General features: G+C 64.3%; 51 protein-coding genes, 1 tRNA gene, 1 pseudogene and 2 riboswitches (1 of these 55 cut by a window edge). Of the genes and pseudogenes, 25 read left to right on the top strand and 28 right to left on the bottom strand.

The genetic code is table 11. From position 1 onward, the window contains the following. Positions 1–716, bottom strand: the 5' portion of a protein-coding gene (locus ACIPY3_RS20895) for a Gfo/Idh/MocA family protein (RefSeq protein WP_397325734.1). 454 nt of this gene lie to the left of the window's left edge; the window shows 716 of its 1,170 coding nt (coding positions 1–716); it begins with the start codon at positions 714–716; the stop codon falls past the left edge of the window. Between the two features lie 197 nt (positions 717–913). On the opposite strand from ACIPY3_RS20895, the gene ACIPY3_RS20890 reads away from it, so the two are divergent. From ACIPY3_RS20890 to ACIPY3_RS20880, 3 genes are all read left to right on the top strand, one after another. After that, complete coding sequence (locus tag ACIPY3_RS20890; protein WP_400337073.1) at positions 914–1,948, top strand: LacI family DNA-binding transcriptional regulator; 1,035 nt, start codon at positions 914–916, stop codon at positions 1,946–1,948. A 573-nt stretch (positions 1,949–2,521) separates the two neighbouring features. Next, positions 2,522–3,628, top strand: coding sequence for an exodeoxyribonuclease VII large subunit (locus tag ACIPY3_RS20885; protein WP_400337071.1), 1,107 nt, complete (start codon positions 2,522–2,524; stop codon positions 3,626–3,628). A gap of 313 nt (positions 3,629–3,941) precedes the next feature. Continuing rightward, a complete protein-coding gene (locus tag ACIPY3_RS20880) occupies positions 3,942–5,039 on the top strand; it encodes a hypothetical protein (RefSeq protein WP_400337070.1) in 1,098 nt (365 codons plus the stop codon). A gap of 59 nt (positions 5,040–5,098) precedes the next feature. Here ACIPY3_RS20880 and ACIPY3_RS20875 read toward each other — a convergent pair whose 3' ends face one another. Then, complete coding sequence (locus tag ACIPY3_RS20875; RefSeq protein ID WP_400337068.1) at positions 5,099–5,872, bottom strand: sugar phosphate isomerase/epimerase family protein; 774 nt, start codon at positions 5,870–5,872, stop codon at positions 5,099–5,101. A 66-nt stretch (positions 5,873–5,938) separates the two neighbouring features. Then, positions 5,939–6,793 (bottom strand): LysR substrate-binding domain-containing protein, encoded by an 855-nt coding sequence (locus tag ACIPY3_RS20870; RefSeq protein WP_387438184.1) that lies wholly within the window; start codon positions 6,791–6,793, stop codon positions 5,939–5,941. Between the two features lie 157 nt (positions 6,794–6,950). Here ACIPY3_RS20870 and ACIPY3_RS20865 point away from each other — a divergent pair, with 157 nt between their 5' ends. Continuing rightward, the gene (locus tag ACIPY3_RS20865) at positions 6,951–8,351 is read left to right on the top strand and encodes an MFS transporter (RefSeq protein WP_400337066.1); all 1,401 of its coding nucleotides are present in this window, start codon (positions 6,951–6,953) and stop codon (positions 8,349–8,351) included. Between the two features lie 31 nt (positions 8,352–8,382). Here the strand turns inward: ACIPY3_RS20865 and ACIPY3_RS20860 are convergent, their stop codons facing one another. From ACIPY3_RS20860 to ACIPY3_RS20850, 3 genes are all read right to left on the bottom strand, one after another. Continuing rightward, a complete protein-coding gene (locus ACIPY3_RS20860; RefSeq protein ID WP_400337064.1) occupies positions 8,383–8,856 on the bottom strand; it encodes a nuclear transport factor 2 family protein in 474 nt (157 codons plus the stop codon). 104 nt (positions 8,857–8,960) lie between these two features. Continuing rightward, positions 8,961–9,034: transfer RNA gene (locus ACIPY3_RS20855), tRNA-Gly, on the bottom strand. A gap of 72 nt (positions 9,035–9,106) precedes the next feature. Further along, positions 9,107–10,729, bottom strand: coding sequence for a D-alanyl-D-alanine carboxypeptidase family protein (locus ACIPY3_RS20850; RefSeq protein WP_400337062.1), 1,623 nt, complete (start codon positions 10,727–10,729; stop codon positions 9,107–9,109). Positions 10,730–10,923: 194 nt separating this feature from the next. On the opposite strand from ACIPY3_RS20850, the gene ACIPY3_RS20845 reads away from it, so the two are divergent. Next, the gene (locus ACIPY3_RS20845; RefSeq protein WP_400337060.1) at positions 10,924–11,367 is read left to right on the top strand and encodes an SRPBCC family protein; all 444 of its coding nucleotides are present in this window, start codon (positions 10,924–10,926) and stop codon (positions 11,365–11,367) included. A 77-nt stretch (positions 11,368–11,444) separates the two neighbouring features. On the opposite strand, the gene ACIPY3_RS20840 is transcribed toward ACIPY3_RS20845, so the two are convergent. Then, entirely contained in the window at positions 11,445–13,418 is a 1,974-nt protein-coding gene (locus ACIPY3_RS20840) for a CAP domain-containing protein (protein ID WP_400337058.1), read from the bottom strand. 119 nt (positions 13,419–13,537) lie between these two features. On the opposite strand from ACIPY3_RS20840, the gene dcd reads away from it, so the two are divergent. Continuing rightward, positions 13,538–14,113, top strand: a complete 576-nt coding sequence (gene dcd / locus ACIPY3_RS20835; protein WP_397325725.1) for a dCTP deaminase — start codon at positions 13,538–13,540, stop codon at positions 14,111–14,113. Between the two features lie 59 nt (positions 14,114–14,172). On the opposite strand, the gene ACIPY3_RS20830 is transcribed toward dcd, so the two are convergent. The 3 genes from ACIPY3_RS20830 to ACIPY3_RS20820 all read right to left on the bottom strand — a co-directional run bounded on the left by ACIPY3_RS20830 (position 14,173) and on the right by ACIPY3_RS20820 (position 17,327). Further along, entirely contained in the window at positions 14,173–15,372 is a 1,200-nt protein-coding gene (locus ACIPY3_RS20830; protein ID WP_400337057.1) for a cation:proton antiporter, read from the bottom strand. A 3-nt stretch (positions 15,373–15,375) separates the two neighbouring features. Further along, entirely contained in the window at positions 15,376–15,858 is a 483-nt protein-coding gene (locus ACIPY3_RS20825; protein ID WP_397325723.1) for a cation:proton antiporter regulatory subunit, read from the bottom strand. A 65-nt stretch (positions 15,859–15,923) separates the two neighbouring features. After that, on the bottom strand, positions 15,924–17,327 hold the full coding sequence (locus ACIPY3_RS20820) for an MFS transporter (protein ID WP_400337055.1): 1,404 nt from the start codon (positions 17,325–17,327) through the stop codon (positions 15,924–15,926). Between the two features lie 197 nt (positions 17,328–17,524). Between ACIPY3_RS20820 and ACIPY3_RS20815 the strand changes: the two genes are divergently transcribed. The 6 genes from ACIPY3_RS20815 to mnhG are packed head-to-tail and all read left to right on the top strand — an operon-like array spanning position 17,525 to position 23,782. Beyond that, positions 17,525–20,512, top strand: a complete 2,988-nt coding sequence (locus tag ACIPY3_RS20815) for a Na+/H+ antiporter subunit A (RefSeq protein ID WP_400337053.1) — start codon at positions 17,525–17,527, stop codon at positions 20,510–20,512. Further along, positions 20,509–21,009, top strand: coding sequence for a Na(+)/H(+) antiporter subunit C (locus ACIPY3_RS20810; RefSeq protein WP_397325720.1), 501 nt, complete (start codon positions 20,509–20,511; stop codon positions 21,007–21,009). Before ACIPY3_RS20815 ends, ACIPY3_RS20810 begins: the two co-directional genes overlap by 4 nt. Next, the gene (locus tag ACIPY3_RS20805; RefSeq protein WP_400337051.1) at positions 21,006–22,574 is read left to right on the top strand and encodes a Na+/H+ antiporter subunit D; all 1,569 of its coding nucleotides are present in this window, start codon (positions 21,006–21,008) and stop codon (positions 22,572–22,574) included. Before ACIPY3_RS20810 ends, ACIPY3_RS20805 begins: the two co-directional genes overlap by 4 nt. Then, positions 22,571–23,134 (top strand): Na+/H+ antiporter subunit E, encoded by a 564-nt coding sequence (locus tag ACIPY3_RS20800; RefSeq protein ID WP_400337049.1) that lies wholly within the window; start codon positions 22,571–22,573, stop codon positions 23,132–23,134. The genes ACIPY3_RS20805 and ACIPY3_RS20800 overlap by 4 nt, the downstream gene beginning before the upstream one ends. Beyond that, positions 23,131–23,409 carry a monovalent cation/H+ antiporter complex subunit F gene (locus tag ACIPY3_RS20795; protein ID WP_400337047.1) on the top strand — a complete coding sequence of 93 codons (279 nt, stop codon included), beginning with the start codon at positions 23,131–23,133 and terminating at the stop codon, positions 23,407–23,409. The genes ACIPY3_RS20800 and ACIPY3_RS20795 overlap by 4 nt, the downstream gene beginning before the upstream one ends. Next, the gene (gene mnhG, locus ACIPY3_RS20790) at positions 23,399–23,782 is read left to right on the top strand and encodes a monovalent cation/H(+) antiporter subunit G (protein ID WP_400337046.1); all 384 of its coding nucleotides are present in this window, start codon (positions 23,399–23,401) and stop codon (positions 23,780–23,782) included. Before ACIPY3_RS20795 ends, mnhG begins: the two co-directional genes overlap by 11 nt. A gap of 68 nt (positions 23,783–23,850) precedes the next feature. Here the strand turns inward: mnhG and ACIPY3_RS20785 are convergent, their stop codons facing one another. Both ACIPY3_RS20785 and ACIPY3_RS20780 read right to left on the bottom strand, forming a co-directional pair. Further along, positions 23,851–24,111: a DUF4235 domain-containing protein gene (locus ACIPY3_RS20785; protein WP_387438201.1), complete on the bottom strand. Its 261-nt coding sequence runs from the start codon at positions 24,109–24,111 to the stop codon at positions 23,851–23,853. 37 nt (positions 24,112–24,148) lie between these two features. Next, complete coding sequence (locus ACIPY3_RS20780) at positions 24,149–24,862, bottom strand: NUDIX hydrolase (protein WP_400337044.1); 714 nt, start codon at positions 24,860–24,862, stop codon at positions 24,149–24,151. Positions 24,863–25,090: 228 nt separating this feature from the next. Continuing rightward, positions 25,091–25,226: riboswitch (TPP riboswitch) on the top strand. A gap of 77 nt (positions 25,227–25,303) precedes the next feature. Between ACIPY3_RS20780 and ACIPY3_RS20775 the strand changes: the two genes are divergently transcribed. Genes ACIPY3_RS20775 through ACIPY3_RS20765 form a run of 3 tightly spaced genes read left to right on the top strand, consistent with a single transcriptional unit; the run spans position 25,304 to position 28,250 of the window. After that, positions 25,304–25,924 carry an ECF transporter S component gene (locus tag ACIPY3_RS20775; protein ID WP_400337042.1) on the top strand — a complete coding sequence of 207 codons (621 nt, stop codon included), beginning with the start codon at positions 25,304–25,306 and terminating at the stop codon, positions 25,922–25,924. Beyond that, a complete protein-coding gene (locus ACIPY3_RS20770) occupies positions 25,924–27,459 on the top strand; it encodes an ABC transporter ATP-binding protein (protein ID WP_400337040.1) in 1,536 nt (511 codons plus the stop codon). The genes ACIPY3_RS20775 and ACIPY3_RS20770 overlap by 1 nt, the downstream gene beginning before the upstream one ends. Next, positions 27,456–28,250: an energy-coupling factor transporter transmembrane component T family protein gene (locus ACIPY3_RS20765; RefSeq protein ID WP_400337039.1), complete on the top strand. Its 795-nt coding sequence runs from the start codon at positions 27,456–27,458 to the stop codon at positions 28,248–28,250. The genes ACIPY3_RS20770 and ACIPY3_RS20765 overlap by 4 nt, the downstream gene beginning before the upstream one ends. Positions 28,251–28,329: 79 nt before the next feature. On the opposite strand, the gene ACIPY3_RS20760 is transcribed toward ACIPY3_RS20765, so the two are convergent. Then, on the bottom strand, positions 28,330–28,932 hold the full coding sequence (locus ACIPY3_RS20760) for a GNAT family N-acetyltransferase (protein WP_400337037.1): 603 nt from the start codon (positions 28,930–28,932) through the stop codon (positions 28,330–28,332). 103 nt (positions 28,933–29,035) lie between these two features. Next, entirely contained in the window at positions 29,036–31,159 is a 2,124-nt protein-coding gene (locus ACIPY3_RS20755; RefSeq protein WP_400337036.1) for a penicillin acylase family protein, read from the bottom strand. Between the two features lie 101 nt (positions 31,160–31,260). Between ACIPY3_RS20755 and ACIPY3_RS20750 the strand changes: the two genes are divergently transcribed. From ACIPY3_RS20750 to ACIPY3_RS20740, 3 genes are all read left to right on the top strand, one after another. Continuing rightward, positions 31,261–31,989 (top strand): siderophore-interacting protein, encoded by a 729-nt coding sequence (locus ACIPY3_RS20750; protein ID WP_400337034.1) that lies wholly within the window; start codon positions 31,261–31,263, stop codon positions 31,987–31,989. A gap of 119 nt (positions 31,990–32,108) precedes the next feature. Further along, on the top strand, positions 32,109–33,632 hold the full coding sequence (locus tag ACIPY3_RS20745) for a UDP-N-acetylglucosamine 1-carboxyvinyltransferase (protein ID WP_397325706.1): 1,524 nt from the start codon (positions 32,109–32,111) through the stop codon (positions 33,630–33,632). 139 nt (positions 33,633–33,771) lie between these two features. Continuing rightward, complete coding sequence (locus tag ACIPY3_RS20740) at positions 33,772–34,959, top strand: glutamate--cysteine ligase (RefSeq protein WP_400337032.1); 1,188 nt, start codon at positions 33,772–33,774, stop codon at positions 34,957–34,959. On the opposite strand, the gene ACIPY3_RS20735 is transcribed toward ACIPY3_RS20740, so the two are convergent. Genes ACIPY3_RS20735 through ACIPY3_RS20720 form a run of 4 tightly spaced genes read right to left on the bottom strand, consistent with a single transcriptional unit; the run spans position 34,903 to position 37,427 of the window. Further along, complete coding sequence (locus ACIPY3_RS20735; protein WP_400337030.1) at positions 34,903–35,538, bottom strand: hypothetical protein; 636 nt, start codon at positions 35,536–35,538, stop codon at positions 34,903–34,905. The genes ACIPY3_RS20740 and ACIPY3_RS20735 overlap by 57 nt on opposite strands. Before the next feature lie 10 nt (positions 35,539–35,548). After that, entirely contained in the window at positions 35,549–36,757 is a 1,209-nt protein-coding gene (locus tag ACIPY3_RS20730; RefSeq protein ID WP_400337029.1) for an O-succinylhomoserine sulfhydrylase, read from the bottom strand. 2 nt (positions 36,758–36,759) lie between these two features. Next, positions 36,760–37,170, bottom strand: a complete 411-nt coding sequence (locus ACIPY3_RS20725; RefSeq protein WP_397325702.1) for a rhodanese-like domain-containing protein — start codon at positions 37,168–37,170, stop codon at positions 36,760–36,762. Further along, the gene (locus tag ACIPY3_RS20720; RefSeq protein WP_400337027.1) at positions 37,167–37,427 is read right to left on the bottom strand and encodes a DUF1737 domain-containing protein; all 261 of its coding nucleotides are present in this window, start codon (positions 37,425–37,427) and stop codon (positions 37,167–37,169) included. The genes ACIPY3_RS20725 and ACIPY3_RS20720 overlap by 4 nt, the downstream gene beginning before the upstream one ends. 13 nt (positions 37,428–37,440) lie before the next feature. Further along, positions 37,441–37,553, bottom strand: a riboswitch (SAM riboswitch). A 175-nt stretch (positions 37,554–37,728) separates the two neighbouring features. Between ACIPY3_RS20720 and ACIPY3_RS20715 the strand changes: the two genes are divergently transcribed. The 4 genes from ACIPY3_RS20715 to ACIPY3_RS20700 all read left to right on the top strand — a co-directional run bounded on the left by ACIPY3_RS20715 (position 37,729) and on the right by ACIPY3_RS20700 (position 42,347). After that, complete coding sequence (locus ACIPY3_RS20715; protein WP_400337025.1) at positions 37,729–39,057, top strand: NtaA/DmoA family FMN-dependent monooxygenase; 1,329 nt, start codon at positions 37,729–37,731, stop codon at positions 39,055–39,057. 2 nt (positions 39,058–39,059) lie between these two features. Then, positions 39,060–40,673 (top strand): aromatic amino acid ammonia-lyase, encoded by a 1,614-nt coding sequence (locus ACIPY3_RS20710; protein ID WP_400337023.1) that lies wholly within the window; start codon positions 39,060–39,062, stop codon positions 40,671–40,673. Further along, positions 40,667–41,731: a PLP-dependent cysteine synthase family protein gene (locus ACIPY3_RS20705; RefSeq protein WP_400337021.1), complete on the top strand. Its 1,065-nt coding sequence runs from the start codon at positions 40,667–40,669 to the stop codon at positions 41,729–41,731. The genes ACIPY3_RS20710 and ACIPY3_RS20705 overlap by 7 nt, the downstream gene beginning before the upstream one ends. Positions 41,732–41,864: 133 nt before the next feature. Continuing rightward, positions 41,865–42,347, top strand: coding sequence for a carboxymuconolactone decarboxylase family protein (locus tag ACIPY3_RS20700; protein ID WP_400337019.1), 483 nt, complete (start codon positions 41,865–41,867; stop codon positions 42,345–42,347). A gap of 289 nt (positions 42,348–42,636) precedes the next feature. On the opposite strand, the gene ACIPY3_RS20695 is transcribed toward ACIPY3_RS20700, so the two are convergent. Next, the gene (locus ACIPY3_RS20695) at positions 42,637–44,118 is read right to left on the bottom strand and encodes an amino acid permease (protein WP_400337017.1); all 1,482 of its coding nucleotides are present in this window, start codon (positions 44,116–44,118) and stop codon (positions 42,637–42,639) included. A gap of 238 nt (positions 44,119–44,356) precedes the next feature. After that, a complete protein-coding gene (locus ACIPY3_RS20690) occupies positions 44,357–45,298 on the bottom strand; it encodes an aminodeoxychorismate lyase (protein ID WP_400337015.1) in 942 nt (313 codons plus the stop codon). A gap of 84 nt (positions 45,299–45,382) precedes the next feature. Between ACIPY3_RS20690 and cls the strand changes: the two genes are divergently transcribed. Further along, positions 45,383–46,855: a cardiolipin synthase gene (cls, locus tag ACIPY3_RS20685; RefSeq protein WP_400337013.1), complete on the top strand. Its 1,473-nt coding sequence runs from the start codon at positions 45,383–45,385 to the stop codon at positions 46,853–46,855. 12 nt (positions 46,856–46,867) lie between these two features. Here cls and pabB read toward each other — a convergent pair whose 3' ends face one another. The 3 genes from pabB to ACIPY3_RS20670 form a co-directional block, all read right to left on the bottom strand. Next, complete coding sequence (pabB, locus tag ACIPY3_RS20680; RefSeq protein WP_400337011.1) at positions 46,868–48,967, bottom strand: aminodeoxychorismate synthase component I; 2,100 nt, start codon at positions 48,965–48,967, stop codon at positions 46,868–46,870. Continuing rightward, positions 48,964–49,512 carry a low molecular weight protein-tyrosine-phosphatase gene (locus ACIPY3_RS20675; protein ID WP_397325691.1) on the bottom strand — a complete coding sequence of 183 codons (549 nt, stop codon included), beginning with the start codon at positions 49,510–49,512 and terminating at the stop codon, positions 48,964–48,966. Before ACIPY3_RS20675 ends, pabB begins: the two co-directional genes overlap by 4 nt. Before the next feature lie 107 nt (positions 49,513–49,619). Then, positions 49,620–50,228: a TetR/AcrR family transcriptional regulator gene (locus ACIPY3_RS20670; RefSeq protein WP_400337009.1), complete on the bottom strand. Its 609-nt coding sequence runs from the start codon at positions 50,226–50,228 to the stop codon at positions 49,620–49,622. 100 nt (positions 50,229–50,328) lie between these two features. On the opposite strand from ACIPY3_RS20670, the gene ACIPY3_RS20665 reads away from it, so the two are divergent. Then, a complete protein-coding gene (locus tag ACIPY3_RS20665) occupies positions 50,329–50,640 on the top strand; it encodes a hypothetical protein (RefSeq protein ID WP_400337007.1) in 312 nt (103 codons plus the stop codon). An 80-nt stretch (positions 50,641–50,720) separates the two neighbouring features. Here ACIPY3_RS20665 and ACIPY3_RS20660 read toward each other — a convergent pair whose 3' ends face one another. The 3 genes from ACIPY3_RS20660 to ACIPY3_RS20650 are packed head-to-tail and all read right to left on the bottom strand — an operon-like array spanning position 50,721 to position 54,120. Beyond that, positions 50,721–51,668, bottom strand: coding sequence for a ribokinase (locus ACIPY3_RS20660; RefSeq protein WP_400337005.1), 948 nt, complete (start codon positions 51,666–51,668; stop codon positions 50,721–50,723). Beyond that, positions 51,665–53,098, bottom strand: coding sequence for an MFS transporter (locus ACIPY3_RS20655; RefSeq protein WP_400337003.1), 1,434 nt, complete (start codon positions 53,096–53,098; stop codon positions 51,665–51,667). The genes ACIPY3_RS20660 and ACIPY3_RS20655 overlap by 4 nt, the downstream gene beginning before the upstream one ends. Continuing rightward, on the bottom strand, positions 53,098–54,120 hold the full coding sequence (locus ACIPY3_RS20650) for a nucleoside hydrolase (protein ID WP_400337002.1): 1,023 nt from the start codon (positions 54,118–54,120) through the stop codon (positions 53,098–53,100). Before ACIPY3_RS20650 ends, ACIPY3_RS20655 begins: the two co-directional genes overlap by 1 nt. Before the next feature lie 238 nt (positions 54,121–54,358). Here ACIPY3_RS20650 and ACIPY3_RS20645 point away from each other — a divergent pair, with 238 nt between their 5' ends. Then, entirely contained in the window at positions 54,359–55,342 is a 984-nt protein-coding gene (locus ACIPY3_RS20645; protein WP_400337089.1) for a LacI family DNA-binding transcriptional regulator, read from the top strand. Positions 55,343–55,346: 4 nt separating this feature from the next. Here the strand turns inward: ACIPY3_RS20645 and ACIPY3_RS20640 are convergent, their stop codons facing one another. Then, entirely contained in the window at positions 55,347–55,973 is a 627-nt protein-coding gene (locus ACIPY3_RS20640) for a LysE family transporter (RefSeq protein ID WP_400337000.1), read from the bottom strand. A 215-nt stretch (positions 55,974–56,188) separates the two neighbouring features. Beyond that, positions 56,189–56,665, bottom strand: a pseudogene (locus ACIPY3_RS20635) (hypothetical protein); the annotation flags it as partial.

The raw sequence follows: 56,665 nt of genomic DNA, 5'->3' as shown, positions 1-56,665 counted from the left end.
TCCTTGCCGGCCTCGTCCCAGCGTGCGGGGATGTGCGTGGCGGTCTTGGCGTTGACGCTCTTGACCTTGCCGATGATGCCCTCGAGCACGTAGTTCCAGTGGCAGAACATGTCCGTGGTCATTCCGCCGCCGTCTTCCTTGCGGTAGTTCCAGGACGGACGCTGGGCAGCCTGGACGTCGCCTTCGAAGACCCAGTAGCCAAATTCGCCGCGGATGGACAGGATGCGGCCGAAGAAGCCTTCGTCCACGAGGCGGCGGAGCTTGACCAGGCCGGGGAGGTACAGCTTGTCATGCACGACGCCTGCCGTGACGCCGGCTTCCTTGCCGATCTGGGCCAGTTCGATGGCTTCTTCGAGGGTTTCAGCCGTGGGCTTCTCGGTGAAGATGTGCTTGCCGGCGCGCATGGCCTTCTTGAGGGTGGCTGCGCGGAGGCTGGTCATGGAGGCGTCGAAGACGATATCGACAGTGGGGTCGTTGATCACGGCGTCCAGGTCAGTGGTCCATTCGGAGACCTTGTGGAGCTCAGCGAGTTCACGGATCTTGGCTTCGTTGCGGCCCACCAGGATCGGTTCAACCTGGACCTTGGTGCCGTCTTCAAGGGTGAAGCCGCCGGCGTCGCGGATGGGCAGGATGGACCGCAGCAGGTGCTGGCGGTAGCCCATGCGGCCGGTGATGCCGTTCATGGCGATGCGGATCGTCTTTGTTTCGAAGCCCATGTTCTCTCCAGTGCTTTGGTGTGTTGCCCGCGGCGGAGCGGGAAACCAGTGCGAATACTGTGCGGGAAAGCGCATTCCCATTGCTTCGATGATGCACTATGTCCCCTCGGATTGGCAAGCGCTTTCCCAAAACTGGATGAATCCTGACATAATTTCGTTAGCGCCAGCCCCGACGCTTGCAGACAAGGAGGGTCCCCGTGGCCGCCAGCACACTCAGTGAAGTTGCCCGTTTGGCAGGGGTCTCCCTTGCCACCGCCTCGCGGGTCCTCAACGGCTCATCCCGGAAGCCGGCCGAAGGCATCGCCGAGCGCGTCCGTGAAGCCGCGGACAAGCTCGGCTACGTTCCCAACGCCCAGGCGCAGGCTCTCGCTAAATCCAGCTCCGGCCTGATTGGCTTGATTGTGCACGACATCGCCGATCCCTACTTTTCGGCCATTGCCCGCGGAGTCCAGGAAGCCGCGCGTGAGCAGCACCGCATGGTGCTGCTGGCCAGCACATCAGGATCGCCGTCTGACGAGAGGGAGGCCGTTGCCGCCTTCGCTGCCCGCCGTGCCGACTCCATCGTCATCGCCGGTTCGCGCTCGGCCCGCCCGGAAGACCAACAGGGCAACGTCGAACTGGCAGCGGAACTCGACCGCTATTGCCGCAACGGCGGGCACGTGGGAGTAGTGGGTCATTCGATCGTCGGTGCCACCACTGCGGAGGGTTACCACGTGGTTGCGGTCCCCAACGAGGAACTGGCCTCCGGCCTTGCGCGCGAATTGGCGGCTTCCCATGAGGGGGAGTTCCTGATCGTGGCGGGCCCCGACGGTCTGTTTACTTCCGACGATCGCGTTCGCGGCTTCCAGCGCGGCCTCGCTGATTCCGGTCGGACCGCTGCCGAAGTCATCCGCACCGGCTTCAACCGTTCCGGAGGCTATGACGCCGGGTTGGCCCTCGCCGAGCGCATCCAAGGGTCCAAGGACCGACTCTGCATCTTCGCAGTGAACGACGTCATGGCCATCGGCGTCACGGCGGCGCTGCGTTCGGAGGGCGTCTGGATCCCGCGCGATGCGACGATAGCCGGCTTCGATGACATTGAAACCCTGCGCGATTTCCGGCCCGCGCTGTCCACGGTCTACTTGCCGCTGGAGGATATTGGGCGGCTCGCTGCGGGCGGGGGAGAAGGCGGCTCGGTCACTGGTTCCGTCAAGCTTCGCCGGAGCACCGAAACTCCGGTGGAAACCGCGTGATCATGGCTTGAACGTCCATCAAGGGTGATCTGGATCACGGGCCCCTGACGGCGGGCGAATCGCCCTGTCTCGTGTCCATCGTGCTCGCGCGGACATAAGTGGGCTTTTCGATCCTTTCGTGACGTTGGTGCGCAATATTTCTACGCTGGATAGCTTGACTTGCACTCCACATGTACCCCTGCAAGTCTTCTGGTTCACACAGAATCCCTCTCGCCGCACTCCTGGGAATGGGATCTGGACCGGTTTTGTGGAGGCAGATTGGTAAATTTCGAGCGGGCGGGAACCCATCGATTTCGCGGTTTAGTTGAAGATGTTGGAACAGTAATTTCGAGGGCCAAACGTCAATTTGACGGGGCTCCGATGCTGGTCGTTCAAGGCGAGTGCAGACATAGACGGCAGCTCGGGAGGGGTTGGACCTTCGATCTGGCAACGTTGAATGGACGCTCCCTCAGTGTGATGCGGTGCAGCATATCCCCGGAGTCCTCGAAAGCCGTCCAAAGCTGGCTGTCAAAACATCAATGCTCGCTCGTGGGAGCCCTAACCGTAGGAAATGTACTAACCGTTCAGGGGCGAATGGCCATTGACGGAAACGGCCTGCTGGTACTGCAAGTGCAAAAAATTGCAGAGAATTTCAGCTCGTCGGGCCCGTTGCATGCCCAAGATGCGCGAACCAGACAGAGTCTGCTGGCCGCTGGTGCACCAGGATCTCGAGTCAACGGAAGTTCTATTCACTGCGGCGGGAAGATCAAGCCGGCTTTCCCAAAGACACTGAAGAAGATCCTCGTTATATCACCGGAGGACAGCGAAGGCTTGGCTGATTTTTCGGGTGAGATCGCCACATCAAGACGACTCCTGACTGTGACTTATAGGAATTTTCGGGGTTCAAGCGATGCTGCGCCCGAGCTACTGGAGGCCTTGATCAGAGAAGCCAACGAGGCCAGGTATGACCTGATCCTGATTATTCGTGGCGGGGGCGACTGGGCTTCGCTCCGCCCGTACAACCACCCCACAATGGCCCTGGCCGTCGCTTGCAGTAAGGTCCCTGTGGCTAGCGCCATTGGGCACAAGTCCAACACATCGATGGTCGACAGGGCTGCTGCCTTTTCGTTCACCACTCCGACGGCCGCCGGAAAAGCCCTGAGCGCTGCAGTCTGGAGCAGCGCGAAGACAAACGGTGCCGACACTAAGAACAGGAAGGGGGCGAAGCAGACCTCGTTGGTACGGTCCGTGCCCGGCATCTCCGATGAGGCAACTACGCAGCTTCGATCCGCGCGCGAGGAAGCCGCTTCGCTCAGGGAAACTGTCGACCTCGTTTCCCGGACCCATATTTCCGACCTGATTGGAATCGCAGTTCGACGCGTTAGTCTTCTCTCCAAAGGAGTGTCGGTACTCACGGTAACTGGGTGCGCAAGTGTGGTCATGTTTCAGAACGCCATCCTGCTAACGCTGGGCGTCACAGGAAGCCCGCTCTCCAATATCTTGTTTTCGGTCATGATCCTGGTCATCAGCTTTGTTGCACTGAAGGCTCAGCGTTCACGCCGCCTGGGCGCCACCCAGCCGGCACGTCGGGACATGAAACGTCCGCCGGAGAACTTTTACGCATGGCGGGACCGGATTAAGCGAACAGTGACTGTTAGAGAGCTGCGTCAGTTGATACGCCATAACCCGCGATCGAGATAGCCCATACGCAGCTGCATCCGCATGTGACCTGAGTCCGCGTCGACCAAGCAGTACCTACGCTGGGCGGCAAGTGCAGGCTGCCGCCGTCAACTCGTGAAACAGCTAAGGAAATCAGAAAATGACTAGCAGAAGGATGACCGGGGTTCGTCTCGGCAGTTCACTTCGCACCCATCGACGTAAGCAACGACGCGCTCTGGAGTTCACAGGAGATGTAGAAGGCTACATTGACAGGATCAGCGCACGGTGCCTGAGGTCGGTCTTGATCGTTTGTTTCTCTGTAGCTTGTCTCTATTTAGTCGTATGGCTGATTCCCATGACACAGCCCATGCCACAGCTCTCGATCGGGTCTATTTCCGGAGCTTCGCTACTCGCCACATATGGGGTGTTGGGTGCTCTTGTTTTTGCCGTATATGTTGCGGCCCGCTCGCTGCCCAAAACAGGGAAAGATGCGCGTCCTGCATCAACTTTTCTTCTGAGCAGGATCGCTGCGCTTTGCCTGCACGCGTCGACGGGACTGTTTATCCTTACTGCGGTGGATATGTTCTACGTCAGCCATCGCGTTGACGTCCTCAGGCTTGCAGGCTCCGCGTTCTTTGGGTTACTGCTGGCGTTCCCATCAGCCGAGGCGCAAATACTTACAGATCAGATATCCCACGGACGAATAAAGGAGGTCCGCAGAGAGGTCGATATCAACAAGACGCGGGCTGTCCTGCAACGTCTTCCAGGAAACCGACCCACGAGAGGCAATACCATCAGGCAAGCCTTGGCGGCAATTTTGGCGTTTCCCTCCTCGATATCGGCAGTCGTTTGGCTCTCCACCGGGAAACCGAACCTGGCGACGCTCACCCTCGTTTCGGCCCTGATTATGACGGTCATTGCGTTTCTCAGCCTTCAACACCATTTACATTCTGTGTATCGATCCTTGAACGCAGACATCGGCATGTTCTCAGTCTTAAAAACTCTCGTATTGATCAGCTTGGCGTTGTCTGCAATTTCGGCCGCTCCGACGGATGCGGACCGTTGGCCATTTTTTGTCATTGTCGGCTTGGCAGTAGTCTTGGTTCCTTTCTGGATTCTCGTTATATTTTGCGTCCCGCTGCCGCTAACAGGCGTCCGCGGGATTGTCCTGCACTCGGTAGCGCGGACGGAGGAGCGAAAGCTTCGGCGACTGGAGAGGGAAAGAACTTCGACTAAGAAACCAAAGGTCAATAAGCTTGCGCTACTGAGTCTCACCTCGTTCGCACCGGCCCCCTTCGGCTTTGTAACTGCCTTGGCGGCATCCAGAGAAGTCGATGCCTCCGGAGAACGAGGAAAGCTAATCGTATATACGGTCTACGTCACCACTGCGCTTATTCTTGGATCACTCGTCAGCTTGCTGATCGCGCTTCCGTCAGTGGTGGCCAACCTCTAGATCCAGGAGAGCGGGCACCAGGGGGTTGGCAGCTTCGTTGGCTGGACCGGGCTCTCATTTCAGTCCTCGCCCAGCGTGAAGCCGTGCAGGAACTCGGCGTCGCTCAGGACGTTCGCGGGGAGGTCGTCCGCGACGAATTCCATCATGATGTCCAGGTCCTTGCCGTTGCCGCGGAGCACATCCGACACCGTCTGCCACAGCAGTTTCCGTGCGCGCAACGGATGGCGTTCGGCTTGCGGCCCCCACGAGAAGCAGTGGACTCCAACCACATGCGACAGGACCTGGTGCAGTGACTCCAGCGCCTGCTGGTCGGAAAGCCCCACGGCGGGCTGCCAGTAGGTGCCGACGTTGCCATGGCCGACGCGCTCCAGGAGGCGCAGCGTTGTGGCGGGGGAGTCGGTGAGGGTGTTGCCGTGGTACTCGAAGGCAATGGCAATACCTCGCTCCTCGGCGAGGTCCGCGATGCGGCGCGTGTCGCGGACCACCGCGTCCCAGTGCTCTTCATTGGCTTCCGCTGAGCCGAGTTCGCCGGCCCAGATCCGGATGCGCGGGGCGCCCAACGCGGCAGCGAGGTCCAGATCCCGTGCAAAGTCTCCCAAGGATCCCGCCCGGTAGTACGAACCCAAGGACAAGACCACGAGGCCCGCTTCTTCGGTGACCGCCTTGGCATGGGCGGCAGAGGCAGCATCGCTGACATGCACATCCGTGCCCCATTCGATCCCGGCGAGTCCGGCCTCCGAGGCGATACTGACCACCTCATCGATGCCCTTGGCCCGGAGGGTGACAGAACAAATACCGGGCGTGAGGTCCGCCAGCAAGGTGAGGTCGATCATTGCTTCAGGATACCGGGAATGCGCTTACCCGAACAGTCTTGGGGTCCATCCGCACACATTCGAACGCTACGTGGACTTGTTCAGCGTCCTGCCCATGATCGCCTGCGTAAGGGCATCGATGACTTCGGCGTTCGCCAGCGGGTTTCGGATCAGCGTAAAGTCAACGTCTCCAACTGGCGGCAGGTCGAAACGCTGCGTGATCACCTTGAGGTCCTCCGGCACCAAGGACGCGGGCATCACGGCCACGCCGATGCCCGCACGAACCGCTGCCAGGACTCCGCTGATCTGCTTGGTGCTGCACGTGATCCGCCAGGTCCGGCCCGCGGCTTCCAGCGCATCGATGGCCAGTTTCCGGCTCAGGCTCGGCGCGGGGTACGCGATGAGCGGCACGGGTGCGCCCGGCTCCAGAACAGTCTGTTCCAAGCCAACCCAAGCGAAGTTGTCGTGGCGGACCACAGTGCCGTCCTTGGCTCCGGCCACCCACTTCACGAAGACCAAGTCCAGTTGCCCGGCGTTGAGCCGCTTGTACAGTTGGTCGCTTTGGCTGACGGTCAGTTCGAGGTTGATCTGCGGGTAGAGCTGCCGGAATTCGCGCAGGATCCGGGGCAGGCCTGTGATGGCGAGATCGTCCGCTGTGCCGAAGCGAAGGCGGCCGCGCATCGCCGATCCGGAGAAGTAGCGTGCCGCGGAATCATGGGCCGCGAGGATGCTCCGGGCAAAGCCGGCCATGGCATCTCCGTTGTCAGTGAGCCGGACTTCGCGGGTATCGCGGGCCACCAGGATGCGCTTCGCAGCGGTCTCAAGCTTGCGGACGTGCTGGCTCACGGTGGGTTGGGCAAGGCCCAGGCGCTCGGCGGCCTTGGTGAAGCTCAGCGTCTCTGCCACGGCCAAAAAGGAGCGGAGCTGGACTGGTTCAAACAACGGAACTCCTCAGGCATTGGGCGGAATTTCGGCGTCGCGTAGAAGGCATCATTGCATTTCGCAATCCTAGTTATCATCCCGATACGCTTCCACAATTGCTGCTGGCAACCATAGCGTTAAGTCCATCCCACCGAAACTCTCGATCCGAGGACTACTTTTGGCACCCCCACCGCCTTCAGCGGCAAACGTCAGCCAGCCCGTCATCGATTCCCTGTCCGCAGGTCCTTCACCGGAGATCAACCAGCCGGACACCGTCACCCAGCCACTCGCCGTCGTCAGCGAAAAGCTGCCCTGGCGGCACACCTTCATCTCGTTGAAGGTCCCGAATTTCAGGATCTTCGCCATCGGCCACTTCATTGCCGTGATCGCCATCTGGATGCAGCGCATCGCGCAGGACTGGATGGTGCTCCAACTGTCCGGTTCGGTCACCGCCGTCGGAATCACGGTGGCCCTGCAGTTCATGCCTTCGCTGTTCCTTGGCCCCTGGGGCGGCATGATGGCCGACCGCTTCGCCAAGCGGAAAATCCTCATCATCTGCCAGTCGGCCGCAGCGGTCCTGGCCGCAGCCCTGGCGGCGCTTTCCCTCACCCACACGGTCCAGGTGTGGCATGTGTACGTGATCGCACTTGTCCTGGGCTTCGTCACGGTGCTTGACCAGCCCGCACGCCAGGTCTTCGTCAACGAACTCGTCGGCCCCACGTACCTGCGCAACGCCATCAGCGTGAACTCCACTACCTTCCAGTTGGGCGGCCTGATCGGTCCGGCGTTGGCCGGCTGGCTGCTCACTGCCGTGGGTGCGGGCTGGGCCTTCGCCGCGAACGCGGTGGCCTGCTGCTCAACGGTGACCATGCTGATGATCCTCCGCAAGGACCAACTCCACCTCAGCCAGCCGACGCCCCGCAAAAAGGGAATGCTGCGTGAGGGCCTGCAGTACGCCCTCAGCAAGCGCACTATTTACTGGCCATGGCTGATGGCAGGCTTCGTGGCGGTTTTCGCCATGAGCCTGCCGGTGCTTTTGGCGGCTTTCGCGGACCACGTGTACGACGCCGGCGCCGGAGGCTACGGCCTGCTGAACGCCATGGTTGCGCTCGGTGCGCTGACGGGCGCCGTGGCGTCCACCCGGCGCAGGCAGTTGCAGTTGCGGTCGGTGGTCCTTTCGGCAGGACTGTACGGACTGATGCTGGTGCTCTCTTCGATGATGCCCTCCATGGTCTGGTTCAGCGTGGCAATGGTCCTGGCAGGGTTCTGGTGCCTCATGTTCCTGACAGCGGCGAACCAGATGGTCCAGACGAGTTCCAACATGAGTATCCGGGGCCGTGTCATGAGTCTGTACCTGGTGGTCCTCATCGGTGGGCAGGCGATCGGCGGCCCGGTGATGGGCTGGCTTGCCGAACACCTCGGACCCCAGATCGGCATCCTGATCGCCGGCGGTGTTCCGGCGACGGCGGCTGCCGTTGTCGCCGTCGTACTGGCCCGCAAATCATCGCTGCAACTCAAGGTGGACCTGCGCGATCGACGCCGGGTGGTGCGCATCGTGGCGAGGACCCAGCCGGCCTGACGCCCCGCCGTGGCGCCCCGTCCAAGCGGTGTTACTGCGAAGCCGCCTGGACGGGAGCCTCCTGGGGACGTCCGTGGGTGACCCGGTGGCTGACGCGGTCTGCTGTGTCATCGATGCGGACCAAATGTTCCACGGGCTCCATGTAGAAGCGGGCGTTGTTGATGGCGCCCTCTTCCACGCCGAAGATGACCACTCCGGTCAGCTCATGCGGTGTGCCGTCCCGCCACGACCCCTGCATGTGCAGTTCGGTCCACACCTGGCCTGTGGTCACGCTGTGGGACACCATCCGTACCTTGATGTCCGGGACACCGGTGAAGAGCTGTTCCCAATTGGTGCGGATGGTCTCCCGGCCCGTGAACCCCCGGGTGGGGTGGGCTGGAGTTTCATTGACGTAACCCGGCGAGAAGCACTCCGCCAGGGTTTCAAGATCGTGCTTGTTCGTGGCTTCCAGCAGGCGGTGGATGACGGCGAGCGGACCCGCCCCAGCATCGTCGGTGAGAGTCATAGGAGGACCTCCCGGATAGGTGATGTACCTACGATTTTAGGCTCGGGGCTCCACAAGAAAAGACCCTTGGCCGTGCGAAGTGTTCGCATGGCCAAGGGTCTTGCTGGAGCGGGCGACGGGAATCGAACCCGCGTATCGAGCTTGGGAAGCTAGCGCTCTGCCATTGAGCTACGCCCGCGTTGCTTCCGCATGAGCCGAAGCGAATCCCAGCTTAGCGCAGTTCCAGGGTTGTCCAGGACAAGGCACGCTGCTACTTGAAGAGCTTCAGGCTGTTCCACCCCGAGCCCACCTGGGAGTACGTGGTCCACTGGCCGCGGCCCAGCCCGTAGTTATAGAGGTTGCCCTCCATGGTCTGGGCGGTAACTCCCCGAGTGCCCGCGCCGGTCAGGCCGAAGCTGGGGAGCAGGTTGCGCATGTACTGCCAGCCCGTTCCCACCGTCATGGCCGGCCCGTAGAAGCCCGCCCAGCCATCGCCGCGGTAGTTGATGAGCTTGCCGGAACCGGTGCGGGCCAGGATGTCGTTGGCGCCGTCGCCTTCCCAATCCGCCATGGTTAGCTCCATGCCATTCCAGCCCTTGCCGATGATCTGCGGACCGCTGAGGGCCCCGCCGAAGGTATTGGGGTAGTAGCGCAGCACGCCGTCCGGGAAGTACCCCACCACGCTGGGCCGCGGGTGCGCGTGGGACCATTTGCCCACCGTGATGGTCACCTGGTCCCAACCACCGTTGCCCACCACGACCTGCCCGGCGAAGCCTCCACCAGGAAGTCCGCGGTAAACGCCGAGGACGCCGTTGTTCCACTGGGCAAGGATGTCGTAGACGCCATCGATGTCCCAGTCCACTACGAAGCCCTGTTTCAGGCCGGTCCAGCCCGAACCGATCTGTACGGGCGCCGCGTAGTTGCCCACCGCCGTCGCCGGGTAGCGCAGGAGCCTTCCGGCGGAGTCGGCGGCAACCAGGTCCGCACCGGACTTGATGCTCGCGCCGGCCGCCGTGTTGCCGGCGAAGTACTGCTCCATAGTGGGGTAGCCGCGCCGGTTCATATCCGTGGCCAACGCGACGCCGACATACCGGAGGTGCCACGGCTCGTAGCTGTAGCCCGTAGTGCCCGTGTAGCCGTTGGGGTACCTGACAATGAAGCCGTATTTGTGGGCGTTCGCGGCCACCCACTTGCCGGCCGCCGTGTCACCGAAGCAGGTGCTCAGCCCGCAGGAACCGTTCTGGTTGCCCACGTCCACGGCCAGGCCGGTCTGGTGCTCGCTGTAGCCGGGCCGGGCGGAGATGGTATCTGCGTATGCTTGCCCGTAAATGCTGACGTAGTAGGCGTACACCTGCTGCTGCTGGGCGTAGGATCGGTAGCCGCTCACGATCGAGAGGCCGCCCGTACCGGCATCCGCGGCGCCCTGGAACAGGCCGTTGAGCCACGCAGCGGCCTCAGCGCGCAGGAACTGTCCCGAGCCGCGGGCGTTGATGAGGTCTCCGGGCGCATAACTGGCAGGATTCAGGGGCCTGGATTTGTTGACCAGCACCGAGAAGCTGGCGGGATCGCCCACCGGGTCCACGCTGGGGAGCGGGTTGACCGTGGCGGGGACGGCGGTTGGGGCGGATAACGACGCCGGAGCGGACTGCGGGGCGACGGCCGCCTTAAAGGCGCCTGCTTGAACTGCGCCTGTTTGAACTGCGCCTGTTTGAACTGTGCCCGCTTGAACCGTGCCCGCCTGAACCGTGCGCTGCGGTGTCGCGCCGGGAAGCGCTGCACCCGCCGGCGCGGCGACGGCGACACTGCCGGCCACGGCGATGGCGAGGAAAGCCGCTCCGGCTGCCAGCCGGCGTCGTACTTTTCCTGCGAAAGTCTGTTGGTCAAAAGCCTGCATTACGCCCCCAAAGTGATTAATAGCAGCCGCAGGAACTCTACCGGGCTTTGCGTGCGGCTGTCAGGTAACCATTCGGTGAAGGCTCGTGTGGCCGTGTGTCGCGGGCCAGCGCGGCTGACTATTCTGAAGGTGTTAGCTGCAGTGTATGGGGAACCGGGCTACGACCATTCGACCGTACGCCGAAAGAGGTTTCCGTGGCATTTGCAGCGCATGAAGTGGTGATCAGCAGGGACGCCATGACCGTGTTCGAGTTCCTCATGGACGGCATGAACAACTCGCTGTGGCGCACCGGAATCCGCAGCATCGAACTCCGTTCCGGCGTGCGCGGTGAGAAGGGCGCTGTGTACCAGCAGACCCTCACCGGTCCCGGTGGACGTCCCATCGCCGCCGATTTCGAGATCACCGAAGCCCGCCCGGGCGCGGAAGTGCGCTTCGAAGTGGTGGCGGGACCAGCCAGGCCCAGCGGCGGCTACTACCTCAGCACCGAGGGAAAGACCACGCGGCTCAGGTTCGCACTGGAGTACCACCCCAAGGGCTTGCAGAAGCTGATGAACGGAATGATCCAGAAGACCATGGAAGCTGAGGTTGCCCAGCTGGAGCAGCTCAAGACGGTGATCGAGTCCGAATCCGCCGCCTGATGGATCCCGCCGCCTGGTGGGTGGCCAGGCCGGCTGGCGACCGGTCCGGGCTGACAGCAACCAGGCCGGCTTGAGCCCTACTGGGCCAGCTTGAAACCACTCCAGCCGCCGCCCACGGTGACCGGTGTGGTGAGCCGTCCTGAGGTGAGGTCCCAGTACTCAAGCACGCCGTTGGTGCCCAAACCGGCAACACCCGTGGTCCCCGGTCCACCGACGCCCTGCAGCGCGCGAATGCCGCTGTAGTCCGTCCACGCCGCGCCGACGATCGGACGCGCTTCCTGCCGCGGAGTGGCGAGCCCGCTGCCACGGTAGAGGCGGAGATTGCCGTTCGCCTCCACCGTGAGCAGGTCCTGGAAGCCGTCCGCGTTGTAATCCACCATGCTCAGGCGCACAGCCGGGTTGCCCGTGCCAATGGCTGACTGGCTCCTGATGTAGGAGAGCCCCGAGTTCTTATAGAGCCACAAACCGCCCGAACCATCCATGGCAACAATCTGGGGGAGCCGGTTGTTGGCGCACCACTGGCCCACGGAAATGGTGAGCGACTGCCACCCCTGGCCCAGGACACCCGGCGACCCAAAGCCACCAGAGGCCTTGCCCGGGTACACCAGCAACTGCCCGTCGTTTCGCTGTGCGATCAAGTCGAAGACGCCGTCACGGTCCCAATCGGAGACGAACAACTCCTTGAGCCCCGTGAACCCTGCCGCGATTTTCCGCGCTGCGCCATACTTCGCGTTGCCCAGGGACTGGTACGAGTACACCGAACCGTCCCCGCCCACCGAGACCAGGTCGGCAGCGCTGCGGATGGAAGCGGATTTCAGGTCCACCGTGGGCGGTTGGTGCTTGTCGCCCGGCTCGCAGGCACCCACCGGGTCCGTGGGCGGGGTAACCGTTCCACCAGGGCGGGTGGTGGTTCCGGCCGGCAGCGTGGTGTAGCCGAAGAAGTTGACCACGCCCCACAAGGTGTAGCGGTTGGGGGTGGTCTGCCAATTACCGTCCGTGTACGTGATACCGATGCCCATCACGTTGAACCGCGGATCCCTGAGCAGCGCATCGTGGCCCGGCGAACCCTTCCACCACTCCACGAGTTGCGCGGCATCCCTGTCCCAGCGGACCGCGATGACCTCGCCCGCCCCGTTGTTGGGGTTCATGGCGCGAGGGTCCGTCCAGAAGTTGGCCCTGTGCTGGATCACTTCACGGCTGGCGATGTTGTTGGACCACTCCTGCGCCAGGTTGGCCACGGTTGCGTGGTACTTCACGGGGGCCAGGCCAAGGGAGGCCCGGTAGCTGTTGATGGCGTTGAAGACGGTAAGGATGGCGGCTGAGTTGTTGTCCGGCAGCAAAGCCAGGGCACCATCCTCCGTGGCGGGGTCGCTGCTGGGGGCCTTGCCGGGGAAGGGGGTTTCGCTTGGGGCCTGGCTGGTGCTTGGGTTCGGCGCCGGAACCGGGCCGGTGGGCGTCGGGGTGGCCGTGGGCGCTGTTGCCGGCGCTGTTGGCGTCGGGGTGGGGGTTGCCGTTGGAGCAGGCGAAGCGATGGTGCCAGGGCCGGGCGTCGCCGTTGGAGCGGTTGCAGTGGCCGACGGCGTCACCTCCGGCGAGGGCCCAGCGGCCGGGGCGGAGGGCGTCGGGACAGGTGACGGCTCGGGATCGGTGGGTACCGGGCCTGCATCTTCGGCGCCGGGTACCTCGGGGTCGGCGGTCTCCGAAGACGGGCCGTCTGGACCCCAGGACGGGCCGATGTTCGGAACGGGCGGAGGAGACTCGATGGTCGGTTCGACGGCGACCGGCCGAGTGGGCACGGAGCCGGGCACCGTAGCGGGACCCGGGTCCGTCACAGTGGGGCCGTTTGGCTCTCCGCCGGGGGCGGCGGGTTCAGCCGAAGGGGAGCCGACCGCCGTCGTGCTCGGTTCAGGAGCTTTCAGGCCGGAAGGTACGCTGCTGGACGGTGTGGTGCCGCCGCCAGGAACCGCCTCTGTTGCCGGCAGGAGTTGGCTGGAACCGGCTACTGCCAGTGCCAGTACTCCGGCCACCACAATTGCCGCAGGCGCTGCCAATTTCCCCACAATTACCCCGCGAATGCTCGATGCCCCCAAAGTCCGGGCGCGGCTTAACCTGTCCGGGAACTATAGTCGCACGGGACGGCGAGGACAATGCATGCGGTATTTTTGATGCTGTGCTGATCTCTGACCGCGATATTCGTGCCGAAATTGACTCCCAACGGATTGTCCTTGAACCGTACGACCCCGCGATGGTTCAGCCGTCTTCCGTGGACGTGCGGATCGACCGGTTCTTCCGGCTCTTCGACAACCACAAGTACGCCCACATCGACCCCTCCGAGGAGCAGCCTGAGCTGACGCGCCTGGTGGAGGTGGAGGGTGACGAGCCGTTCATCCTGCACCCGGGCGAATTCGTGCTCGGCTCTACGTACGAGACCGTGAGCCTGCCCGACGACATCGCTGCACGCCTCGAGGGCAAGTCGTCGCTGGGCCGCCTCGGTCTGCTGACGCACTCCACCGCGGGTTTCATCGACCCCGGTTTCTCCGGTCACGTGACCCTGGAGTTGTCCAACGTGGCCACGTTGCCCATCAAGCTGTGGCCGGGCATGAAGATCGGCCAGTTGTGCTTCTTCCGGCTGACCTCCTCCGCGGAACACCCGTACGGCTCCGGAGAGTACGGCAACCGCTACCAGGGCCAGCGTGGTCCGACAGCCAGCCGGAGCCACCAGAACTTCCACCGGACGGCCATCTAGGCCTGCGCTGAGGGGTTGGCTTCCGGCGCTTTGGGGCCGGCCAACGGGCGGGGCATGGGTCAGGCCGGGGTGCGCTCGGGGGTGCGGGGCGGGGCTTTGGGAGTCTTGCGGAAGGCCTTGACCACGGGCTCCACGAACCGGGCGGCCAGCGGACCCATGACGGCCATGATGAGGACGTAGGCCGTGGCGAGGGCCGCGAGTTCGTGCGGTACAGCCCCGGAAGCGACGGCCAGGCCGGCGATGACGATCGAGAACTCGCCGCGTGCGATCAAGGCTGCGCCGGCGCGGAAACGTCCCGGTACGGCGATGCCTGCCCGCTTGGCTGCCCAGAAACCCGTCAGGATCTTGGTGGCTGCGGTGAGGACGGCCAGCAGCAGTGCCACGCCGAGGACCGGAGGAATGGACCGTGGATCCGTATTGAGGCCGAAGACCACGAAAAAAATCGCCGCGAACAAGTCTCGCAGCGGTTCGAGGATCCTGGTGGCATTGTGGGCCGTGGCACCGGAAATGGCGATGCCCAACATGAAGGCACCGACGGCGGCGGAAACCTGCAGTGCCGAGGCAATACCGGCCACCAACAGCGCCAGGCCCAGGACGTTGAGCAGGAACACTTCGGAATTCTCGCTGTGGATGGCTTGGGATACACGGTGGCCGTGCTTCAAGGCGATCACCAGGATGACCGTCACGACGGCGAGTGCGATCCCCACGGTTTGCAGTCCGCCGAGGAAACCAACGCCGGCCAGGATCGCGGTGAGGATCGGCAGGTAGATGGCCATGGCGAGGTCCTCGAAGACCAGGATGGAGAGGACGACTGGAGTTTCGCGGTTACCGATCCGGCCGAGGTCCGTGATCACCTTGGCCGCGATGCCGGACGAAGAAATGTACGTCACGCCGCCCATGACGATCGCTCCCACCAAGCCCCAACCGAGGAGCACGGCGATGCCCGCACCCGGGATGAAGTTCATGATGAAGTCCAGGACGCCGGCTTGCCAGGAACGCCTCAGCCCGGTGACAAGTTCGGATGCCGTGTACTCCAAGCCAAGCATCAACAGCAGCAGGATCACGCCGATTTCGCCGGAAAGGTGCGCGAATTCGTGCATGCCGTCCAGTTTCACCAGCCCGCCGGCGCCGAACGCCAGGCCGCCCAGCAGGTAAAGCGGAATGGGTGACATGCCGATCCGGCCAGCCAAACGGGCCAGCAGGCCCAGGCAGAAGACGACGGCGCCCAGTTCCACCAGGGCTAGCGCGAGCGGATCCACGGGTCAGCCGTTGCGGAGGATGCCGGCGGCCGAGTCAAGACCTTCCTGCGTGCCGACTGCTACCAGCAGATCGCCAAGGTGAAGGACGACGTCGGGTGCCGGCGACGGGACTACCTCGCCTTCGCGCATGATCGCCACGATGGAAACCCCACTGCGGGTGCGGATCTGCGCTTTGCCCATGGGTTGGTTGACGAACGGGGAGTCGGCTGTGATGGAGAACTGCCGGGTGACGATGCCGGGGATTTCCCGATGTGCCTCGGCCAAGCGCATGGCGACGTGCTGCCCGCTCAGGAGGTTGCCCAGGCAGGACGCTTCATCCGCGGTCAGCGGAATGGAGGCCTGGCACGTATCGGGATCGTCCCACGTCGAGACGAAAAGCTCGGTTTCGCCCTCGCGGTGCTCAACCACGCCAATACGACGGCCAGAAGCCGTGACGAAATCCTTGCGGACACCAAGGCCCGGGAGTTCGGTCTCTTCCACGTTCATATGTACACCTTAACTCTCTTGCAACCGCCGTGAAGCGGCGTTCGCGCTCAGCTGTAGCCGGGCGTTCAGTTGTCCGGGACCACGGCGATCCTGGCCTTGCCGGGCGGCTTGACCGGCAGGATCACCAGGAGCCCCGCCAACAAGACCACCATGATCCCGAGGATGCCCCATCGTTGGGCTCCACCTTCTTCAACAATCGGAGCAGCAATTGTGATGCACAGCGTGAAGAGACTGGGCGCCAGGAAGCTTACGGCGCGTCCGGTGGTGGCGTAAAGGCCAAACAGTTCCCCGGATTCACCGCTGGGAGCGAGCCTGGCCAGGTAGGCGCGCGAGGAGGACTGGGCCGGGCCCACGAACAGGCAGAGCAGGAGCCCGAACACCCAGAAAGTGTTGGTTCCGGGCCACTCGTTGCCGAAGAAGACGTAGGTGCCGTTGCCCAGCACCAGGATGACGGTTCCTGCAACGAGCAGGCCCACCAGCGATATGACGATCACTGCCTTGGGACCGATCCTGTCATCGAGGAAGCCGCCGATGATGGCACCTACGGCTGCGACCACGTTTCCGAAGATCGCAAAAAAGATGACGTCCTTGAGCTCGAAGCCGAACGTGCCTGCCGCGATCACCCCGCCAAAGGTGAACACCGCGGCCAAACCATCGCGGAAGATGGCGCTGGAAAGAAGGAAGAAGATGGTGTGCGGGCTTGTCCGGTAGATCGCCCCGATGCGCTTGAACAGCAGGCGGTAGGAGGCGAAGAAGCCCAGCGACGCGGCGTCCTTCCTGCCCGGGAGCTCGGGCACGGCGAACAGCACAGGCAACGCGAAGACGAAGAACCACAACGCGGAGAAGACGGCCACGAGCCTGATGTTCAGGGAGTCCTGCGTGGATGAGCCAAACCATTCAAAGGATGGTTGGACAAACAACTGAAGGACCAGGAGCAGCGCCACGATGCCGCCGAGATACCCCATGCCCCACCCGAAGCCGCTGACCTTGCCGATGTTCCGGGGCGTGGAGATCTGGGCCAGCATGGCGTTGTAGTTCACGCCCGCGAACTCGAAGAACACGTTGCCCAAAGCGATCAGGCAGACCCCCAGCAGCAGGAACCCCGGCTGGGGGAAAACGAAGAAGCACAAGGCCGTGAGCACGGCCGTGGCAGCGGTGTTCACCCCGAGCCACAGTTTCCGGCGTCCGCCGGCGTCCGAACGCTGGCCGGTCACGGGTGCCAACAAGGCGATGGCGAGCCCGGCCACCGCCAGGGCTGCGCCGAGGGCTGCCGACGCCGTGTCCTCTCCGCCGAACGCGTTGGAGGTCAAGTAGACGGTGAACACGAATGTGGTCATGACGGCGTTGAAGGCTGCCGAGCCCCAGTCCCAGGCCGCCCAGGCGAGGATCTGCCCCTTTTTGGAGGCGGCCGGGCCGGAGGCAAGCTCGGACGGGGGAGGGGAAGCTTCGGGAACTGCAGCCGCGTTCATGCCTGAATGCTATCGGGACACCACGGCGGGCCGTGGTGCGACAGACCGCGGGCTTCATAAGGCCGGAGGTTGTCCACATAGCGCACTTTCCGGCGAAAACGCCCTTAACCCCTTGATAAACTGGAACAACCGAACCCAACGTATGCACCGCTTGCTCCAACTTTTGACAATTCCTTCCTGACTTTGCGGAGACAACATTGATCACAGTTCTCGCCATCACCTTTGTCGCGGCAACTGTGGCGCCTTTGATCTTCAGCAAACTCGGCAGGAACGCGTTCTACGCACTCGCGGCGGTACCGGCAGGCGCTTTCATCTGGTTGGTCCTCCAATACGCACCTGTCTATTCAGGCAGCGGCCTCGAGGAAGTCCTGCCCTGGATCCCCGACCTGAAGCTTGAGTTCGCTTTCAGGATGGACGCCCTGGCTTGGGTGATGTCCCTGCTGATCCTGGGCGTAGGCACCCTGGTGCTGGTGTACTGTGCGCGCTACTTCAAGGACAAGGACCCTGGCCTTGGCGGCTTCGGTGCCCAGTTGCTTGCGTTCGCCGGGGCAATGTTCGGTTTGGTGACCTCCGATGACCTCCTGATGTTGTTCATCTTCTGGGAACTCACCACCATCCTGTCCTACCTGCTGATCGGCTACGCCCGCACCCGCCTGGCCGCCCGCCGGTCTGCCTTGCAGGCGCTCATGGTCACCACGGCCGGCGGCCTTGCGATGCTCGTGGGCCTCATCATCCTCGGCCAAGCTGCGGGGACGTATCGTATCTCGGCCATCCTCGACCAAGCCGGGACGCTCATGGCCGGGCCCATGCAGGACGCGGTGACTGCCGCCGTCGTGCTTGTCCTGGTGGGTGCCATCACCAAATCCGCGCTTGTTCCATTCCACTTCTGGCTCCCCGGAGCCATGGCCGCGCCCACTCCTGTCAGTGCCTACCTGCACGCAGCGGCGATGGTGAAGGCGGGTATCTACATTGTTGCCCGCCTGGCGCCGGGCTTCTCCGAATCGGACTTCTGGCTTCCGCTGGTCCTGGGGCTGGGCCTGGCCACCATGCTGATCGGCGGCTACCGGGCACTGCGGCAGACGGACATCAAGCTCATCCTGGCCTACGGCACGGTCAGCCAGCTCGGCTTCCTCACCATGGTGGTGGGGCTCGGCCAACCGGATGCCGCCCTTGCGGGGCTCGCGCTGCTCCTGGCACACGGGCTGTTCAAGGCCACGTTGTTCCTGGTGGTGGGCATCATCGACCACCAATCCGGCACCCGCGACATCCGCAAGCTCTCCGGCGTTTTCCGTTCCTCGCGCGCACTGGGCGTGGTCGCTGCCATTGCGGCGGCGTCCATGGCCGGTGTTCCTCCCTTGGCCGGGTTCGTGGCGAAGGAATCCGTCTTCGAGACGTTCGTCCACTACGCCACGGGGCATGATGCGCCGGCGTGGGGCATCTGGATCCTGGTGGGCCTGGTGATCGGATCGATCCTCACCTTCGCCTACAGCGCGCGATTCATGTGGGGTGCCTTTGCCACCAAAGCAGGCGTGGAGCCCACTCCTTTCAAGCCGATCAAGCCGGCCTTCCTTGCCGCTCCCGCGATCCTGAGCTTCCTGACCATCGCCTACGGCTTCTGGCCGGTTCCCGTGGACACGTGGATCCAGCCGTACGCGGCGCTGTTTGCGGACCGCGAAGGAGCGCCCGACGCCGGTCACCTCGCTTTGTGGCATGGCCTCACTCCCGCTTTGGGCCTGACAGCGCTGACATTCGTCGTGGGCGCGGCCATGTTCTACGGCCGCAACGCAGTGTCCCGTGTCCAGGGCCTGGTTCCCGACTGGATCGATGGCGACCGGTCGTACCAGCACACCATCGGCGCACTCGATGACATCGCCGTATGGGTCACCGGCCGCACCCAGCGTGGTTCGCTGTACTTCTACCTGACCGTCATCCTTACGGTTGCGTTCGCTGTTCCGCTCGCAGCCTTGATCGCGGCCAACAAGCCCCTCCCTGAAGGCGTGTATTTGGTCGATCCCAACTCTCCGCTGCAGATCATTGTGGGGATCGGGATCATTGTTGGCGCACTCGCCGCAGTGCGGGCCAACAAGCGCTTCCTCGCCGTCCTCATGGTGTCCGTGACGGGCTACGGCATCGCCCTGGTGTTCGCGCTGCAGGGCGCACCGGACCTCGCACTGACCCAGATGCTGGTGGAAACCATCGTGCTGGTGGCCTTCGTGCTCGCGATGCGCAGCCTGCCCGCCGAGCTCCGGGACCGCACCGGCGGACGGCTGCGGGTGATTCGCGTGATCATTGGTGCAGCATTCGGCATCACCATGATCTTCGTGGCGATCTACGCCATGGGTGCCCGCGTGGCTACGCCGATCTCCCTGGACTTTCCACGGCTGGCGTACGAAGGCGGCGGCGGTTTGAACGTGGTCAATGTGACCCTGGTGGATATCCGCGCGTGGGACACCTTCGGCGAGATCTCGGTGCTGGCCGTCGCCGCGACCGGCGTGGCCAGCCTGATCTTCGTGCGCAGCCGCGGTGACCGCATCAGGACCTCAGCGGCGGTGCCGGAAGGCAGCGTGGGGCGCCGCACCGACGTCGAACGTGACTCCCGCGACAGCGCCACGCTGGCTGTGGCGCGGAAGTTCAGCGACGTTACCCGCGACGCCTGGCTTGTAGCCGGCCGGACCCTGGCTCCCGAGCGGCGCTCGATCATTTTCGAGGTGGTCACCAGGCTCATCTTCCACTCGATGATCGTGTTCTCCATCTATCTCCTCCTGGCCGGCCACAACCTGCCCGGCGGTGGTTTTGCAGGCGGCCTCACGGCCGGCCTGGCACTGACCATCCGGTACCTCGCGGGCGGCCGCTTCGAGCTGAGCGAAGCCGCGACAGTGAGTGCCGGAACCCTGCTGGGAACGGGACTCGCGACGGCGGCTGCCTCCGGGTTGGTGCCGCTCTTCCTGGGCGGACAGGTGTTCCAGAGCGCCATCATCGAGTTCTGGCTGCCCGTGTTCGGAGACATTAAGTTCGTGACCTCAACCATCTTCGACATCGGTGTGTACATCGTGGTGGTGGGGCTGGCGCTGGACGTCCTCCGCAGCCTTGGCGCGGAAATCGACGAGCACTTCGAAGGCAAGGGCGCGCCCATCGCAGAGGATGACGCCGCAGAGACCGCCGCGGCCGGGAAGGGTAAAGCATGAGTATCAACCTGACCTTGCTGATCGTCATGGGCGTCCTGTACGCCTGCGGCATCTACCTCATCCTGGAACGCAGCCTGACCCGCGTGCTCTTGGGGCTGATGCTCCTGGCCAACGCCACCAACATCCTGATCCTCACCACCGGTGGTTACGCAGGGCTGGCGCCGTTGTTCACCAAAGAGACGGACCCCGGAACGTACAACGATCCGTTGCCGCAGGCCCTGATCCTGACCTCGATCGTGATTTCCTTCGCGGTGACCGCGTTCATGCTCGGCATCATCTACCGCACGTGGGCCCTGGCCCGGCAGGATGAAATCCAGGACGACATCGAAGACCGTCGCGTCGCCCAGACGCCGAGCTTCGACGCCGAAGACGACGCCATTGTGCCGCTGGAAACCTCGGAGTTCGCCATCACCCCGTCCACTCCGGAAGAACGGCTGCACCCGGAAGAAACGGAAACCCCCAAAACGGCCCAGAGCCGGGAAGGAGGCAGCGCGTGAATCTCGCTAACCTGTCACCGCTCGCTGTCCTTCTCCCCATCCTCGGTGCCGCACTGGCCTTCGTGTTGATCCGGCACACTGCCGCCCAACGCGCCGTCAGCATCGGCATCCTGAGCCTGACGTTGCTCCTGGAATCCTTCCTGCTGATTTCTGTGTGGGACGGTGGCACCACCTCAGTGACCCTCGGTGGCTGGTTGCCGCCGTGGGGCGTGGTGTTGGTGGTGGACCAGTTCTCCTCGCTCATGCTCGTGGTGTCCACGGTGGTGAGCCTCGCGGTCCTGATCTACGCCACCGGCCAGGGCATGGCCGATGGCGACCAGGAAGCGCCGGTCTCCATCTTCCACCCCACCTACCTGATCCTGGTGGCGGGTGTTTCCAACGCCTTCCTCACCGGCGACCTCTTCAACCTCTACGTGGGTTTCGAGATCCTGTTGACCGCGAGTTACGTCCTCATGACGCTCGGCGGAACGGGGCCCCGCATCCGGGCCGGCGTGACGTACGTGGTGGTTTCCGTGGTGTCCTCGGTGCTGTTCCTGATCGCGATCGCCATGATCTACGGCGCCACCGGAACCATCACCATGGCGGACCTGGCCATCAAGCTTGCTGAGCTGGACCAGGGCACGCAGAACCTCCTGCATGTGATGTTGCTGGTGGCCTTCGGCATCAAGGCCGCCGTGTTCCCGTTGTCCTTCTGGTTGCCCGACTCCTATCCCACCGCACCCGCGCCGGTCACCGCGGTGTTCGCCGGCTTGCTCACCAAGGTGGGCGTGTACGCGATGGTCCGCACTGAAACGCTCCTGTTCCCAGGGGATACGCTGAACACGCCCTTGATGATCGTGGCGCTGCTGACCATGGTGGTGGGCATCCTCGGTGCCTTGGCCCAGAGCGACATCAAGCGTCTGCTTTCCTTCACCTTGGTCAGCCACATTGGCTACATGGTGTTCGGCCTCGCGATGTCCTCCATCACGGGGCTTGGGGCCGCGGTGTTCTACGTGGCGCACCACATCACCGTCCAGACCAGTTTGTTCCTGGTCACGGGGTTGATTGAGCGGCGCGGAGGTTCGTCCTCGATCGACCGTCTGGGCGGGTTGGCCAAGCTCTCGCCGCTGCTTGCCGTGTTGTTCTTTGTCCCGGCCATGAACCTGGCAGGCATCCCGCCGTTCTCCGGGTTCCTCGGGAAGCTTGGCCTCCTGCAAGCAGGTGTCGAGCTAGGCACGCCCCTGGCCATCATCCTGGTGGTGGGCGGAGTGGTCACGAGCCTCCTGACCTTGCTCGCCATCGCCCGCGTGTGGAACAGGGCCTTCTGGCGCAAGCCCGAGGACGCTGAATACCCGGATCCGGTGCTCCTGACGCCCGGCCGTGCCGGTGTCCTTCCCCGGACCATGGTGGGTTCGACGGCCGGACTGGTGGTCTTCGGTGTAGCGCTGACTGTCTTCGCCGGACCGCTTTTCCAACTGTCCGGCGGCTCAGCCGAGATCATGCTCGACCGTTCGGCCTATATCCACTCCGTCCTGGGTGATAACGCTCCGGTGCCCGCCGCGGTGCAGACAGGCGGTGCCAAATGAGCCGCAAACCGATCTCCTTCCGCACCGAACTCCCACTGCTGATCTGGCTGGTGATTGTGTGGGGTGCCCTGTGGCGGGATTTCAGCCCCGGCAACCTGTTGTTCGGCGCGCTCATCGCCATTGTGGTGGCCAAGCTGTTCTACTTGCCCCCCGTTGAACTGAGTGGCCGCTTCAACATCCTCCGCGCCATTCCTTTCGCCTTCATGTTCCTTGGCAAAGTGGTGGCAGCGAGCTTCCTGGTCCTCTACCTGGCCGTGGTCAAGGGACCTAAGGTGCGCAGCGCCGTCGTCGCTGTTCCGCTGCGGAGCCATGCCGACCTCATGGTGACGGCCACCGGCCACGTCATCTCCCTGATCCCGGGCTCGCTGGTGGTGGAAGTGGACCGCTCCACCTCCACGCTCTACCTGCACGCGCTCAACATCTACGGAGAGGAAGATGTGCGGAAAATCCGGCACGAAGTACAGGACATCGAAGCCGGACTGATCAGGATCATGGGCACCCGCGAGGAAGTGGCAGCCCTTCGGGCTGAAGCCCCGGGCATGGAAGGAGCCTCACTGTGAAAGAACTGGTTCTCATTGTCACGGCTGTGATCCTCAGCCTCGCCGCGGCCGGGGCGATCATCCGGATCGCCGTTGGGCCGTCGTTGCTGGACCGCGTGCTCGCTTCCGACGTACTCCTGGCCATCCTTGGCGCTGCGCTGGCGGTGGATATGGCGGTCAACCGGCACCTGAACAACCTCATGCTCCTGGTTGCGTTGGCCGTGATCGGATTTATCGGATCGGTGACCGTTGCCCGGTTCGTGGCTGAGCGAAGGGGACAGGCCAATGACTCCTGATGCAACCGGCGTGGACCTCGTGATCGACGCCGTTACGGCAGTGTTCCTGGTGGTGGGCGCCCTGATGTCACTGGGTGCGGCCATCGGGTTGTTGCGTTTCCCGGACCTCATGAGCCGCATGCACGCGGCCACCAAACCGCAGGTGTTGGGCTTGTTCCTCATGCTTGCCGCGATCGGGCTGCAGATGCGCACCTGGTGGGTGTGGCCCGTGCTGCTGGTGGCTTGGATCTTCCAGTTGCTGACGGCACCCGTTGCGGCCCACATGGTGGGGCGTTCGGCCTACCGCACCAAGCATGGACACCGTGAATTGCTCACCAAGGACGAGTTGGAAGCCGTGGTACAGCGTGCGGCCGAGGGGCGCTCGGAGGACTAGGGCAACGCGGGGTCACTTCCGGCCCATCCGGACGTCCGCCATGGGCCGTAAGGATCCCCGCGTTGGTTTTAGACGATGTCCTGGGACTTGGCGAAGCGGGCGATGGCGCGCTGCGTACCCCGGCTGGCCAGGACCTGGATGAGGGTGCTGACAAACGCCGAGATGAGGGCAAACGTCAGCGCTGAGCGGAGGCTCGTCTCCATGTCATCGTTGCCTTTGGGCGGCTTGTTGCCCGTGGCTTTTTCCCATCCCTTGTTGACCAGCTTGGTGCCAAGGAAACCCGCGCCGAGGCTCACGCCTGCGCCCAGAAGCTTGAGGAAGAAGTTCATGCCTTCAGCCTAACCTCAACAACCCGGCGGATCCTGCTTAGCCCCGGCTCGCCCTCTCCTTGAGGAAGGCGGCAAGGGAGCCCGGTGGTGCCAGCACAGGAACCACCTCATGATCCGCGGTCCACATGGCATCAACGGAGTCGAAACCGGAGATTTCCCGGAGCAGGTAGTACGTGGGCGGCATGAGTTGCAGCTTGCCCTCAGCCTCCGCGGACAGGATTCCGTCAACGGGCATCCACAGTGACTGCCACGCCTCAGTGGTCTGGTGTTGCGGTGCGGCGTCCGGGGCAGGCTTGGCAACGTAAAAGTAGGTGTCGAAGCGCTTGGGCATGTCCACGGGCGTGATCCAGTTGGCCCACGGCCGAAGGGCGGACGGATCCAACGTGAGGCCGGCCTCCTCCTGGACCTCGCGGATGGCGGCGGTGAGAACAGTGCCGGAGCTCTTGCCTGCCTGGCCACCAATCGCGGGGAAATCCGGCTCTGCTGCGGCGATAGAGCTCAGTCGCCACTCCTTGGTGTGCCGTTCCATAAGTTCGGGTGAGTAGTCCCAGCCCTCGGAATCCGCGGCGTCCACGCGGCCTCCGGGGAACACCACCATGCCCGCCGCGAAGTCCATGGTGGACACGCGATGCTGGACAAAGGCCTCCAGCCCTGCAGACGTATCGCGGAGCAGGATCACGCTGGCTGCAAGGCGGGCTTCGGCTACTGGCTTGGCTGCGTCAGGATGGCTTGGACCAGGAGTTTCCGTCATGCTGCCATTGTCTCAGCTACGTTGTGCGGCCCGGTCTGCGACCCCAAGGGCGGGGAATGGGGCGCAAAGCGGACCCAACAATGGGGGTGGGGTGACGTTGTGGGGCCCGGTCTGCGCCCTAAGGGCGGGGAATGGGGCGGAGAGCGGCCCCGCAACGGATTTATGACCCGCTCCATGACCCCGTAAACCCCTTCAGGTGTAAACTGAACCTCGCCCATAAGGGCAGATTGATAACGACAGGGGAGCGCCGCCGTCGAACCTGCAGCGATGCAGGAGACGCGAGGGCGCTGAGAGTGCGGACAGCCGCAGACCCTCGAACCTGATCCGGTTAGTACCGGCGCAAGGGAGTCGAGCTTCTCAGAGTGTCCGGACCAGGGCGGCGTGAGCTGGCCGGGGTACCGGGGAGCACTTTCCCCTCCTGTAACCTCAGGAGGCAAAGAAATGACCACGGCAAGCGTGAAGAAGACCAGTAACAACTGGCGCGTTGTAGACATTGTGGTGGCAGCGTTGATCGCCATCGCCGGCGGCGTGATTTTCTGGGCATGGTCCCAGGGCGCCGCAATCGTATCCATCCCCATGAACGCGGCCTACCCGCCGCTCACCGGCCTGATCGCCGGCGGCTGGATGATCCCGGCGGTGCTGGGCATGCTCATCATCCGCAAGCCCGGTGCGGCGCTGTTCTGCGAGGCCGTGGCCGCTACCGGCGAGCTCATCATGGGCTCCCAGTACGGCACCACGGTGCTCATCTCCGGCATCCTGCAGGGCCTCGGCGCCGAGCTGGTGTTCGCAGCGTTCCGTTACAAGAAGTTCAACCTGCCCACCTCGCTTCTCGCGGGTGCGGGCGCTGGCCTCTTCTGCGGCCTGAATGATTCCTTCCTCCCGTGGGGCTGGAACATCGCCTACGAAGCCGTCGACAAACTGGCCTACATCGCATTCTGCACAATCTCCGGTGCGATCATCGCCGGTGCCCTCTCCTGGGTTGCCACGCGCGGCCTGGCGAAGACCGGCGTGCTGAGCGCTTTCGCATCCCGCAAGGCTGCGTCGGAGCCTGTCTTCAACTGATGGCCGCCACAAACAGCGGCCGGCCCGCCGCCATCTCGGCCGAGGGCTGGGGATGGCGGCACGCCGGACGGTCCACCCCCGCCATCCACGGACTGGACCTGCGGATCGAGCCCGGGGAGCGCGTGCTCCTGCTGGGTCCCTCCGGAGCCGGCAAGTCGACGCTCCTGCACGCCTTGGCCGGGGTGTTGGGCGACGAGGAAGACGACTCGGACGAGACCGGCTCCCTGCTGATCGACGGCGGACTGCCGCGCGAACAGCGGGGCCGCGCCGGTTTGATGCAGCAGGACCCGGAAACGCAGGTGGTGCTGTCCCGCGTGGGCGACGACGCAGCGTTTGGTGCCGAGAACCTCGCCGTTCCGAGGGCAGAGATTTGGGCGCGCGTCCATGAGGCGCTCGACGACGTCGGGTTGCGTACCGCTGCAGATGGCGGCCTGGCGCTGGACCACCCGACGGCGGCACTCTCCGGCGGGCAGAAGCAGCGCCTTGCGCTTGCCGGCATTCTGGCGATGCGGCCAGGGCTGCTCCTCCTGGACGAGCCGACGGCCAACCTGGACCCGGCCGGCGTGCTGGAAGTCCGCGACGCCGTTGGCCGCTGCCTGGACAAGACCGGTGCAACCCTGGTGGTGGTGGAGCACCGGGTATCGGTTTGGAAGGACCTCGTGGACCGGATCGTGGTCCTGCAACCCGGCGGAGGGGTTCTCCTGGACGGGCAGCCGGACCACGTGCTTTCCGAGGCCCGCACCATGCTCATTGATGCGGGCGTGTGGGTTCCCGGCTACGTTCCACGGACCCGTGCACGGACCTTCGTCCCCGAGATGGCACCGTTGCTCCTGGCAGCACAAGACCTGGCTGTGTCCCGGGAGAAGCCCCGGCGCCGCGGCTTCAAGAGCATCCCGCCCGTGCCGGTCCAAGCCGGCGTGACCGCGCAGGTCAGGGCCGGACAAGCGTTAACCATCACGGGTCCGAACGGTGCGGGCAAGTCCACGTTCGCGCTCACGGTGGCGGGCCTTCTGGCGCCGGTGCACGGCAAGGTGTCTGCCGCCGTCGAACTTTCCCAGGGCGCCGGGATCGATCCGTTCGCGTGGAAAGCGGACCAGTTGATCTCCCGAATCGGCACCGTTTTCCAGGAACCGGAGCACCAGTTCGTCACGGGCAAGGTCCTGGACGAGCTCATGTTCGGCCCCAGGCATCTGGGCCACGGCGAGGAACGCGTGGACGAACTGCTTGAGCGGCTGCGGCTGACGCACTTGGTGGACGCGAATCCCTACACCCTTTCAGGCGGTGAAAAGCGCAGGCTGTCCGTGGCGACGGTCCTCGCCGCACATCCCCAAGTGCTGGTGCTCGATGAACCAACCTTCGGCCAGGACGCCAATACCTGGGCCGAACTGGCCTCGTTCCTGTCGGAGCTGTTGGACCAAGGAACGGCCGTAGTCTCGGTGACCCACGACGAGGAATTCAGTGCTGTCCTTGGCGGCGCGGAACTGCACCTCACGCCGGCGAACCAGGCTGAGAAGCAGGAAGCTGGTGCGTCATGAGGGAGGCCTTGAGCCTGAGCGGCAACCATGCCCTGTTGACCCGGGCCAACCCTTTGGCAAAGTTCGTGGCCGTTTTCCTGATTTCCATGGTGCTGGCCCTGTCCATCGACTGGGTCTCGGCGTCGATCGCGCTGGTGGCAGAGCTCGCGCTGTTCCCGCTGGCCGGGCTGACGGTGCGGCTTCTGTGGGTCCGGGCCTGGCCGCTCATCGTCGCGGCAGCGATCGGCGGCTGGAGCACTGCGATCGTGGCGCCGGACAGCGGCGCTGTACTGCTCGACGTCGGACTCTGGTCCATCAGCGAAGGTTCCCTCCAGCTGGGGCTCGGTTTCATGCTGCGCGGTTTGGCGATCGCCTTGCCGGCAATCCTGCTGATGACGTGCACCGACCCGACGGACTTGGCCGACGCGCTGGCGCAGAAGGCCAGGCTGCCGCACCGCTTTGTGCTGGGCTCCCTCGCGGCGATGCGGCTTGTGGGCCTCATGGCGGAGGAGTGGCAGACCATCGGCATGGCCCGGCGTGCCCGTGGTGTCGGTTCCCAGGGCAGCCCGGTGCAACGCTTGAAGGCCACGCTCGGGCAGAGCTTTGGGCTCCTTGTCCAGGCTGTCCGGAGGGCCTCCAGGTTGGCCGTGACCATGGAAGCCCGTGGCTTCGGCGGTGGCAAGCGGACCTGGGCGCGCGAATCCACCTACTCGCTGCTGGATGTGTGGGTGTTGCTCGGCGGGGTGGTGATCGCCGCGGCCGCCGTCTCGACGGCCGTGGGGGCAGGAACGTGGAGTTTCGTCTGGCGGTAGGCCACGCCAGGCGCGCAGCGTGAGGCAACGGAGGGAGCCGCAAGCCCCAAGCCCGCGGCTCCCTTGTTTAGCCGGGCTCCTAACTGTCCGCCTTGTCCGCCTGGATCTCATCGAAACCGGCGCGGGTCAGGAACCCAAGCTGGGCTTCTTTTTCTTCCAGTTGGACGATCGGTCCCAATTCGAAGCACGTCGCTTCCAACCTGCGAAGGGCCTTTGCGTTCCGGGCATCCGGTTCCACGATGATCCGGTCCTTGCCTGGCACGGAGAACATGTACTTGATGAGCGAGGTCGCCAGTCGCGGCGTGAAGTGCGGGATGGGACGCGTGGCCGGCGCCAACAGGAGGTGCATCCCGATGTCCCCTTCACGCGCAGGGTAGACCTCGCCCACGGGATCGTGCAGGGGTTCGTAGGTCTGGAACAGGGCCAACGGCTCGCCGTCGAGGACCACCAGGAACGCATGGTGGGTGTCCAGGGAGTCCAGGAACTCGTAGATGCCCAGGACCTCCTCGCGCGGCTTTTCCATCATGCCCCAGAACTTGGCGCGGGGCTGCGAAACCCACTCGTGGATGAAGTCGATGTCCTCGGCAGGAACCACGGGAACAATCCGGAGCGAACCCCAGCCCTCAAGCTCTTCTGCGTAGATGGTGGTGCGGACGGCGAAGTCCTGGGTGGTGGTATTCATGTGCTTCCTTTTGTGCGATGCGATGCGATGCGATGCGATGCGGTGTGTGCAGGTGCGAACTGAGGTGATGCGGTAGTGCAAAAAACCGTGGCGAAGCCAAGCGTCAGGCGTCTTTGGCGAGCCGCTCCCAATCCGTGACCACGGGTACCAGTTCCCCGGTGGACCACAGAGGCAACTGGTCGGAGAAGTGTGGATGGTCCGGCTTGCCCGCGGCTCCGAACGGGACAATCCACCGGCTGTTGCTGCGCTGGGACAAGTCCCAGACATAACGGGCAACGGGCCCACGGAAGCTTCGATCCTCCACGCCGGGGAGGCTTTCCGTGCAGAGGACGCACCCTGTGTCTCCACTGAGCCGGGCTTCGGGGGCAGAGCCGGTCCAACGTCCGGGAAGCACGTGGACGGGGAGGAGCTGATGCCTGTCGCCCCACAGGGCGCCGTCCATGAACGACTCTTCCAGGGCTACGTCCTCAAGGGCAGCGGCTGCTTCAACCGGGATGGCAATTCCCAGCTCCGAGCCACGGGCAACAAGCGTTTCAAGCGCGAAACCCACCCGGGAAGCTGCCGACAACCACGGTCCAAACAGGGAGGAGTGCCCGGTTGGTTCAGCCAGCTTGGCCAACGCCTGATGCCTGGCAATGCGCTGCACCAAGGCACCCCGCCAAGCGGCGAACACCGCGGCCGGATGGCTTTCGGCCTCCATGTGCCCGTCCCAAACAAGCAACAGGGCGCGCAGCGTGTGGGCCACAGGGGACAGGTCATCAGGGTCCAGGCCGTCCAGGAGATCCCGGAAAAGTGGCCACGGGCCCAGGAGCGTGTCCGAATGGATCGCCTGCATCCGGTCGACGGAGAGCGGGCCCCTGGAAGATTCCAGAAGCTCCTGGATCCGCCGGGCCCTGTGTTTCGGGGCGAACTCGAGGGCCACAGCGTCCCCACCCCCGGACGCACGATCGTTGGCACTGACCGCGAACCTGGTGACCTCCGTGCGGGGGAGGGCAACGTACTGGCCATCCCACGCGTGCCGGGCGGACAGCCCTGGCACGGGAAGCCGACGGTTTGCAGGGTTGCGCTGTGGCACCAGACCGGCGACGAAATGCCGCACGGACCCGGCGGAGTCTGCCGTGATCACGCTGTTCACGGGCTCCACCCACGAGTCGAACGCGGCTTCCACCTCGGCCACCTGACGGCTCCGCAGCAGCGGAAGGAGGGCCTCGAAACCCAAGCGCCCCTCAACGTAGGCGGGGAAGCGCAGACTCAGCGCGCCGCCGTCGGGCATTTCCGAGATGACCGGACCGCGGGCGGTCTCCAGGATCTCGACGTGGACCGGACCGGAACCACGGACCGTGATGGTCTCGGAACTGACGCTTACCGGCTCCCAGCCCTCGGCGCCGCGGGCCAGGACCCGTTCACCGTCCGTCCCGCGGAGCGGCACCCGGCGGAGGTGTTCCTCGAAAAGGTCCTGGTAGTCGGCCATGGCGTTGGTGATGGCCCACGCGGTGTGGCCGGTGTGTCCGAAGTGCGGAAGCCCGGGAACACCGGGGAAGGCGAAGCCCACAGCATCGAAGTCCGGGCACGCAAGCCTGATCTGCTGGTACACGCCCGGCAGTTCCATGAGCCGGTGCGGGTCGCCCGCAATAAGCGGCAGCCCGCCGTCCGTCAGGGAACCGTGTGCCGCCCACGCATTACTGCCGGACCACACGGGGGCCTCGATGCTGAACAGGCCCACGGCGTGGTCGCCGAGAGTGCGGGCGACGTGGGCGCGGAAGAGTTTGTTGGGAAACGTGGAGAACAGGATGTGGTGGACCAGGAAAACGCCCAGGGGAGTCCATGGATTCCAGCGCTCGGGGGAGGCCTTGGCTTCTTCGAATTCCGGGCTGCTGCGTAATCCGTCGGCCAAGGCCTGGTTCACTCCAGCGACGTACTGCCCGCACCAACGCTGCGTGGCTTCATCGAGTCCTTCGAAACAGCGGCGGGCTGTGTCATCCAGGCGGGCCTGCCGGGCGAACCGGTCCCACGCTACGGCGGCCTCACCGAGCAGTTCGGCCGTGCGGCCCTCGGAGCGCCACCGTTCCAGCTCGATCTGCCAGGAGCGGTCCGAGGCCGCGTTGTATCCCTGCAGGAAGGCGAGTTCGTCGGCGGAGTCGGCCCACAAGTGCGGGATTCCCCACTCATCGCGGTAGGTTCCGGTGCCGCCTGCCGGGGCGGGGTGGCGCGTCGGGGCAGACGTCATAATCGGGGACTGCTTTCGAGCTTAGGTTAGGCTTACTTAAGTTCAAGATAGGTGCTTGTGCCGGGTTCGCAAAATCGGCGGCGTTCGTGAAGGAGTGTTGCGTGAAGCGCAGTTGGGAAGGCGTAGTCCTCAAAGTCATGGGCGCCAAGGACTTCACGCTGGAAGTCACGGGCAGGGAGGAAATCTCACCGGATTTCCTGCGCATCCACGTCACGGACGGCGGGTTGCTGATCGACAGCGAACCCCACCCCACCATGTGGATCCGCCTCTGGTTCGACGACGCCGGCAAGGGCCACCAGCGTGCCTACACCTTGGTCAACCCGGACGCCCGCGCCGGGACCTTCAGCATGGACTTCGCCATGCATGATGGCATTGCCGCCGATTGGGCCCGTACTGTCCAGCCGGGAGCCACCATCGACGCTACCGTCCAGGGCAGTGCCTTTGATTTCCCGCCGGCGCCTCGGCACCTCTGGGTCGTGGGTGATCCTGCGTCCATTCCGGCGATCAATTCGCTGCTCGACGCGCGCCCTGCATCCGGCGTCACCGCGCCTGCGACGCTGTGGCTCGAGTACCAGCACGACGCCGACCCCTCGCTTGAGGTGCGTACGTCCGGGTCCGACGTCGTCAGTTGGGTTCCGCGCAAGGGCGACGGCGCGTCCCTGGTTACCGAAGTTTGCTCGGCGCTCACGCCCGGGAGTGTCTCGGTGGAGGATGACTTCTTCTGGATTGCGTGCGAAGCCTCCAGTACGCGGGCAATCGTGAAACACCTGCGCAAGGTCCTGGGCGTGGACAAGCGCCGGATCGACGCGTTGGGATATTGGCGGGCCTGATGCTTTGGTGAGTTCCGCCGTCGTGCTTTTATATCGCACAGTTCGGGTACGGTGTGATTTTTGTCCTTGAATCGGCGTTTTGATCGGCACTCATAGATCATTTGTGATATTTCTTGGGTATGACGCAAGCTACGCCAGAACACGTAGGCCTCCTGCTCCGCAACGCCCGCAGTGAAAAGGGCTGGACGCAAGGACAACTCGCTTCTGAGCTGGGAACCAGCCAGAGCGCCATTGCCCGGATGGAACAAGGCAGGCAAAACCTGAGCCTCCGGATGATCGAAAGACTGGAAGCAATCTTTGGCCGGTCCATTGTGAAAGTGGGCCGGCCCCAAATGACGCACCTCCGGGTTGAGGGCGGCCGCACCCTCTCCGGGGAAGTGGACGTCAACAGCAGCAAGAACGCAGGCGTCGCCCTGCTCTGTGCCAGCCTCATCAACCGTGGCACCACCACGCTGCGGCGCCTGGCCCGGATCGAAGAGGTCAACCGCATCGTGGAGGTGCTGACGTCCATCGGCGTCGAATGCACGTGGCTCAACGGCAGCGACCTTCGCATCCGCCGGCCCGAGGTCCTGGATCTTGGCTCGATGGACGTGGACGCTGCCCGTCGCACCCGCAGCGTGATCATGCTCCTCGGCCCGCTCCTGGACGAAACCAGCGAATACCAACTGCCCTACGCCGGCGGTTGCGACCTTGGCACCCGTACCGTGGAACCCCACATGCAGGCACTGCGCGAGTTCGGCCTGACGGTGGAGGCAAAGTCCGGCTTCTACTCCGTGGCCGCTCCTCCCGCTGACGGGCACCACCGCTCCTTCGTGCTGACCGAACGTGGCGACACCGTGACGGAAAACGCGATCATGGCCGCCGCGCACCGCGAGGGCACTACCGTGATCCGCAACGCCAGCCCCAACTACATGGTCCAGGACCTGTGCTTCTACCTGCAGGGATTGGGCGTAGGCATTGAGGGCATCGGCACCACCACGCTGCGGATCACGGGCCGTCCCAGCATTGACGTGGACATCGAGTACTTCCCGTCTGAAGACCCCATCGAGGCCATGTCCCTCATCACCGCCGGCATCGTCACCAACTCCGAGGTGACCATCCGCCGCGTGCCGATCGAGTTCATGGAAATCGAACTCGCCACGCTGGAGCAGATGGGCCAGAAGCTGGAGATCTCCGGCGAGTACAAGGCACGCAATGGCCGCACCCGCTTGGTGGATGTGACCACCAAGCCTTCGGAACTCCGTGCTCCGCAGGACAAGATCCACCCCATGCCGTTCCCCGGCCTGAACATCGACAACCTCCCGTTCTTCGCCGTGATCGCGGGCAACGCCGAGGGCCAGACCATGATCCACGATTGGGTTTACGAAAACCGGGCCATCTACCTCACAGAGCTCAACAAGCTGGGCGCCCAGGTGCAGCTCCTGGATCCGCACCGGATCTACGTCAATGGACCCACCAAGTGGCGCGCCGCGGAGATCGGCTGCCCGCCTGCCCTTCGTCCGGCGGCTTGCCTGCTCCTGGCCATGCTCGCGGCCCGCGGAACCTCCGAGCTCCGGAATATCTACGTGATCGAGCGCGGCTACGAGGATCTGGCCGAGCGCTTGAACACCATTGGAGCGAAGGTGGAGTACTTCCAGGACTAGCTTTGCTGGCGCACCCGTTCGCGCCATTCGCTCCCTTTGCTCGACCCGGCCGCGCCGGTTTCCGCCCGGCGCTCCAGGTCTACCTGGTGCGAACGGCGGGAAGGGGTGCGCGGCCGGAGCGCGGAGCGCAAAATGAAGCATGCGGACATTCGGGGTTGAGGAAGAACTGCTCATCGTCGATCCCGTGACGGGCGAACCGTTGGCCCTCGCGGATGCACTGCTCAATGGTAGCCACCCGCAACAAACAGGTACCGGGCTCAGCTACGAACTCAAGCTCGAGCAGATCGAAACCCAAACACGGCCGTGCCACAGCTACGCAGACCTCCTGCACCAGATCCGGCGCGGCCGGGCCATGGCCAGCGAGGCTGCCCGTAAACAGGGTGCCCGCATAGCAGCCCTGGCTACGTCGCCCCTCGCATCCACCACCCACACCACGCCCGATCGCCGCTACGCCGAGATGCTGGAGCGGTTCGGGTTGACGGCCCATGAGCAATTGACGTGCGGCTTCCATGTGCACACCTCGGTTGAATCGCCGGAGGAGGGCGTGGTGGTGCTGGACCACATCCGGGACAAGCTCGCGGTCCTTTCGGCCTTGAGCGCAAACTCTCCCTACTGGCGCGGCCTTCCCACGGGCTTTGACAGTTACCGCATCCAGGCTTGGAACAGATGGCCCACCTCCGGACCGTCGGCTGTGTTCGGTTCGTTGACGGCCTATCGCCGGATGGTGAGTCGGTTGATGGACACAGGGGTGCTCCTGGATGAAGGCATGATCTACTTCGATGCACGCATCTCGCGGAACCACCCCACGGTGGAGGTCCGTGTGGCCGATGTCTGCCTTCGCTCAGAGGACGCGGCCCTGATTGCAGTGCTGGTGCGGGCTTTGGTTGAGACGGCTTCCTTGGAAATGCTCGACGGCGTTGAGCCCTCCTCGGTGCCCACGGCGCTGCTGCGCATGGCCAGTTGGCAGGCCAGCAATGTAGGCCTCCGTGGTGACCTGCTGGACTTCGGGGAGTTCCGTCCCGAACCGGCTGCCGAAGTGGTGTGGGCCTTGGTGGACTACCTGAGCCCGGTCCTTGACGATCAAGGAGAGCTGGGCCTGGTCAAAGCCGGGATCGCGGATATCCTGGAGCGCGGCAACGGTGCCCACGAGCAAAGAGAGGCCGTGACGCGGTTCAACCGCAAGCACCAGAGTCACCCGGAGAGCCCGCCATCACCGGAAGCCCTTGCGGCCGCCGTCGGGCATGCCGCCAGGGTGACCGTGCGCGGAGCGTCAGCCGACGCCCATCGCGATCCCGCGCCCATCCTCGGCCGGGTCCGGCGGGCCTGACCCGGCCTCGTCATCCCAAGCGATCAAGAAAACCCCCACCAGTCCCTCCGTGAGGTAGAAGACGAACGGCGGAATGTCCTTGGCGGTCAGGAGGATGATGCCGAAGACCGAGGCAGCGCCCGAAGCCGTGAGACCCACCCAGCGCTTGGCCGGCGAACGCAGCAAGCCCGCGCCCAATGCGCCCAGCCCGGCAATGTGTAGCCAGGAATACCCAAGGAACGGTGCGTTGGACCCTCGACGGTAGGCGAAACGCTCAAGGTCCGATGCCCTGCGCGACAGGCTGTAGACAAAGAGCGGTGCGCCCGCCAGCAATGCTGCAGCGGACGCACGCGCGAAGGTCTTGGCCGTTCCGCCAGGCAGCGCCTGGGCGAAGGCCGCGAACCCCATCGGCACGGCAGCAGTTCCCGCGGCAGCCAGGTGGTGCCCCATGATCCAGCCCCGCTCGCCACGCATCAGCAGCCGCAAGCGTTCGGCTGGATCCTGTGTGGTGTAGACCTGCGGAACGGGTGAAATCCCCACCAACCAGACCACGGAACCCGCGACGATGACAGCCCCCGCCCGGCGGTATGGATGCCTCATGGCATGAAGATTAGACCTGTTTGAGGGCCTTCTCCAGATCCAGGATGAGATCGTCCACGTCCTCAAGACCGACGGACAACCGGACCACGCCATCGCTCAACCCGATCGCTGCGCGACCCTCCGGTCCCATGGCGCGGTGCGTGGTGGTGGCCGGGTGGGTGATGAGGGACTTGGAGTCGCCCAGGTTGTTGGAAATGTCGATGACGCTCAGCCCGTCCAGGAGCGCGAAAGCTGCTTCCTTGGCCGTCCGGCCACCGGACGGCGAGAGCTCGAACGTGAGCACGGTTCCGCCGGCCTTCATCTGCTTGGTGGCGAGCTCGTACTGCGGGTGCGACTTCAGGAGCGGGTACTTGACCCAGCTGATGGCCGGCTGCTGCTCGAGCCACTCGGCGATCTTCAGCGCGGAAGCCGAGCTGTGGTTCACGCGCAGCCCGATGGTTTCGAGGCCCTTGGTGAGCACCCACGCGTTGAACGAGGAAAGGGAGGGGCCGGTGTGGCGCATGAGTTGCTTGACCGGGCCATCGATGAATTCCTTGGTGCCCAGGATCGCCCCGCCCATGACGCGCCCTTGACCGTCAATGTGCTTGGTGCCGGAGTAGACAATCACGTCCGCGCCCAGGTCGCCACAGCGCTGCAGCAGGGGAGTGGCAAAGACATTGTCGACGACGACTGTCGCCCCCGCGGCGTGGGCCAGTTCGCTGACGGCCTGGATGTCCACGATTTCCTGCATCGGGTTGGACGGGGACTCGAAGAAGACGGCTGTGGTCGGCTCGGACAGGGCAGCACGCCACTGGTCCAGGTCCGGCCCGTCAACGAAAACGGTCTCCACGCCCCAGCGCGGCAGGATCTCATTGAGGATCACAAAGCAGGAGCCGAACAGTGAGCGGGCGGCAACCACACGGTCACCGGCACCCAGCAAGGCACCCAAGGCAGTGAAGACCGCGGACATGCCGGACGCCGTCGCGAAGCATGCCTCGGTTCCTTCCAGCAGTCTCAGGCGTTCCTGGAAGGTGGCCACAGTCGGGTTGCCGTAGCGGGAGTAGACGAAGCGCTCGTCTTCGCCCGTGAAGGCGCGTTCCGCGGCGGCAGCGGATTCGTAGACGAACCCGGAGTTCAGGAAAACCGGCTCTGCGGTTTCCTGGAAGTTGGTACGGTCAAGGCCACCGCGGACGGCCTGGGTGTCAGGGCTCCAGCCGGCGGCGTCAGGATTGAAAGTCACTTTTAGTCGTTCCCCAGGTTGGTCGGCAGGCCACGGTTCTTCCAGCCGTTGACGGTGCGTTCGCCATAACGGTCGGGTTCGCCCTCAAAGCCTTCAAGGACGTTGTAGGCCGTGAAGCCGGCCTGAGTAGCGGCGATGGCGGCAGCGATGGAGCGCTGGCCGGAACGGCAGATGAAAACGAGCTCCACGCCGTCGCCCTCGGGGGCCTGCTGTTGCAGGTCCTCCAGGAAGCGGGAGTTCGGGATGCCGCCGGCGAGGTTCCACTGGATGAACAGGGGATCGTTCTCCGTGGCCTTGGTGTCCGGAATACCGATGTGGGCCCATTCGCCCTCGGTGCGCACGTCCACCAGGATGGCGCCGTCTTCAAGTTTTGCCCACGCGTCCTGCGGGGTCAGGTCACCTGCGTAGCTCATGCGTGGCCCTCGAATGCTTCCTCGTAGTTGTCCAACTCGTCCACGGCGCTCGCAACAGCTGCGTCCGAACTGGCTACCGCAGCGGGCAGGATCACGGCCTGCGCCACGATGACGGTTTCGCCGTTGAACGTGGCCGCCGGGCTGCCGTGCAGCACGTAGCCCTCGGCCAAAGCAGCGGAGATCCGTTCGCAGAAGTCACGGGTATCAGGACCCGTGATCAGGCGGTAGGAGAGTTTTTCTTCAGTGGGTTCAGGCATTCGTGGTGCTCCTCAGTCACGCTTGCAGTTCGAAGTTCGAAGACGCCGAGTAGTCACCTGAGGCACCCCGCCGCGGGAGAGGGTTGCCGACCAGCAAGTCAGGGCTTAACGCTGGTGCTCATTACTCAAGAAAAACGTAACATCCGCGGCCGGGAAGCCGCATTTGGCGACTGCACCGCCGTCGTCATGTTGCGTAACCGGTGCCTCCCCGGGGCGGGCCGAACGGGGTCCAAATGTGACGCCGCGGGAGCATAATTGACGCAGTACGACCCCCTGTAACTTCGCATGAAATCAGGTCGCGGTGAACGGACACAGCAGTTCTACACTCAAGCCCATGCTTCATTTTGGATGGTTCGTGGGCCACGGATTCGGAGTCCAAGGCTGGGGGACGCCCGGCTACGGACTGGGTTACGACTGGAAGAAACCCGCGCTGTACCAGGAGGCCGTCAGGGCCTTCGAGCGATCCGGGCTGGACCTGTTCATCATCGAGGATTCCCTCACCGTTCCGGATACTTACGGCGGCACCGCCGAGGTGTCCTTGGCCCACGCATCCTTCGCGCCCAAACACGACCCCCTGGCCCTGGTTCCGTACCTGCTCTCGGCCACGCAGCACCTGGGGATTGTTCCGACCGTCAGCGCCTCCTTCTACCCGCCCTTCACCGCGGCGCGGCTCCTCGCCACGCTCCAGCACTTCTCCGAGGGGCAGCTCGGGTGGAACGTCGTCACTTCGGGCAGCGACCTCGCCGCCCAGAACTATGGCCTGGACCAACAGATCGAGCACGACCTGCGGTATGAGAAGGCTGAGGAGTTCGTCGACGTCGTCAGGCGGCTGTGGCGCAGTTGGGAACCTGGCGCTGTGCTTGAGGACGTGGAGGCCGGCAGGTTCGCGGACCACACCAAGGTTCACCCGATCAACCACCAGGGCGACTTCTTCAAGGTTCGTGGACCCCTCAATACGGCCCCGCTACCGGAGGAACCTGTGCTGGTACAGGCCGGGGCCTCGCCCCGCGGCAAGGCGTTCGCGGGCGGAAATGCGGACGTGGCGATCGCTTTGGCGCGCGGTGTGGACGGCATGAAGGCCTACCGCGATTCCATCCGCGAGGAGGCGTCGAAGGCGGGCAGGAACCCCGACGACGTCAAGGTCCTTTTCGTCCTCAAGCCCACCGTGGTGGGGTCCACTGCAGAGGCGGAGGAACTGAGGGCGCAGCGCCGGGAGCTCACACAACGGGATATCGACAGCCAACTCAACTCGATCTCCTACCTCTCGGTGATCGACTTCAAGAAGTTCGACCTCGACGAGCCCCTCCCCACCCTGAGCACCAACAGCAACCAGGGAACACTGGAACACTTCTCCAGGGCAGCCCCTCCAGGGTCCACGTTGCGCCAGATCCTGCAGGCCCGCAGCGGGGGAGCCGGAGACTCGATCATCGGCACCACGGAAGAGATTGCTGATTACCTCGAGGAGACCGGCGCGGCTGTCGGCGGGGACGGTTTCCTGTTCTCCGGCTTCGTCGATCCCGTGACGGTCCACGGCGTGTTGGACAAACTGACTCCCGAACTCCGGAGGCGGGGCTTGCTGCGGACGAGCTACGGCGACGGCGGTTTCCGCCAGAACCTTCTGGACTTCTGACCATGAATCCCGAGCCGAGGGTACTGGTGATCGGGAGGGCACCGATCCCTGTCCCGCTCGTGGCAGACGTCGCGTTAAATTCTGCGTTTCACGTGAAACTCAACCATGATGCGTTGACTTTAATCGGGCGCTCGCGGGAAATCGTCGAAGAGACGGCCGCGTCCGGGCAGCGGGTCTACGGACTCAACACGTTGCTCGGCTCAGGCCGTGACACGGCTGTGGAGGAGAAGTCAGTACTCGCCTACCAAGTACAAGTCGTCAGGTATCACAACAGCGGCGTTGGCACTTTCCTGGACCGGGCCGCCGCCCGCGCAGTGATCCTCGCCCGCCTCATCGGCTTCAGCCGCGGAGGCTCCGGTGTCCGACCGGAAACAGCCGGCTTCTACGCGGAACTCCTGAACCGTGGGGTGCATCCTGCCATCCCGGCCGAGGGCTCAGTCGGCTCATCGGACCTGACCCAACTTGCCGCCGTCGCCGCCGTCGCCATCGGTGAAGGCGAAGCTTTCGACGCCGAAGGCACCCTGGTGCCCGGCGCCAAAGCGCTCGCCGACGCCGGCCTGCAGCCCCTCACTCTCGCGGCCGGCGAGGCCCTCCCGCTGGTCAGTGCCAACAGCTACTCGGTGGGAGCCGGGGCGCTCGCCTTGGTTCGGCTGCAGCAGCTGGCCCGGCTCGCCGACGTCGGGCTGGCGTTGTCCTTGGAAACCACTGCAAGGTACGACGGCGGCGGGAACCTTAGTCCCTTTTCGCCGGCAATCCAGGCGGCCAAGGCGGTGGACGGGCAGCGCGAATCGGCTGCCGCCGTCCGTCGGCTTTTGAGTGGCGGGTGGCTGGAAGACGTCCGTCCCGAGGTTTCCGTGCAGGACGCCCTGTCCTTCAGGGCCGCGCCGCAAACACACGGAGCGTTCCGGGCCTTGGTTGCGCAGCTTCGCTCGGCGCTCGAGGTGGAGTTGAACGGCCGCGGCGACAATCCCTTGGTGGACCTTGAGTCCGGACAGATGGTCTCCGGTGGGAACTTCCAGCCGATGCAGCTTGCCTTGTCCTTCGAAGGCCTTCGCCTGGCCTTGGCACATGTGGGGATCTCCAGCGAACGCCGGATAGCCAAGCTGTATCCGCCGCAGCGCGCCATCCGGGCCAAGCACCTGGCTGCCGCGGCCGCCGGTTCCGGCCTGGCACAGGAGGAGCTTCCCGGCTTGCTGTGGTACTCCGCGGCCGGTCTGCTGGCCGAACTCAAGTTCCTCGCGGCTCCGGCCACGCTTGGAGCGCCAACCTTGTCCGCCGACGTCGAAGACCATTCGACCCTGGCGCCACTTGCCCTGCAGCAACTCGAAAAGTCCCTGGCCGCCTTGGAGAAACTGCTGGCCATTGAAGCCCTGACGGCGTCATACCTGCTGCTCGAAGCGGGAGCCGCGCAACCGCTCGGGAAGGGGACTGCCGCCGTCGTGGGTCGCATGGCCGATGTGCTGGCGGAGCGGCCCTCGGCGCCTGAACTCGTTGAACGGGCACGGCGTGCGCTGCGCGAAGCAGTGGCGGAAGTACGGGTGGGGCAGGGAGATGAACGGACAAGCAGCGACCTGGACACAGGCGTTGCCCTGGCGGACGGAGGCGAAACATGGTGACCACGGCAGCCCGCAGGCACGGGGTGCATGCTGCAATGGGCGTGCCCGACGGGCTCGATACCTCTGTACTGGACAAGGTGGGAAATACCCCGTTGGTGAAGTTGGAGAACCTCGGCAGGGGCTTGGGCAGCAGTATCCACGTCAAGCTTGAGTCGGAGAATCCGGGCGGGTCCATCAAGGACCGCACCGCGCTGAGCATGGTCAGGGCGGCCGAGAGATCCGGTGAACTGCGGCCCGGGGCGACCATTGTGGAGAGCACGTCCGGCAACACGGGGATTGGCCTTGCGTTGATCGGACACCTGACCGGCCATCCGGTGGTGGTGGTTACCGGGGACACTATTTCCGAGGAGAAACTCGCCGCGCTGCACAACTATGGCGCCCGCGTGATCCTGACTGATTGGAACGCGCCCTCGGAATCGCCGGAAAATGCCAGGGCAGTGGCCGCCCGGATCACGGCCGAGACCCCCGGTGCGTGGCGGCCCATGCAGTTCGACAACCCGGCCAACCCTCTGGCGCATTACCAAACCACCGGGCCGGAGATCTGGGAACAAACCGGTGGGCTGATCACGCACTTCGTTGCGGGCATCGGGACCGGCGGGACCATCAGCGGCAACGGGCGTTACCTGAAGGAACAAGCAGCGGCCCTCCGCCCGGGCGGCCACGTTGAAGTGGTGGGCGCCGATCCCTACGGATCCGCCTACAGTGGCGGGCACCCCGGAGAGATCCTGGTTGACGGCGTGGGCAACTCCTGGCCGCAATCGGAGTGGCCCAAAGCCTTCGACCGCTCCATCGTGGACCGCTTCCTGCGCATCCCCAACGACGAGGTCTACACCGTGGTCCACCGGCTCCTCGACGAGGAAGGACTGTCCCTGGGGCCGTCGTCCGGGCTCACCGTGGCTGCCGCTTTGCGGGTGGCCCGCGCGGCGCCGCACGGCTCCGTGGTGGTGGCCATAGCCCCCGACGCCGGCACGAACTACCTGAGCAAGGCCTTCAACCCGTCGTGGCTGGCCGAGAACCACATCCGCCTCGCCGCAGACACCCCCGACCCCCGCAACTAGGACCCTCTCTCACCTAACCGCCCGTTCCTGCGGACGCTCTCTCACCTAACCGCCCGTTCCTGCGGACGCTCTCTCACCTCCCGCCCGGTTTTCGCCGACGCTCTCTCACTGGCCTGTGCATTAAGCTCCAAATATGCCCGAACAGGAAACAACGCCGCGCCTTGCCGGTTATCTGGACAAGCAACAACCCGAGCTCTACGCGACGCTCACCCACTACTCCCAGCAGTTGGTTGACGAAGCCGACCGCATCGGCATCCCGCGCCGAACCTTGGAGCTCATCAATTACCTGTGTTCGCAGATCAACGGCTGTGCATTCTGCCTGGACCTGCATCATCGTCGGGCTTTGAAGTACGGCGAAACAGAACAGCGCCTGTCCTTGGTGGCCGTGTACAGGGAAGTCCCACTGTTCGAGCCCTCCGAGGTTGTGGCCATGAAGATGGCCGAGCAGATTACCCGGATGAGCTCATCCCGGCCCAGCGCTGAGCTGTTCGCAGAGGCGCGGGGGCACTATTCGGAAGAGCAGATCAGCGTCATCTGCATGGCGGCAATTGGTATCAACGCCTTCAACCGTCTCTCTATCCTGAGCGAGCACCCCGTCAGGGCGGCCAAGAAGTAAGGGCCGGGCCTGGGGGGTGTACCGCCACGACCTTCTTTGAGCGCCGGCCGCGCCTGAAAGCCAAGGTTTTCCGGCGTGTTGGGCATATTCAGCAGCAAAGTGGGTCGTGGCGGTACACCCTCCGAGGCGTCGTGAGCCTACTTCACACAGGATCAGCCCCTACACAACCTGGAATGGTTGCGCAGGGGCTGCTTCGCAGCGATGGAAGCCCAGGCTCGCAGAGCTTGGTTTAGGCCGGGAAGGTTGGGAGCCTGCTGGGTCCTTTCCGCAGCCTGAAGGTCAGGGCCAGTTAGTCCTTCGCCGCAGCCTCGAGGTCCTTCTCCGTACCCACCATGGCGAGCTGCCGCCGTCGTCCGTACTTGAAGTAGAAGAAGCCGTAGCAGGCGCCAACAAAGGGGACGCCGAACAGCAGGGCGGCAACCTGGTTAGGGTCGAACGCGATGCCCACCAACGAGACCACACAGAGCGCGAAGGCCACTATAGGCACCAGCGGGAACAGCGGTGCCCGGTAGGCGAGGGTGGAAGGGTCCCCGCCGTTCCGCACGAAGGTCCGCCGGTACATGAAGTGTGATGCCACGATCGACATCCATACCCCTACAGTCGCGAAGCCGGCGATGGACACCAGCACCAGGTACACCGTTGCGGGGGCCACGATGCTGCTGATCAGGGATGCCAGGCCACCGAGCATGCTCACACAGAGTGCCACGAGCGGGATGCCACGCTTGGTCAGTTTCCGGAACGCCTTGGGTGCGTGGCCTTCGTCGGCCAGGGAGAACAGCATCCGGGCGCAGGAGAAGAGTCCACAGTTGCCCGCCGACAACAACGCAGTGATGATCACGAAGTTCATGATGTCGGCGGCGAACGGAATGCCCAGCATGGAGAAGACCGTGACGAACGGGCTCTCGTCTACGCTGACCTTCTCGTAGGGGATGGTAGCGGCGATGACGGTGATGGCGCCGACGAAGAAGATCAGGAGCCGGATGACGGTGGTGCGCATGGCTTTGGGAATGTTCTTGGCGGGGTCGGCCGTTTCGCCGGCAGCGACGCCGATGAGTTCCGAGCCAGAGAACGCGTAGAACACGGCGAGGCACGTGACGAAAACGCCGGTGAAACCGTTGGGGAACAACCCCTGGTCCGTGGAGAAGTTCTCGGTCAGGGACGGATAGCCGCCGGCAGCCATCGGGTGGAAGCCAAACAGGGCCGCGCCGCCCAGGATGATCAGGCCGACGACGGCGGCAACCTTGATCAGCGCGAACCAGAACTCAGATTCGCCAAAGACACGCGATGAAATGGCATTCAGTGTGAAGAGCACGGTAGCGAAGACGAAGCACCAGATCCAGACGTCGACGCCGGGGAACCAGCGTTGCATCAGGAGTCCGGCGGCAGTGAATTCGGAACCGAGGGCGACGGCCCAGCAGAGCCAGTAGAGCCACGCCGTCGCAAAACCGGTGGCAGGCCCGATGGTCCGTGCAGCGTAGATGTGGAAGGCACCGGAGACGGGGAACGCAACGGCGAGTTCCCCGAGGCAGGCCATCACCAGGTAGACCACCAAGGCGCCAACGAGGAACGCGATCACGGCTCCCAGCGGTCCGGCGGTGGCGATGGTGTAGCCGGAACTGACGAACAGGCCTGAACCGATGACGCCTCCCATGGCAATCATCACCAGGTGCCGGGCCTCCATGGACCGGCGGAGGCCTGCGGTGGAGGCGCCTTGTTCCGAGGACACCTCGGTTGCCGATGTTTCGGCTTGTGTGGGGGAGCTGAGTCCCATATTCCCTCCGGGAAGTTGGACGGCAAAGTCTGAAGGCAGCGCCAGCTGGGAGTGACCCAACTAACACGAGAACAAGGTTCATCACAGGAAGACGACCCAGTTCAAGGAGGATAAGGAACCCGAATGAACGCACGCGGCAGCCATCGCCGAGCATAAGAGTTCCTCATCAAAAGGTAATGCGAGCGATTACTTTACTTGCTGCCTGCTAGGTTCCAAGCGGGCAGTCTTCACCCACGGTCTACTCGATGCCGGCGAACAATTCGTTGAGTTCGGCCGTCAATTGCTTGCGAATGGCCGGCGAGCCGATCTCCTTGCCATTGATGTGGTTTACGGGCGCGATCAGCCGGATGCTGGAAATCAACCACACAGCATCGGCGTCGAACAGGTCCCGCGGCTCCAGCGGACCGTAGCCGAGTTCCCAGCCTGCAGCCTTCGCCGCCGCGAACAAGGCACCTTGCGAGGTGCCCGGGAGGATGCCGCTGTCCAGTTGCGGCGTGATCAGGCGACGGACCGTGCGGGCTGAACCGTCGCCGTCGTCGATCGTCTCCACATGGGCCAGCAGAACAGTTGACGTCGGCCCCTCAAGGACACGGCCGTCCGTGGAGGTGAAGATGGCGTCGTCCGCACCCTGTTTGTGGGCGTAACGGAGGGCGGCCATATTCACGGCATACGAGAGCGTCTTGGCGCCAAGCAGCAGCCAGGGCGCGCGCTCGCCGGCTTCGGTGTCGAAGCCACGATCAAGAAGAACGACGTCGATACCCGTCTCGCGCTGCCGGCGGCTGCCCGCAGGTGAGGGCGAAGCCTGGACCCAGCAGGTGGGACTAGTGGCGCCTTCCACACCCCGGGTGACCAGCAGCTTCACGACTACCTCGTCCTCTTCCGGCGTCGGAGCGGGGTGCGTGGAGCGGAACTCGGTGATCGCGGTCCCGATGGCCTTGCGCCACGATTCCTGGTCAGGAAGGGCCAAGTCCAGTGCAGCTGCCGAACTGCCCAAACGGTTCAGATGCGCCTGGACTTTGCGCGGGCGGCCCTGGACTGCAAGGAGCGATTCAAAGACTCCGTCGCCGCGGGTCGCTCCCAGGTCCGTAGCCATGAGTTGGGGTTGGCTGGAATCGGCAATCCGGCCGTTTTCGAAGGCAGGATCGAGGAAAACGAGGACCGTCGGCGCTGGAGAAGTCATGTTCCCAGCTTAGTGGCGCCGTCCCGCGCGGGCGGGCGGATAGGCTGTGATCAACGTTGGTTGTGGACCGTGGGGGTTTCTCGAGTGCTTTTTCCGTTTCCGCTTGGCCCTGAGTGGACGTGGCTTCTGGGCGTGTGGGCCATCGCGGAAGTCATCATGCGCATCGTCCTGCTGGGCATCATCCCGGGCAACCGGCGCCCAACAACGGCCATGGCCTGGCTCCTTGCGGTCTTTTTGGTTCCATCTGTGGGCTTTGTCCTGTTCCTGCTGTTCGGTAACTTCAAGTTGTCCAAGCGCAGGCGGGAACAACAGGAAGCCGTCAACCACCGGGTACGTTCGGTCACCTCTGAGCTGGCGGACCCGGCCAGCATGTATTCCGGCCCGGAATGGGTGAAGTCTGCCAGCGAACTGAATCATCGGCTCGGCTCATTGCCCATGGTGGACGGCAACAAAGTGGAGCTCATTCCCGGCTACCAGGAATCCATCAAGGCGATGACCGAGGCCATCAAAGGTGCCACGAGCTACGTCAACGCCGAGTTCTACATCATGAGCAGCGACTTTGTGACGGACGGCCTCCTCACGGAACTGGAAAAGGCCGCAGAACGGGGCGTTACGGTCAGGCTGCTCTTCGACCACATCGGCACGCTCCGGATCAAGGGGTACCGCCGCCTGGTACGAAGGCTCAAGGCCAGCAAGATCCAGTGGAAGCCCATGCTGCCACTGCTGCCCATCCACGGCCAGTGGCGCCGGCCGGACCTGCGTAACCACCGCAAGATCCTGGTGATCGATGGTGTCCTCGCGTTCAGCGGATCCCAGAACCTGATTGAGCCGTCCTACAACAACCCCAAGCACCGCAAGGCCGGACGGAAATGGGTGGAGCTCATGGCCCGCCTGGAAGGACCGATCGTCCCAACGCTCAATGTCGTTTTCGCAACGGACTGGCTCAGCGAAACCGACGAGTCGTTGGAGGACCAGCTGCGGTTGCCCACAGAGCCCAACCCCGGGCATGTCACGGCACAGGTGATCCCGAGTGGGCCCGGGTTCTCAACGGAGAACAACCTGCGCCTGTTCAACACCCTGATCTACTCGGCACAGCACCGGATTTCCATCTGCAGCCCCTACTTCGTGCCGGACGATTCCCTGCTCTACGCGATCACGACGGCTGCGCAGCGCGGAGTGGACGTGGAATTGTTCGTGTCCGAGAAGGGCGATCAGTTCCTGGTCCATCACGCCCAGCGCTCCTACTACGAAGCCCTCTTGGACGCCGGGGTCCGGATCTACCTGTACCGTGCCCCGTACGTCCTCCACGCCAAGCACTTCACCATCGACGACGAGGTGTCCGTCCTGGGTTCCAGCAACATGGACATGCGCTCCTTCTCCTTGAACATGGAGGTTTCAGTGATGCTCCTGGGCTCCGAAACCGTGGACCTCATGCGGGCAGTGGAATCCACGTATCGTGAGGTGTCCCGTGAGCTTACCCTCGAGGATTGGGTGCACAGGCCCCCGCTGGCCAAGTATGTGGATAACGTCGCGAGGCTGACCGCGACCCTGCAGTAGCCCGGTATCCCGCTAGTAGGGGAAGTCGGCACCCAAGGTAGACAGCACGCCAAACGCCTTGGTCCGAATTTCCTCGTACTCGTCGTCCGGGGTGGAATCGGCCGTGATGGCCCCGCCAACCCCCAGGCTCAGCGTGCGTCCGCCACCGCCGTCGGGGTTGACCACCAAGGTGCGGATCACCACCGCGAGGTCCGTCGCGGCGTTCATCGAGAAATAGCCCACGGCACCCGAGTAGACCCCGCGTGGGCCGGCCTCCAAACGATCGAGGATATCCATGGTGCTGATCTTCGGCGCACCCGTCATGGAACCGGCGGGGAACGCGGCGGCCACGGCTTCGGCGCGGGGAGCTCCGGGCCTCAGCTGGGCGTCGATGGTGCTGACCATCTGGTGCACGGTGGCGTAGCTTTCGATCGCGCAGAGCCGGCTCACCGTCACGGAACCTGGGACTGCGTAGTGGCTGAGGTCGTTGCGCAGCAGGTCCACGATCATGATGTTCTCGGCCCGGTCCTTCAGCGAGGCTTCCAGCTCGTGCCGCAAACGGATGTCTTCGCCGTCATCGGTGGACCGGCGCCGGGTGCCCTTGATCGGTTCGGCGCGCATGCCGCCGTCGGACAGGATCCGCAGGAAGCGTTCGGGAGAGGTGCTGGCAATCGCCAGGCCGCCGAACCGCAGGAAGCTGGCGAACGGTGCCGGGTTCCGGCGCCGCAATGCCAGGTAGGCTTGCCACGGATCCAGCTCTCCCGCCGACGCCTCAAGCGTGGTGGTGAGGCAGATTTCGTACGAGTTGCCCTCGCCTATTTCATGCTGGGCTTCGCCGATCTTGCGCTTGTAGTCGGTGGCGGAGTCGCGGCACTCGAACGCAGAAACCACGACGGCGGCCTGGCCGCCTGGCGCTATCGGGACGCCGGCCGCACGACGTCCGTGGCCTGGATGGACCGTGGCTGGATGCACACCCCCGCCGTGTCCTGATGAGGCAGCCGCGACGGCGGTGCGGGCCGCGCTGAACCAGGCATCGGCGTCGGGCGCTTCCAGGGCGAGCAGCCATACGGTGTGCTCCCGGTGATCCAGGACCACGGCGCGTCCGGCGAAGAGCAGCGCAGCGTCAGGAGTGTCTGAGCGGACATCGTTTCCGCCCGATTCCCGTTTGAGTTCGTAGCCGAGGTAGCCGAGCCAGCCGAGTGTGAACTGGCAGTCGTAGCCCTCGGGGGACCGCACAGCGCGGCGGCCCCAGACCGTATCCAGCCAGCGGAAGAACGGGCCGGATGTGCGGACTGTCGCCGAACCGGCCGTCACCAAAGTAGTCCCGGAGTGGTGCTGTACCGACTGGCCGAAGGTCCCGCCGTCGTCCGCGAGGATGCTGAAGCGGCTGCGTGAGGCGGCCTGCGTTCCACCGGTGATGGCCGTCGCCGCGTTGGAGGAGTCCAGCCAGGCGGCGTTGTCCGAGGAACCGTAGAGCTGGTGGAACAGTGCCTCGGCGTCGGGGGATGCGGGGATCATTTCGGACCGGAGCTGGAGGCCGCGCCGGGCGCTCAGCTCCGGTGAAAGGAGGCGGGCCAGCGGTGAAAGGTATGTCATGGCCTGCAGGACGTCGGTGGGTGCGCTGCCGTCGGCAGAGTTCTGCACGCGGATGTCTGCGGCCTCGGCCACGGGATCGGCGGTGAGCCAGGCGTCTTCCTGCGCGGCCCACGTGTCCCAGAATGGCTCGTAGGTGCCGCCGTCCCGGTCCAACGCCCGACGACGGCGGTCCTCACCCGGCGATTCCACCCACACGACGGCGTCCAGCATGGGCCTGGCGGCTTCGGCGGCCGCCCCGACGCCCTCCACAATGACGATTTCCGCGGGCAGGGTGACCTGCGCCCGACCGTCCGCGTGGTTTTCCCAGTCCCAGCTGACCCATTCGGCGGCCTGCCCGTCACGGAGCGGCACAAGGACGGTGTCCACATAGCGTTCGATGCCCGTTGCCAGCCCGTTCCATCCCGGGTAGATGTCTTCGAGGTGGAACAGGGATACCTTGTGGTGCTCCCGAAGGCGTGCGGCCAACTCGACGGCGAGCGTTGTTTTGCCTGCGCCGGACCGCCCGTCGACAGCAATGATCACGGGTGCAGGGGTCATGACATAGAGGTTACCTGCTGGTGCTCGCTTCCTTGGTTGGCCAGCGCCGCCTTGACATGGCGCACGATTCCGGGCAGTGCGCCCTTGATGAGCGTCCATGTGTTGTCGAAGTCGGTATGGCCGCCGTACCAGGGGTCCTCAATGCCCAAATCGAGGGAACTCCGGCCTGCCATGAGGGGGTCGAAGCTGCGCAACATCCGCACCCTTTCCAGCGACTCGTGGTCCGGTGCGCCTTCCTGGAGCCAGCCGAAATGGTCAACGTCCAGCGCAAGGATGAGATCGCGTTCGGAGAACCATTCGCGCCGCCATTCCCTGGCAACATGGTCCTCGGAGGCTATGTGTTGGGCTGCCAGAACGCGGGCTGCGCGGGGGTCGATGGGGTGTCCCACCTCGTACCCTGTGGTGCCTGCGGAGTCCACTTCAACCAGGTCGCCGAGCCCTTCCGCTTCGAAGGCTTCGGCCAGCATGAGTGCTGCCATGGGTGAGCGGCAGATGTTTCCGGTGCAGACCGTAATGATGCGGTATGGGCTCGTCGTTGAGTACATGGTGCAAGCATGATTCATGGAACCCCTGCTTGGCTAGTGGGTTAGTCCACACGAAAGTCATTTTCAGTGACTGATCTGTCATACGGGGTGACAAGTGGTAGTGGACCCTAGGAAACCGGAGTACTCTCCGCTGCTTCGGCGGCAAGCGCGGAGGCAGCCAGGTAGACGGTCCGTACGACGGCGGAACGCCGCTTCTGCGCCCTGCCCGGCTCATCGCCAGCCATCAGGCCGTCCAGCGCGGGCAATACGGGGGCGGAGTCGCAGAGGCTCACGATGGTGATGAGGAGGTCTCCGGCATCCTCCCTGGAGACCCCCGGGAGGGCGGCGATGGTGCTGTTCACTTTGGAAGCGCAGTTGGCCATCCGCTTGGGCAGTCCCACCACCTCGGTTCCCCGTTCGAGGCCCTCCCAGAACAGGAGCCGTGGAGCGGTGGCGTCCTTTTGGTGATGGTCGAAGAGTCGCCCGGCGTAGTCGGCCATCGCCTCGGGACCCGTGCCTTCGATGGGGACCTCGTCCATCAGCGTGCTCAGGGCGTTGACGATCACGGCGTCAAAGAGGGCGTTCTTGTTGCCGAAATACTGGTAGATCCGCTCCTTGTTGACGCCGGCTTCGGTGGCGATCCGGTCGATGCGGGCGCCGGCCAATCCGCGGGCGCAGAACTCCGACGTCGCCGCCTTCAGTAGAAGCCCCTTGGTTCGTTCTGTGTCCCACGCCATACGGTCATATTATCAGTTTCCAACCAAGTGGTTGTAATTGCTGCGACGCCCCGCTATGGTTGTCCGGAAGCCAATTGCAACTATCTGGTTGGAGAATCCGATGACCGCCCCTGCCTCACCCGAAACCGCTGCCGTACCCGCCGCCGCGCCGGCCCGTCCTCCGATGCCCTCGATCCACACCCGCGCCCTCATCACCTGGCTCGCGATCTTCCCGCTGGTGTCGATCGGCATGCTCGCCCTTGGGCCGATCATGGAACCGTGGCACCCGGTGCTCCGCGCCTTGCTGTTGACGGCGCTCGTGGTCCCGCTGGCCGTGTACGTCGTGGTCCCGCGGCTCATGGCCGGCCATGGACACCTGACCCGCAAGGCCGTGGAACGCGCCACCCAACGCGCGTCCCGCAAGTCCGCTTAACCCAAGTAGGGGACAGCACGCGTTCCACTGAGGTCTCAGTAGGACATGTGCTGTCCCCTAGTTGGGTGGGGTGCGCTGGGTCAGGACGTGCGCGCAGCCTCGACTTCTTCGAGGGTTGCGTACGCCGCTTGCGTGCCCTTTTTCGTTGCGGCCAAGGCTGCTGCGACGGAGGCGAAGGACGCCGCCTCGGCCAGCGAATCACCCGCGGCCAGGCGCGCAGCCACGGCTCCCGTGAAGGCGTCGCCCGCCCCTGTGGTGTCTACGGCAGAGACCCGGGTGGGAGCGATCCGCGTGAGCTGATCCTGGGAGCCAACGGCCAGCGAATCCAGCACCACCGAACCCTGCGAGCCCAGCGTTACGAGTACCCGCTGCAGGCCGCGGTCGGCGAACTGGCTGCGCACCGGCTCCCACGCTTCCGCGTCCGCGTCAGCGGAGGGGATATCCGCCTCGGAGCCAAGGAACAGGGCGGCCTCATGGGCGTTCACCAGCAACACGTCACTCAAGTCCGCCAACAGCTCAGGCACCTCAGCATACGGCGAGAGATTCAGCAGGACTGTTGCTCCGGCGTCGTGCCCGGCCTGGGCGGCGGCCACCACGGTATCGATGCCCACCTCCAAACAGAGGCACACCACGGCAGCGTCGCGGAACGCATCAAAATCGACGTCCATCGCAGACAGCGTGCCATTGGCGCCCGCAGAGATGATGATGCTGTTCTCTCCGTTCGCGTCCACGGAGATGACGGCTACGCCGGTTGCCGTGTCGGTACGCCGGACGCGCGAAACATCGACGCCGGCGCCGGCCGTGGACTCAAGGAGCATGGTGCCGTTGGGGTCATCGCCCACGGCGCCGATCAGGGTCACGTCGCCGCCCAGCCTGCTCGCCGCCACGGCCTGGTTGGCGCTCTTGCCTCCCGGGCTAACTGCGAAGCCGTTGCCGTGGACGGTCTCGCCGGGCTGCGGAAGCCGATCGGTGTAGATGGTCAGGTCCGCGTTGAGCGAACCCACGACAACGATTCCGGACTTGCTCACGCAGCCACCTCTTGGTCCTCGGTCACTTCGGCGTCGACGGGCTTCGGGATCAACAGTGACGCCGCGAACGCAGCGAACGTGATGGCGAAACCAACGACGACGACGGTCAAGTAGGACGCCTTCGCGTCACCGAGCGCTGAGGTCGCCACCAGGACGGCGGGCAGGACCAGGAAGCTGAGCCCCGCGCCAAGGTTGAAGGCGCCCGCGTTCATGCCGGGCAGGAAGCCGGGGTTGCCCTTCGGGGAGAGGACTACGCCAAGTCCGTTCAGCATGATGTTGACGGTACCGGCGTACATGATGCCCAGCAAGGCCGTGCCAACGATCATCATCGGGAGGTTGCTGAGCCCGAACAACGCGATGATCGCGAGGGCGACGAGGCTGCCGACGAGGCCAATGCGGAGCACCTTCGTGTAGCCGAGGACAGGGGCGAGGCGGCCGCTGATCGGACCGAAGACCCAGCCGAGCAGGGCGTACGGCGTCAGGATCATGAGGGACATCTCGGTGGGGCCGACGCCGAAGCCGGGATCCGCGGCCTGCACGAACGCCGGGACAATGCCGTTGATCACCGCGAAGATGCCGGTCATGGTCAAGGTGGTGGTCAGCAGGGGAGCCCACGTGGAGCGCTGGCGCAGGTGGACGGTTTCCACCATGGGCTGTTTTGCGCGCTTCTCGACCGTCCAGAAGGCGAAAAATGCGACGGCGGCAATCACCGTGAGGCCGACGGCGAGGGCCAGGGTTCCGCCGTCGAATGCCATGGCGAGCTTGGAGCCCTCGTTCAGGGCGGTAAGCAAGGCACCCACGGCGATGACAATGAAGAACACGCCGAGCCAGTCCATGGTGGTGCCGGCGGCGGGCTTGCTCTCGCTGGCCAGGAAAGCGATCAGGGCCGTTGCAACAAGCGCCAAGGCAACCATGAGCCAGAAGATGCTGCGGAAACCGAAGTTTTCAGCGAAGTAGCCGCCCACGAAGGAATCGACGCCGGCCACGCCACCGTTGACCGCCGTGATGAGGCCCATGAGTGCGCCGTACTTACGCGGGTTGCTCACGGCGGAGCGGAGCATGATCAGGCACAGCGGGACCGTTGGCCCGCTGACGCCCTGGATTATGCGGCCGACGAACAGCCAGGTCACATCCGGAGCCAAGGCGGCGATGACCGAACCGACGGCCATCAGGATCATCATGCCCAGCAGGATTTTCTTGCGGCCAACAATGTCGCTGAGGCGCGGAAGGAACAGGGAGAACAGGGCTGCGGCCGTGAAGAACCACGTCTGCGAAAGGCCGATGGTTGCCTGGTCGGTCTGGAGCTCGTTGCCCATGGTCACCAGTGCCGGGCTGAGCATGGAGGCGTTGAGCTGGAAGGCTACGCAGGCTGCCAGCAGGGCGACCATGAGGGCGGTGACGTTGCCCTTGGCTGTTGTCTGAGTGCTCATTACTTTGCCTCTTCCGCGACGAGGGCGCCAGCGGTGACCTGCGCACTTGCGTAAGCGCCGCCGTCGAGCGTTGGCTCGCCGATCCGTTCAATCGCATCGGTGACCAAATCCCAGAACTTCTGGTGGTCCAGGTCCACTGCGACGGAGGTGTGGCAGTCCTCGGGGGCGGGCGCGCGGAAGTCGGCGACCGTCATACCGAGGGTGAGTTTGCCCTGCAGTTCGATGTCCACGGGAACCTTGCGGGTGGTCATGACCGTGGGATCGATGACGTAGGCGACGGCGCAGGGATCGTGTACTGGCGGGAAATCGAAACCCTGCGCATCCTTGTAGGTCTTCTTGAAGAACTCCATGAGCTCCAGGACGAACTTGGCCGGCTTGGTGCCTATTTTCGCGATGTTCGCAACGACCTCGTCGGTGGCCAGTGCCTGGTGAGTGAGGTCGAGGCCCACCATCACTACGGGCCACTTCTCGTTGAACACGATGTGGGCGGCCTCGGGGTCGATGATGATGTTGAACTCGGCTACCGCGCTCCAGTTGCCCACGTGGTAGCCGCCGCCCATGAGGACAACTTCCTTGACACGCTCCACGATGCGCGGCTCCTTGCGGGCGGCCATCGCGATGTTGGTCAGGCCCGCGGTGGGGACCAGGGTGACGGTGCCGGGCTCGTGCGCCATGACGGTTTCGATGATGAGGTCGACGGCGTGGCGCGGGTCCAGCTCGATGGCGGACTCAGGCTGCTCTGGGCCGTCCATGCCGGAGTCGCCGTGGATGCTGGGGGCGGTTTCGATGGTCCGGACCAGGGGGCGGTCGCAGCCGGCAGCGAAGGGAACGCCCGTGATGCCCGCGATCGTGGCGACGGAAAGTGCGTTGCGGGTGACCTTTTCGAGGGTCTGGTTGCCCACCACCGTGGTTACTGCGAGCAGTTCGATGTCCGGGTTGCCGTGAGCCAGCAGCAACGCCACTGCGTCATCATGGCCGGGGTCGCAATCAAGAATGATCTTTTTGCGGGTGTTCGTTTCCACGTTCTCTCCACGTCATTGGGGCCTGTCCGGTTTGGGTTTGTTGGGACCGGCGCCGGACAGGGCGCTAAGCATTCAGGGGAATCATGGCACTGGTTACCGGGTCACGTCAAACGCTTAACGCGGAGAACGTCAAGCGCTTGATGCCATGTTCTGCGCGAGACGGGTGTAACAACGTTAAGATCGATGCATGGATACCCCGGATCACCTCGGCAAACGCGCGCCACGAGTCACGGCGGCAATGGTTGCCGCCCGTGCAGGGGTTTCGACGGCGACAGTCTCCTTGGTTGCCAACGGCAAGACGCAAGGCAGGGTTTCCGAGGACAACATTTCGCGGGTCCGGACCGCGATCGCCGAACTAGGCTACGTCGTGGACAGCATCGGCAGTTCCTTGGCCCGGGGGGTCAGCTCGATCGTCATCCTCGTCACGCCCGACGTCTCCAACCCCTTCTTTGCCAACGTGATAGCAGGCGTCCGGGAATCCCTGGGCTCTGAGTACCAACTGCTGCTCTCCGTCACTGATGCCGGGGAGTCACCGCAGGCTGATGACGTGCGGAAACTCCTTGCACTCCGGCCGGCCGGGCTTCTTGTTGGCGCCCCCAGCGCTGAGTTCCTCCGTGACCTCTCTGCGGCGGGACCGTTGGTCCTGCTCGATGCACCTGGCCTGGAATCCTACGCACCTTCAGTTAATCTCGACGTCGCCCAGGGTGCCCGGGAGCTCGCCCGGCACCTGGCCGCCTCCGGGCATACCCGTGCCGCCTACGTGGACGGCATCACCGGAACGGCCACGTTCCAACTGCGGCGCGAGGCGTTCCTTGACGAAGCTCTTGCCTGCGGGCTTGCTGTTTCTCAAGAGCACATCATCAGCACATCGATCGACGTCGGGGCTGCCGCCGCCGCGTTCGCCGACGCCTGGCCTGCGTGGCAGCGCCAGGGGGTGACCGCCGTCGTATGCGGTACCGACACGCACGCCTATGGCGTGCTGCAGGAAGCCCGGGTGGAGGGTGTGCGCATCCCCGGTGAGCTGGCGGTGGCCGGCTTCGACGACCTTCCGTACTCAGCCACCAGCAACCCGGGCCTGACCACCGTGCACCTGCCCGCGACGCCGCTGGGCCGCAAGGCAGGGGAGCAGCTGAGGGGACTCATTGAAGGGGTGCCGTTGGCTGAGCCCCACGTGACGCTGGAGAGCTCGTTGGTGGTCCGGGGATCGACGGTTCAGGGCTGAGTTCCTAGTGGATGACCGCCAGCAGGATGCCCACCAGGACGAAAAGGCAGCCGAAGATGCGGTTCAGGACCTTCTGGCCGTGCTCGTTGTGGGTGAAGCGCTGGAATGACCGGGCGGCGAGGGCGAAGAAGAACCACATCACCATGATGTCGATCGCCAGGACAGTTGCCGTCAGCACCACATACTGCTGGACGAGGGGCTCGTTTGGCCTGATGAACTGCGGCATGAACGCCAGGAAGAACACGATTGCCTTGGGGTTCAGCAGGTTCACCCAGATTCCCCGCTGGAACATGGACAGTGCCGGCTCGTTCTTCTTGTCCTGGACTTCTTCCTTGTCCAGGTCAGGTTTGTGCAGGAACTGCCGGATGCCCAGATACACGAGGTAGGCCGCGCCCGCGTACCGGATGATGTTGAAGATCAGCGGGGAATTGGAAACCAAGACTCCCACGCCAAGGGCAACGATCACGATGTGGATGACCAACGCCACCTGCTGGCCAAGGATGCCCCAAATGGAGCGTCGGAACCCCGAATTGAGCGAGTTGCTCATGGTGAAGATTGCCCCGGCGCCGGGAGTGAAACTGATCAGGGTGCCGGCACCAACCAAGGCCAGCCAAAGGGAAAATTGCACCATCTCAGCTTATGCCGGTGAGGTGGGTGGTCTGGACGGGGCCTTGGCGACCGGACTTCGCTCCTCGCGGCTTGGAGAGCGTACCGCCACCACCCACTTTGGCCGCCGCGGCGACGGAATGAACCCAAAATGGGTTGATATCCGCCGCCGACGAGGCCAAAGAAGGTCGTGAAGGTACAGCCACCCGGACAAACAACAACTGTGGTCTGCGAGCAGCCCTACAGGACGATCGTTGTAGTGGCGGCCGATGTCTTGGTCACCGTGACGTAGCCCGTTTTGGTGCCGGTGACTTTCACAGTCAGGGTTTTTCCGGTGTCTGCGCCAGTAAGTTTGTAGGTCGGGGCGGTGGCGCCCGTGATGGCGGTGCCGGCTCGGTACCACTGGTAGGTGAGTGTGACGGGTGCTGGCGCCCAGGTGCCGGGGTTGGCTGTCAGGACGTAACCCACTCTGGCTGTGCCGGTTATGGTCGGGGCCGCCGTGGTGAGGACGCCTGCCGCGATGGTGGCAGTTGGGGCCGATGTTGTGGTCACCGTGACGTAGCCCGTTTTGGTGCCGGTGACTTTCACAGTCAGGGTTTTTCCGGTGTCTGCGCCAGTGAGTTTGTAGGTCGGGGCGGTGGCGCCCGTGATGGCGGTGCCGGCTCGGTACCACTGGTAGGTGAGTGTGACGGGTGCTGGCGCCCAGGTGCCGGGGTT

The sequence above is a fragment of the Paenarthrobacter sp. NPDC089714 genome, assembly GCF_044748905.1.
In the GTDB taxonomy this organism is placed as follows: Bacteria; Actinomycetota; Actinomycetes; order Actinomycetales; family Micrococcaceae; genus Arthrobacter.
The sequence above is the reverse complement of the archived record's forward strand: the minus strand, read 5'-3'. Positions and strand labels throughout refer to the sequence as shown.

Excerpts from the sequence above, each read along its gene's own strand:
- ACIPY3_RS20885 (WP_400337071.1), top strand. The coding sequence starts at position 2,522 with ATGGCCATTGACGGAAACGGCCTGCTGGTACTGCAAGTGCAAAAAATT.
- ACIPY3_RS20880 (WP_400337070.1), top strand. The coding sequence starts at position 3,942 with ATGACACAGCCCATGCCACAGCTCTCGATCGGGTCTATTTCCGGAGCT.
- ACIPY3_RS20875 (WP_400337068.1), bottom strand. The coding sequence starts at position 5,872 with ATGATCGACCTCACCTTGCTGGCGGACCTCACGCCCGGTATTTGTTCT.
- ACIPY3_RS20860 (WP_400337064.1), bottom strand. The coding sequence starts at position 8,856 with ATGACTCTCACCGACGATGCTGGGGCGGGTCCGCTCGCCGTCATCCAC.
- ACIPY3_RS20850 (WP_400337062.1), bottom strand. The coding sequence starts at position 10,729 with ATGCAGGCTTTTGACCAACAGACTTTCGCAGGAAAAGTACGACGCCGG.
- ACIPY3_RS20825 (WP_397325723.1), bottom strand. The coding sequence starts at position 15,858 with ATGAACGTGGAAGAGACCGAACTCCCGGGCCTTGGTGTCCGCAAGGAT.
- ACIPY3_RS20820 (WP_400337055.1), bottom strand. The coding sequence starts at position 17,327 with ATGAACGCGGCTGCAGTTCCCGAAGCTTCCCCTCCCCCGTCCGAGCTT.
- ACIPY3_RS20810 (WP_397325720.1), top strand. The coding sequence starts at position 20,509 with ATGAGTATCAACCTGACCTTGCTGATCGTCATGGGCGTCCTGTACGCC.
- ACIPY3_RS20800 (WP_400337049.1), top strand. The coding sequence starts at position 22,571 with ATGAGCCGCAAACCGATCTCCTTCCGCACCGAACTCCCACTGCTGATC.
- mnhG (WP_400337046.1), top strand. The coding sequence starts at position 23,399 with ATGACTCCTGATGCAACCGGCGTGGACCTCGTGATCGACGCCGTTACG.
- ACIPY3_RS20785 (WP_387438201.1), bottom strand. The coding sequence starts at position 24,111 with ATGAACTTCTTCCTCAAGCTTCTGGGCGCAGGCGTGAGCCTCGGCGCG.
- ACIPY3_RS20780 (WP_400337044.1), bottom strand. The coding sequence starts at position 24,862 with ATGACGGAAACTCCTGGTCCAAGCCATCCTGACGCAGCCAAGCCAGTA.
- ACIPY3_RS20775 (WP_400337042.1), top strand. The coding sequence starts at position 25,304 with ATGACCACGGCAAGCGTGAAGAAGACCAGTAACAACTGGCGCGTTGTA.
- ACIPY3_RS20770 (WP_400337040.1), top strand. The coding sequence starts at position 25,924 with ATGGCCGCCACAAACAGCGGCCGGCCCGCCGCCATCTCGGCCGAGGGC.
- ACIPY3_RS20765 (WP_400337039.1), top strand. The coding sequence starts at position 27,456 with ATGAGGGAGGCCTTGAGCCTGAGCGGCAACCATGCCCTGTTGACCCGG.
- ACIPY3_RS20760 (WP_400337037.1), bottom strand. The coding sequence starts at position 28,932 with ATGAATACCACCACCCAGGACTTCGCCGTCCGCACCACCATCTACGCA.
- ACIPY3_RS20755 (WP_400337036.1), bottom strand. The coding sequence starts at position 31,159 with ATGACGTCTGCCCCGACGCGCCACCCCGCCCCGGCAGGCGGCACCGGA.
- ACIPY3_RS20745 (WP_397325706.1), top strand. The coding sequence starts at position 32,109 with ATGACGCAAGCTACGCCAGAACACGTAGGCCTCCTGCTCCGCAACGCC.
- ACIPY3_RS20740 (WP_400337032.1), top strand. The coding sequence starts at position 33,772 with ATGCGGACATTCGGGGTTGAGGAAGAACTGCTCATCGTCGATCCCGTG.
- ACIPY3_RS20735 (WP_400337030.1), bottom strand. The coding sequence starts at position 35,538 with ATGAGGCATCCATACCGCCGGGCGGGGGCTGTCATCGTCGCGGGTTCC.
- ACIPY3_RS20725 (WP_397325702.1), bottom strand. The coding sequence starts at position 37,170 with ATGAGCTACGCAGGTGACCTGACCCCGCAGGACGCGTGGGCAAAACTT.
- ACIPY3_RS20720 (WP_400337027.1), bottom strand. The coding sequence starts at position 37,427 with ATGCCTGAACCCACTGAAGAAAAACTCTCCTACCGCCTGATCACGGGT.
- ACIPY3_RS20710 (WP_400337023.1), top strand. The coding sequence starts at position 39,060 with ATGAATCCCGAGCCGAGGGTACTGGTGATCGGGAGGGCACCGATCCCT.
- ACIPY3_RS20705 (WP_400337021.1), top strand. The coding sequence starts at position 40,667 with ATGGTGACCACGGCAGCCCGCAGGCACGGGGTGCATGCTGCAATGGGC.
- ACIPY3_RS20700 (WP_400337019.1), top strand. The coding sequence starts at position 41,865 with ATGCCCGAACAGGAAACAACGCCGCGCCTTGCCGGTTATCTGGACAAG.
- ACIPY3_RS20695 (WP_400337017.1), bottom strand. The coding sequence starts at position 44,118 with ATGGGACTCAGCTCCCCCACACAAGCCGAAACATCGGCAACCGAGGTG.
- ACIPY3_RS20690 (WP_400337015.1), bottom strand. The coding sequence starts at position 45,298 with ATGACTTCTCCAGCGCCGACGGTCCTCGTTTTCCTCGATCCTGCCTTC.
- pabB (WP_400337011.1), bottom strand. The coding sequence starts at position 48,967 with ATGACCCCTGCACCCGTGATCATTGCTGTCGACGGGCGGTCCGGCGCA.
- ACIPY3_RS20675 (WP_397325691.1), bottom strand. The coding sequence starts at position 49,512 with ATGTACTCAACGACGAGCCCATACCGCATCATTACGGTCTGCACCGGA.
- ACIPY3_RS20670 (WP_400337009.1), bottom strand. The coding sequence starts at position 50,228 with ATGGCGTGGGACACAGAACGAACCAAGGGGCTTCTACTGAAGGCGGCG.
- ACIPY3_RS20665 (WP_400337007.1), top strand. The coding sequence starts at position 50,329 with ATGACCGCCCCTGCCTCACCCGAAACCGCTGCCGTACCCGCCGCCGCG.
- ACIPY3_RS20655 (WP_400337003.1), bottom strand. The coding sequence starts at position 53,098 with ATGAGCACTCAGACAACAGCCAAGGGCAACGTCACCGCCCTCATGGTC.
- ACIPY3_RS20645 (WP_400337089.1), top strand. The coding sequence starts at position 54,359 with ATGGTTGCCGCCCGTGCAGGGGTTTCGACGGCGACAGTCTCCTTGGTT.
- ACIPY3_RS20640 (WP_400337000.1), bottom strand. The coding sequence starts at position 55,973 with ATGGTGCAATTTTCCCTTTGGCTGGCCTTGGTTGGTGCCGGCACCCTG.